We start from the raw sequence: 57,671 nt of genomic DNA, 5'->3' as shown, positions 1-57,671 counted from the left end.
GTCGTGTTCGCCTTCCAGCAGCGCCCAATCCAGCGACGACGGACCGCGGTCGCCGACGATGCCGGGATGCACGATCAAACAGGTGTGACGGGTCCAGATGTCTTCCGGAATCGCCGACTTGAGCATCGGCGCGACGATCAGCTGCGGCCGCTCGCGCGCGACGGCCGCGCGCATGGTGTCGGGATCGGACGCCACCTGGACGACGACGTGGTGACCCAAATCGGTGAGTTCGGCCCAGGCGCGCTGCGCCAATCCGTTGTACGCGGTGCACAGGAAGACGATCCGCATCGCACGCTCCTTGTCACGACGAAGGTCCGAATGTGTGCCAAGGCGCGTTCATAAACCTAAGCACCGATCACAGATTAATGCTGCGCCGCAACGGGCAGCACGAATTTAGACAGGCGTCGCCGTTCGATCGGTTTGCGTTGCGAGTGTTTCCGATGCGCGGTGGCGGTGGCTGCGTCCGTTTTCCCAATCCGATCTCGTTATGGGTTCGCTCGGCGTGGGAGGCATCGCGCCGGCGGGGCTGCGCTTGGGCTATCGATCAGCGGCCGCATTCGCAGGCGCTCGCTGATGTGTCGCGGTGTGCGCGATGCGATGAGACGGATCCGCGAACTAGCGAGTCGGCGAGCGCGTCGATGTTTGGATGAGGTTCTCGTTCGGAGTGGCCGATAGAAAGAACCTGGCTGAGGTTGTGGGGAGCAAAGTCAAAATGGGTTCCGGCTTTCGCCGGAATGACGGTAGGTAGAACGCGACGCGGCGTGCGCGCGGCGATATGCCCGACGCCTGCGGCTGCCGCAGAACGGTGTTGCATCGCAGCGCGAAACGCCCCGCTCCGGCACGGGTCGCCGGTTCGATTCCGCCGTTTCTCCGCGCTTGTCCAAGCCGTCGTGTGACTCGCGTCGCGGCCGTGTTGGCAGCGGTGCCGGCGTGGTGCTACAACCTGTGCGCCCAATGACGGGCAATTCAAGGAGGAAAGGACATGATCGTCCAACGTAAGGTGTCGCGACTGGCCGTGGTCGCCGCATTCTGCTTCGGCACCGCGCTCTCGCTCAGCGCGCTCGCCCAGAACCCCTGGGAAGTCTGCCAACAACGCTGCGAGAAGCGCTACGACGACTGCATCGCCGCCGGCGGCACCCAAGCCACTTGCGAGAGAGGCCTGCGCACCTGCATGAGCCGTTGCGGCACGCCTCCCTGAGCGCTTGCGCTCTGAGTTAGGCTGAGAAACATCGCGGGAGCATTCCGCTCCCGCGAACTCTTGAGGACAAGGAATGAACTTCAAGTCGATTCTGACCACCATCGCCGTGATCGCCATAGCCTTGGGCCTGGGCGTGGGCGCCGGTTATCTGGTGCGCAACAGCGGCCTGCTCGGCGGCGGTGGCGGCGGCGTGCAATTGGCTCAGGGCGATTACTCGCAGATCTACGCCAACGCCGGCGGCGACGTGGTCATGTACAGCCTGTCGACCTGCCCGTTCTGCAAGCAGGCCAAGGAATTGCTGGAGAAGCAGAACGTGGCTTTCGTCGAGCGCGTGATCGACAAGGACGCGGCCGCCAAGAAAGAAGCCGACGGCCTGAAGATCAACAGCGTCCCGGTGATCTACATCGGCGACACCAGCATGCGCGGCTTCGACGAAGCCAAGTTGGTCGAGTTGATCCAGGCGCACGCCAAGGGCGGCAAGCCGGCGGCTTGAGGCCTTCGCAAGCGGGCGCTCGGAACATCCGCTCCCGGCACAACGCCTTCCGGCGATCTTCCTGTAGCAGCGGCGCGAGCCGCGACCGCGAATTCCGGCTTGCGTCGTAGCCAGGATTCGCGGTCGCGGCTCGCGCCGCTCCTACAGGAGGGGCATCGGGCAGCCCCCTCAACCAGCCACGGCACGCAGAGCAAAACCGGCAAGCGCGCCCAGCACCGTACCGCCGACCACTTCCGCCGCGCTGTGCCGCGCCATCCGCAATCGCGCCCAGCCCAACACCGGCAACAACACGGTCGCCGCGCACGCCCACGGCCAGGACAAGGCCGACAGCGACACCGCCGCGAACGCCAGACTGGCCATGTGCAGCGACAGTTTGATCCAGACGTTGAGCGCGGCCGCCACCAGCAGCATCGCCGCCACCGCGACGATCCCGGTGGACAGCGCCCCGCTGAGCCCCCGCATCCACCACCAACACAGCGCCAGAACCGCCAACAGCACCAGGTACAACAGCGGGCGTTCGCGGCGATCCGACGCGTCCACCGTGCCCCAGCGGCCCGAGTGCTTGCGCTGCAACACGAACAGCCACGTCGCGGCGATCGCCGCACCGACGCCGATCAGGGCATGCGCGAGCGCCTGCGGCGCCGATTTGCTTATGCCGAGCAAGGTCAGCAGCAGGAACACCGCGAACGGGTGCAGGACGATCGAAACCAAGCGCGCGACCACGTAATCACGGCCGCGCTCGAACGACGCAGATGCCGAATCGGTGCGCGCTGGTCCGGTAAGCTCGAACGCGGTTTGTCTGGACGCCGAACCCGCGCCGCCCTGCTCGCCGACCGATCCAGCAGCGGACGAAGCCGACGAAGCCGTCGCCTCCGACGCATCGCCACGCTCGCCCGGCCCCACGCTCACGCCGCGTCCAACGCCTCGGACAGACGCTCCACCGCGATCACTTCCATCTCGCCGATACGGCCGCCGCGCGGGGCGTTGCCCTTGGGCACGATGGCGCGCTTGAAACCGTGGGTGGCGGCTTCCTTCAACCGATCCTCGCCGTTGGGCACCGGCCGGATCTCTCCCGACAGACCGACCTCGCCGAACGCCACCGTCTGCTCGGCCAGCGGCTGATCGCGCAGCGACGATAGCACCGCCAGCAGCAGCGGCAGATCGACCGCGGTTTCCTGCACCCGGATGCCGCCGACCACGTTGACGAACACGTCCTGATCGCCGACCGCGATACCGCCGTGACGGTGCAGCACCGCCAACAACATCGCCAGGCGGTTCTGCTCCATACCGACCGCAACCCGGCGCGGGTTGGACAGCGGCGAAGAATCGACCAGGGCCTGCACCTCGACCAACAGCGGCCGGGTGCCTTCGCGAGTGACCATCACGCAACTGCCCGGCTGCGGACTGCGGCTGCCGGAGAGGAAGATCGCCGACGGATTGGGCACCTCGCGCAGGCCCTTGTCGCTCATCGCGAACACGCCCAGCTCATTGACCGCGCCGAAACGGTTCTTGAACGCGCGCAGCACCCGGAAGCGGCTGCCGCTTTCGCCTTCGAAATACAGCACCGCGTCGACCATGTGCTCGAGCACGCGCGGGCCGGCGATGCCGCCCTCCTTGGTGACGTGGCCGACCAGGAACACCGCGGTGCCGGTTTCCTTGGCGTAACGCACCAGCCGCGCCGCGCTTTCGCGCACCTGGCTGACCGAACCCGGTGCGGCGCCGAGTTGCTCGGTCCACAAGGTCTGCACCGAGTCGGCGACGATCAAGGCCGGCTTCATCTTCGAGGCGTGTTCGAGAATGCGCTCGACCCCGGTTTCGGCCAGTGCGTGCACGCCGTCCAGCGGCAGGCCCAGGCGCGACGCGCGGCCGGCGACTTGCGACAGCGATTCTTCGCCAGTCACGTACAAGCCCGGCAGGGTTTGCGCCATGCGCGTGATCGCCTGCAGCAGCAGGGTCGACTTGCCGATGCCCGGATCGCCGCCGACCAACACCACCGCGCCGTGGACCAGGCCGCCGCCGAGCACCCGATCGAACTCGCCGATACCGGTGCTGACCCGCGACTCTTCGCTATGGGTAACGTCTTTGAGCGCGGTCACCGCCGGCGCATCGACCCGCCCGGCCCAACTGCTGCGGCGGCTGGCGCCGGCCCCGCCCGCGCCGGACTTGGCCGCCGGCTCGATCACGAACTCACTGAGCGTATTCCAGGCCCCGCACTCGCCGCACTGGCCTTGCCATTTGCTGTAATCGGCGCCGCATTCGGAGCACACATAGGCGGTGCGCGCCTTGCCGGCGGCGGACTTGCTGGACGACTTGGGCAGATTGGACACGGGCGGGCGACGACTGCGAGCGGAATCAAGCCGCACTTTAGCCGCTGGCGGTCGCATCGTGCGAGACGGGACACGAAGGCGCGGCGGATTCCTACGCGTGTCGGGACATCGACTTCGTCCGAGGGTGGCTTTCGCGGTGTTCGCATCGTCCGCGGTCGCGGCTCGCGCCGCTCCTACAGGTGGCCCAGATCGATCCGAAGACCTTGCAGGAGCGGCGCGAGCCGCTACCGCGACACCGCATCTACGCCGAAACCATCCGCAGCCAATGCACCAGCCGCCGACCGCTCAAGCCGCCATCGGCCGATGCGGCCGATGCTGTTCGGGATAGATCGCATACAAACTCTGCTGCGGCCGCGCCAACAAGCCGCCGACGTCGTAGGCGGCGACGATGCTGTAGCCGCGCGCGTCGATGTCGTTGGCGATCGCATGCCAGTCCAGCTTGGGCATGGCCATCGCGGTGTCGATGGTCCAGCCGAAGCGCAGCGCGCCGAGCGCTTTCATTTCGTCCAGGGGCAGCCAGCTGTCGGACGGAGCCACCACATAGCCCTCATCGTCGCCTACCACGAATACGTCTACGCGCATTTTCGTCAGTGCCTTTGCTGTTGATCCGCAAGCCGGCGCATGGTGTCGATCCGTCCGATAAAAAAAGGTGAAAAAGGAATGGCCAATTGGTGAAACCGCAGGCCAGGACCAGTTTGAGTTCACCTTCTATGCACGCTGATGACAAACGCCCTGTTGGGCACAGTGTGCGGGGTTGCGGTCGCGTGGACTGCGACGTCGGCGGTGCGCGAGGGGTCGCAAATTCGGCGTGGCGTTGGTCGGGTTGGTCATCGGCATCGGCATCGGCTCCGACCGCGCTGTCCGTTGAGCGCGGACGTCGGCGTTCGCCCGGCCGCTACGGCTCGGCCTGGCGACGCTCGCGGAACTCCGCCCGTCTCCGGTGGCGCCCGGTCGCCGACCTGGCATAGGCCAGGCCTTGCCTAGCCTAGCCTGGTCGGGTCGGGTCGGGTCGGGCCGTTCGACGGCTCCGCCGCCCGGCCGCCCAAACAGCGGAAACCTCGCCCGGTCGTTTTCCGGATCCGCAGTGCCTTGGGCACCCCTGCCCCCCTGCCGGACCCACCGCCGAATTGCCTCCCCGGCCCGTCGCCACGGCCTCGGTGCCCCAGGCCGTCCAGCCCCGCCAGACCGCCCTTCCCGGCGTCTCATCGATGCCGTGGAAACCACAAAAAATGCCGGTTTCGCCTTGATCCGGCTACGCTTTTGCCAGTATAAAAGCAACGCCGCAGGGGGCTGCGGTCAAGGGGAAAGTCACACGGAGGACGTACCGCAAGGAAGCCGCACCCAGGCCATGACAGGCCGCTCGCTAAGACCTAGCGCCCATCCGCTCCCGAACCTTCGGGATCCGCGGACCCCGCATCTACCCAGATCACGCCGCCGTGCGCGCCATCGCGCATCCGCGGCGCTGGTCTTCAGTTTGTTCCAGCGTTCGAACGCGAACTCAAAGGAGTGGTACCGCAATGGCTTGTAATGTTTCGCTCAGGAAATGCGTGTTGGCTTCGGCCCTGGCCACCGCTTTGCTCGCGCCTTGCGCGGCGGGGGCGGTCAGTGGGCAGCAGCATGCGAGCCTCGGGGTCATCAATCTGACCGACACCGAATATCTCACCAACGACCCAGGTGAGTACGCGCTGTGGACGACCTTGACTGGCGCCATCACCCGCCATCCCGCCAATGCCGCGCAGATCACCGTACGCACCAACGGACTGAACGCCCACGCCATCTTCGTCGACGGCGGCCCCATTGCCGTGAACGACTTCATCGTCCGCACCGCAGGCGATGGATCGCACGGCATCTTCGCCCGTGGCAGCAACATTACGGCGAACAACGTCAACATCGAAACCCTGGGCGTGAGGGCCCATGGCATCTTTGCCCAGAATCGCGTCCTCATGTCCGACAACGCTCAGATCAATGCCAAGGGGGCGGGGTCTCACGCGTTGTATGTGCTCAATAGCACCAGCGCAAACAGCACCATCACCAACAGCACGCTGACCGCCAACAATGGCATCTCGTCCATTGCCTCCGGCCATGCCGCGTACATTTCCGCCAGTACCGCGATCATGGAAAACGTGACTGCGAACGGCTCGGTGCTGGTCGATGCCGGCGGCACGCTCCTGTTCGATAAGTCGACCCTCAACGGCGTGGGCAGCGCTCAAGGCGTTGGCTCGTCCTTGCAGATCACCGACGGCGAAAATCACACCGGCACAGTCTACGCAGCGGGTGGCGGCAAGGTAGACGTCGCCACAGCCGTCTTCACCCATGTATCCAACGACACGGGCTTAGGTGCGTTCTTCAGCGCGGAAAACCGTGGGGAACTATCGATCAACGAAGTCACGATGAACGCGTCGGGCATGTCCCTGATCGGCATCGAGGCCGAAGGCGGTAAAGCCGAAGTACTGTCGAGCAAGATGAATATCTCGGTTAATGAGGGCTATGCCCTTGAGGTGATCGGCGATCGGGCAGGCAGCCGCTTCGGCGAGATCAAAATGAAGTCCACCCAGATCGACGCGAACGGCAATGCCAACCTCGGCGGCGCTTATCTGCATGACGGCGATCTGACCATGGAGGAGGACTCTTATCTGAAGACCACTGGTGGCGACGCAATCGTCATCTCGTATAACTACGACCCGATGGATCCAGTTCCGATTCCTACTTCGAAAATCACGTTGGCGAGCAACTCTTCGATCGTCGGTGGCAACGGTCGACTGATATCGGTGCAGAATGAACGGACATCGACTTCGCTGTCGTTGGATACGGGTTCCACCGCCTTCGGCGACATCAAGTTCTCTACTTCGGTACACGGCACGCCCGACACCGACGGTGACGGCGTCCTCGAGAACAACGTCGACGTGATCGTGCTCAACAACGCTCGTTGGGAAGGCGCTTCCGACGCGGTGCGCCAGTTGTCAGTGTCCGACGGCGGTCGCTGGACCGTGACCGGCAATTCGCTGGTATCCGCATTGACTCTGGGTGGAGGCGCTAACGGCGGCGGCGTAGTCGCCTTCGCCGCACCGGCCACGGGCGGTTTCAAGACGTTGACCGTAAGCGGCGATCACATCGGCGACGGCGGCACCTTGTTGATCAACACCGCGCTCGGCGATGACGCATCGCAGACAGACAAGCTGATCGTGAAAGGCGACACCAGCGGTTCGACCAAGGTGACGGTCACCAACGCCGGTGGCACTGGCGCATTGACGACCAACGGCATCCAGGTGGTGCAGGTCGATGGCGCCTCCGAGGGCACCTTCGCCCTCAATGGACGCGTTGTGGCCGGCGCCTACGAGTATCTGTTGAACAAAGGCGGCATTGCCGATCCGAACGACGGCGATTGGTATCTGCGCTCGCAGTTGGATCCGACCAATCCCGGCAACCCGGGCAATCCTGGCAACCCCGGAAATCCGGGCAACCCGGGCAACCCGGGTAACCCCGGCAATCCTGGAAATCCCGGCAATCCGGGTAACCCTGGCAATCCTGGAAATCCGGGCAACCCTGGCAATCCCGGTAACCCGGGCAATCCCGGAAACCCCGGCAACCCTGGTAACCCCGGCAATCCGGGTAACCCTGGCAACCCCGGCAACCCCACCGGCCCGCGCCCCACCCCGCCCGGCATGATCTACCGCCCCGAAACCGGCGCCTACCTCGCCAATCAGGCGGCCGCGGTGTCGATGTTCCAGCACTCCCTGCAAGACCGCAGCAGCGAAACCACCTACTCGGATCTGGGCGACCGCGATTTCTCCGCGTGGACCCGCGTGGTCAGCCGCAAGATCGACGGTCACGCCGGTCTGCAGCAGCTGGAAACTTCCACCGACACCCAAGTGCTGCAAGTCGGCGGCGATATCGGCATCTGGAGCGGCGACAACCGCTTCCACATCGGCGTGATGGCCGGCACCGGCCGCGCCGACACCAAGGTCGACTCGGAAATCATCGGCTACCACGCCAAGGGCAAGGTCGACGGCTACAACCTCGGCTTCTACGGCACCTGGTTCGCCAACGCCACCGATTCGGCCGGCCTGTACATCGACGGCGCGCTGCAATACGGCCGCTACGACCACAAGGTGCGCGGCGATCTGCTCGACGAAGAGAAGTACAAGTCCGAAGCCTGGAGCGCATCGCTGGAAGCCGGCTACGCCTTCGTGCTGAACCCCAACGGCGGCTTCATCATGTACCTGGAACCGCAGGTGCAGCTGATCCACACCGACTACTCCTCCGACAGCCACGCCGAAGCCAACGGCACCCGCGTCGACGACATCAAGGCCGGCGGTTTGACCAGCCGCGTCGGCCTGCGCTTCTACGCGCACACCGACAGCGCGGCCACCAGCCGCATGCAGCCGTTCCTCACCTTGAACTGGTGGAACAACGACGAACGCAACCAGATCGCCTTCGACGGCAGCAAGGTCGAACTGGAACTGCCGAAGGAGTTGTACGAAGCCAAGCTTGGCGTGCAAGCGCAGTTCGGCAGCGGTTGGGGCGGCTGGGGCAACGTGAGCCTGATACAGGGACGCAACGACTACAAGGACACCGGCGCGCAACTGGGTCTGAACTATCGCTGGTAACCGCAACACATCACCCCGGGCAACCGGGGTGATCTTTTTGGGGCCGCGCAATCGCGGCCCTCGCGCCCAGACAAACACCACAAGGAACGAGCCATGAGGCCTTTACCGCAGGGACTAGCTAAGCGTTGGGCTTGGTGCGGCGCCGCGCTGGCGTTGTGCCTGACCACCAGCGCGATCGTGTTGGGTACTGGCGACGCCAACGCGGCGCTGGAACCGCTGCCGCCGCAACTGGCGCGCGCGTTGGCGCTGAACCCGCGCGAGGCGCGCGCGCAACTGCCCGACGGACGCTGGCTGGTGCTGGAACGCGACGGCAGCGCGCTGAAGTTGATCGAGGATCGCGACAACGGCGCGGTGCTGCGGCGCTGGCCGCTGAGCTCGCCGCGACGGCTGGCCAGCGTGAGCCTGCTGCCCAGCGGCCGGGTGTTGATCTGGGGCGGTGTCGACGGCAACAACCGGCCGCAATCGACCGGCCTGTGGTTCGATCCGGATTCGCGCACGCTGACGCCGACCGCGGGTTTGAATCTGTCGCCGCGCGCCGGCCACGCCGCGACCGTGCTCAGCGACGGTCGTCTGTTGATTACCGGCGGCTGGATGCCCGGCGCCGTCGGCGTCGCCAAAGCCGAACTGTGGGACGAACGCGGCAGCGCCGCGACCTTGGCCAGCGGCCGCCTCGCTCCGGCGCGCCTGGGCCATCGCAGCCGATTGGAAGCCGACGGCCGCGTGCGTCTGTTCGAAGGCGTCGACGGCCAAGGGCGCAAGTTGGCGCAGGACCAACTCTACGACCCGGCCCAGGAAAGTTTCGCCGCAGCAGCCGCCATGCAGAACGCGGCAACCGCGCAAGCGCCGCGTCTGGTCGCCTCCACGCCGCGCAACCAGAGCCGTGGCGTGGCCACCGACGCGCGCTTGTCGCTGCGTTTCAGCGAACCGCTGCGCGCCAGCGAACTCAACCGCGCCAACATCACCCTGCTCGGCCCCGGCGGTTTCGCCGCGGTGCGGGTCACTCCGGCCGAAGCCGGACGCTTGTTGTTCGTCGCGCCGCAACAACGGCTGCAGGCCAATGCCGCGTATTCGCTGTTGATCGACGGCGTGCACGCGCGCAACGGCCAGGCGTTGGCGACGACGTTGATCGATTTCGAAACTGCGGGCGCGCGCGCCGACGCAATCAGCGACACCACCCGCGCGCCGACGCGCACCGCCGCTAACGCCACAGTTCGCCCGGCCGCGTCGATCGCCGCCGCGCCGGCCGCGAAATCCGCATCCGTTCCCGCGCCAAGCGCCGCCACCATGGCCACATCGGTCGCTATCACCCCCGACGGCGCGCCGGGCACAGTGGAAACGCTCACTCCCGACATTCCGGGCGAAGTGAGCTTCAACCTCGGCACCGGCAATTTCGGCTTGGGTATCGGCCCGCTGCAAACTCCAGGCTCGACCGCCCCCGCCACGCTGACCATACGTCGCTTCGGCACGGTAGTCGCCAGCATCCCCTGCCCGGTCGCGTTCGGCGGCTGCGCGTTCAATCTGGGGCAGAGCGGCAGCTACACCGCACAACTGCTGCCGCCCGCGGGCGCCACGCTCAAGTTCACCGCCACGCTCAGCCGCGACCGCACCGCGACCATGTCGGTCACCAGTTCGCCGGTCAGCATCAGCCTGACCCGCCGCGGCCAGAACGCGCGCGTCACGTTCAACGCCACCGCCAGCACGACCGCCAATATGGGCATCCGTACCACCGGTCAACGCACCACGCCGGCCGGTCGCGACATGGCGTACACCTTGTATGCCCCCAACGGCAGCTTGGTCACCGGCCGCTTCACCAGCGCCAGCGATGCGCTGATCGGCCCGTTTTTTCCGGTGACCGGCACTTACACCTTGCTGCTGGAACCGATTTACGGTGAAACCGCCACCGTCAGCGTCTCCACCGGCCCCAGCAATCAGCTGCTCGTCGACGGCGAGCCGCGCATCCGCGAGCGCGTGGCGATCGGCTCGTTGTTGACGATGGACCTGGAAGCGAACGCCCAGCTCAGCCTGGGCGTCAGCGGATTGAGCAACGGCAGCGGCCCGGTCACCCTTAGTTTGCGCGCCGGCGCCGGCGGGCCGAGCCTGGTTTCGGATCAGTGCGTGCCGTACAACGGCGGCTGCCGCTTGAACATCTCCGGCCTGCCGGCCGGCATGTATATCGCTCAGTTCGGCACGCCCTCTTCCGGGTCGGGCACGCTTAGCTACACCGCGCACCTGAGCTCGCAAAAGCGGATCGAACTCACCACCGCAGGCTCCAAAGCGCTCGACCTGCGCCCCGGTCAGAATGGCTTCGTCGACTTCGACTTCGATCCGAACCAGAGCTCCAACCTGAGCATCTCCGGCGTAACCACCGCGCCGGCTCAGCGCCCGATCGTCTACACCCTGTATTCGCCCAACGGCTCGCCGCAACAGACCACGACGGTCCCCGGCCCGACTCAGATGTCTTTGCTGGGCCTGCCCGCCGGCCGTTACTCGTTGCGGGTCGATCCGAAGTACGGCGAAACCGTCAGCGCCCGGTTCGAACTCAACAACCATATCGTCACCGCTCAAGTCGGCGGACCGACGGCCGAGATGAGCACCCGGCTCCCCGGCGAATCCATGACCTTTTTCCTCGACACCTCCGGTTCGGCCAATGCATGGGGGCTGGGCCTGGGCCTGACCGAGATGAGCATCGCCGGAACCACCCAGCCGCCGACCGTTACGGTCAAGCGCGCCGATGGCAGCATCGTGCACTCCAAGACTTGCCCGGCGGCGCCGCAGCAAGAAAGCTGCGACTTGAACCTGCCGACGCTCGCGCAAGACCTCTACCGCGTCGAAGTGGTTCCGCCGGCGGGCGCCGGCCCGATGCAATTCCGCGCGACCGCCAGCGAAGACCTGGGCGCACCGCTGCGCCGCGGCGATACGCCGTTTGCGTTGCAGCTCACCCGCCGCGGCCAAAACGCAGCGCTGTATTTCGAAGCCCGTGCCGGCGACAACCTCAATCTGAGCGTGCGCGATCAACTCACCCAACCGGCCGGCGCCACGGTCGCCTACAGCGTGCGCAAACCCGACGGCACCGTGCTGACCAGCAACTCGGTCGGCGCCAACGGCACCGGCGGCCTCAGCTTCCGCAACCTGCCCGACAGCGGCTACTACAGCGTGTTCGTCGATCCCGAACAGGCCGCTTTGGCGACCGCGAACATCGCCATTCCCTACGACACCAGCGCGCCCCTGGTCGCCGACGGCGAACCGCGCACGCTGCGCAATCAAATCCCCGGCCAGGCGATGTATCTGAACTTCCGGGTCGAGCAAGGCGCCAACCTGGGACTGGGTCTGGATCAACTCGAAGGCGTGTCGGCCGGCAACGGCGCGCTCGCCGTCACCGTGCGCAAGACCGTCAACGCGGTGCTTGCCAGTACCACCTGCGAAGGGCGCATGGGCGGTTGTGCGATCAATCTGCCCAACCTGGACGCCGGCTATTACTGGGCGGAAATCATTCCACTCAGCACTCAGACCGCTTACGGCTTGCGTGCGACCCTGAGCTCGGATCAGTTGCACACCCTCGCGCTCGCCCAACCCCTGCAAGCCGTGATCGATCGCTGGGGCCAGAACGCGCGTTATCGCTTCCAAGCCAGCCAAGGCCAAGACTTGACCTTGGCGATCACCGATCACAGCCATGCCTCGCTGCCGCCGGGCCCGCTGCCGGAGCACAGCTTCAGCTACACCGTGCAAGGCCCCGACGGCCGTCTGGTGAGCCGCGGCGAATCCAATGCCGGCGCGTTCCTGCGCTTCGGCCCGCTTGAGCAGACCGGCGAGTACAGCCTGCTGATCGACCCGGTCCAGGGCGACACCATGAGCGCGCAGGTGCAGCTCAACCTCAACGAAAACCTCGGCCATCTGAACGTCGACGGCGACCCGTTGCGCATGGCCACCCAGTTCGCCGGGCAACCGTTGATGTTCACTTTCGACGTCGACGCGCAGCCGCGGATGTACCTGAGCATCGTCGCGGTCGAGCCGCGGCAAGTGCCCGGCTACGAGTTGCGGATCGAACGCGAAGGCATGCCGAGCATCGAGGTCGAATGCGGAGCCGACCGCCTGGGCTGCGTATTGCCGCTCAACGGCCTCGCCCCCGGCCGCTACTACGCCGCCCTGGCCAACGTCGCCCCCAACGGCCCGCCGCATTTCGCCGTCGACGCGATCCTGAGCACGCCGAGCACCGGCGCGCTCGTGCCCGGCCAACCGCAGCCGTTGCAGCTGCGCAGCGGCCAACCCGGCGAACTGAGCTTCAGCGGCGCCAGCGGACAAGGCCTGACCCTGGCGGTGAGCGGACAAGCCACCGTCCCGGCCGGCGCCGCGGTCCAGTACGTCGTGCGCACGCCCGGCGGCGCCGTCTTGGACTCCAGGACCTCCACCGCCGCCGCGTTCAACGCCGATTTGCCGGCCCTGCCGGCGGATGGCGAATACACCCTGCATGTCTCCGCGGGCAACGGAGCAAGCGTGCAGGCGCAGCTGCGATTGGACCCGACGCCCTGAGTCCCTGGTCGGCCCGGTGCGGCGAAATCGCCAAACCGGGCCCGGCGCGGCGGGACAGCGCCGATTTCCCCAGAATTGACCGCCCAGGCCCCGGCCGCCTAGAATTGCCGTCCTTCGCCGGAATAGCTCAGTTGGTAGAGCGGCGCATTCGTAATGCGTAGGTCGTAGGTTCGATTCCTATTTCCGGCACCACGTAACCCCGAGAAGAAAACAACCGCCCGGCCAACGATCCAACGGCCGGCAACTTCCCGGAAAGAAAAGCCCCGCCACCGCGGGGCTTTTTTCTTGCCGATAAGCACAAGAAGAACCCAACCGCCCGGCCAACAATCCAACGGCCGGCAGCTTCCCGGAAAAGAAAAGCCCCGCCATCGCGGGGCCTTTTTCTTGCCGATAAACGCAAGAAAAACCCAACCGCCGGCAACTCCCCGGAAAAGAAAAGCCCCGCTATCGCGAGGCCTTTCTCTCACGCAAGAATCCAGACCCGATCAAAGCCCGCAGGGCGAAGGCAACACCGGATTCTGCTCCTTGACGTTGTCGACATGAGCCACCTTCTTCCCGCGCATGCCGGCGACTTGCGCCTCCACATCCGCGGTAGTGATCGCCACGCCTTCCTGGAAGAACACCCAGTCGATGTCTTCCTGATACTCGCGCATTTCCGGCGAGGCGACCGGCCCTTGCGAGCCGTCCGCGCCCTTGGGCATGAACCACAGGTTGAAGTTGATCGACATGAAATCCTCCGGATACACGGCGCTGCTGTGTTCGGAGAACAACTCGCCGTCGACGTAGTAACGCAGCTTCTTGTCGGCGACCGTCAGCACCAGGGTGTGCCAGCCGGCGTAGCTGCCTTCCTTGCGCGAGAACTCGTTGACCTTGGTCCACGGCTCCAGCTGGAAGGTGTCCCAACTGGTGGTCCACATCGCTGGCTTGGCGTTTTCGCCCCAGCCGCCGTTGGGCAGGTACTCGAAATCGGTCTCGCTGTAGTTCTTGTCCATCGGCGCCTTCAGCGGGCTGATGGCATAGAAGGTCTGGATGACCTCATCGCCGTCGGGCCCGAAGCTCGGCTGATCGCGGAAGAAGATCCGCGCGGCGTAAGTGCCTTCGCGATATTTGCGCGCGTGGCAGAACTGGGTGTGGCGGGTTTTCTCGCCGGTGCCGTTGGTGACCGAGCTCATCCGGACCGCGCCGGCCTCGGTGTCCGGGATATCGGCATGGAACGACAAACCCTGCGCCGACCAGGTCGCGCCCTTGATGCCGGGGTGGCCGGTTTCGGTTCTTACCTTCCAGCCGTTGCCCTGGAACGCGGCCAGATCCGGGTAATTGAAATCGTCGAAAAACACCGGCGCGGTCGCCGCGGCGGCGGCAGGCTCGGCGGGCTTGGTTTCAGCCGGTTTGGCTGCCTGTTCGGCCGCCGGGTCGGTCTTGGGACCGCAGCCGGCGAGAGAAATCGATGCAGCAAGAACGCTAACCAAAACAATCCGATGCCGCCCCATGGTGTCATCCTTTTGTCTATGACTGAGTGTTGGTGGTCGATTGCAGCGGACAAATCTGGCGCAGTTTAGACAACGTTGTCAATTAGCCATTCCGCGAAGACCAAAGCTCATCGGGCTGGCCCGGCACTCGAATGCGTTAGGCGCTGCGGCGAGCGCGCGCGCATCCGCAGACACGCAGAGACATCCGCGACGCAACGGATCGACGGTTCACCCCTAACATTTGGCCCCACCAGAAACGGCGCAGCCCCTTCCCAGCCCGTCATTCCGGCGAAAGCCGGAATCCATTTTGATTTTGCTCTTACAACTACCGGCCCCCCTCTTTGCCGGCGAGTCTCACCCTAGCGACAGAGCCCGGCAGCTCGAACAGAAATACAAAAAACAAAGGCCCGCATTCGCGGGCCTGGATCGGTTCCAACGATTCGCTGCAGGACCGGCGTTCCCACCGGCCCCACCGCAAGCCTTCTCAGCTGACCAACTGCAGCCGCAATTCCTTAGGCAACGCGAACACCATGTCCTCAAGCTCGCCATCGAGCTCGCGCACGCGCTCGGCGCCCAGCTCATGCAAGCGCTCGATCACCCCGCGCACCAGCACTTCCGGCGCCGACGCGCCGGCGGTGACGCCGATGCGCTTGCGGCCCAGCACCCACTTGGGATCGATCTCGACCGCACCGTCGATCAAATGCGCTTCCACGCCCTCGCGCTCGGACAACTCGCGCAAACGGTTGGAATTGGAGCTATTGACCGAACCGACCACCAGCACCAGATCGCACTGCGCCGCCAGTTCGCGGACCGCGTCCTGGCGATTCTGGGTGGCGTAGCAGATGTCGTCGTGACGCGGGCCCTGGATCGCTGGGAATTTGCGCCGCATCGCTTCGATCACGCTGCGGGTATCGTCGACCGACAAGGTGGTCTGGGTGGTGTAGGCCAGGTTCTCGGGCTGATCGACTTGCAGGCGCTGAACGTCTTCGGCGTCCTCGACCAGATAGATCCGGCCGCTGCCGGCTTCGCGCCGCCACTGGCCCATGGTGCCTTCCACCTCGGGGTGGCCGGCGTGGCCGATCAGGATCACGTCGCGGCCGGCGCGGCAATGGCGCGAGACTTCCAGGTGCACCTTGGTGACCAGCGGACAGGTCGCGTCGAACACCTTCAGCTGACGCCGCTCGGCCTCCTCGCGCACCGCCTTGGACACGCCGTGGGCGCTGAAGATCACCGTCGCGCCGTCGGGGACTTCATCGAGCTCTTCGACGAAGACCGCGCCGCGGTGCTTGAGGTCGTCGACGACGAAGCGGTTGTGCACGACTTCATGGCGCACGTAGATCGGCGCGCCGAGGGTTTCGATGGCGCGCTTGACGATTTCGATCGCGCGATCGACGCCGGCGCAGAAGCCGCGGGGGTTGGCTAGCAGGACGTCCATGGGACGCGATTGTACTCCTGTGGCGGAAAGGCGGCGTCGCGGTATCGGTGCGGTTGCCGGAACGGGGGATTCCATCTCAGTGGGGGCGAGATGGGGTGGTTGGGGCTTGGGGCCGTCGTCGCGGCTGGTTTGCCCTCACCCAGCAAACCTCAAGCCTTACCCGTACCCGGCCGCCGATCACCGTCGGACTTGCCCGCAAACAACCCATACGCAGCAATCCCGATCGCCCCCGCCACAATCGCCGAGTCGGCGATATTGAACGAAGGCCAGTGATACTCGCCCACATACCACTGAATGAAATCGACCACGTGCCCATGCATCAGGCGGTCGATCACATTGCCGATCGCCCCGCCGATCACCAGCGCATACGGCAACGCCGTCTTCCAGTCGCCGCGTTCGGTGCGCGCCAGCCAGCTCGCAAGCAAGCCGCTGATCCCGACCGCCAGCACCATGAAGAAATACTTCTGCCAGCCGCCGGCATCGCTGAGGAAGCTGAAAGCCGCGCCGGTGTTGTAGCTGCGGTACCAGTTCCAGAACCCGTCGATCACCGGCACCGGCGTGTATTCGGGCAGCGACGCCAACACCCAGGCCTTGCTCCACTGGTCGAGCGCGATCACCACGACCGAAACGATCAGCCAGACGAGCGCGTTCTTGCCGGGTTTATGTGCGGTATCGGTCATGGGGCCTGCAGTCTGCGAAAACGAAGAAAGTCGAAAACATCAGTTGGAAACCACACGCACGGCAACGACGCCGCGCGCGCAGCGATCTCGCATCAGAACCAATGCCGGACCTCGCCCTCGCCGGCCACGTTGCTCACGCAACGCCCGCACAGCTCGGGATGGCCGGCATCGGCGCCGACGTCGGCGCGGTAATGCCAGCAACGCACGCACTTGCTCTTGCCGGTCTTGGCCGCGAGCACGGCGATGTCCTTGATCTCATCGTCGGCGATCACTTCCACGTCGCCGCTGATGAACAAGAAGCGCAGTTCGTCGGCCAGCGGCGCCAGCCAGTTCTGGTCGGCGACGCCGCAACGCAGCGAGATTTCCGCTTCCAGCGCCGCGCCGATCTGGCCCGCCGCGCGCATCGGTTCGAGCGTCTTGGCGACGTTGTCGCGCAACGCCAGCAAACGCTTGAAGTCCTCATCCGACAAGGCCGCGTCGGCGGGCAACAAGGCCAAGCCGTCGTACCAGGTGGTGAACAGCACGTTGTCCTCGCGCGGGCCATGCTCGGTGTTGGCCGGCAGGTGGCGCCACATTTCGTCGGCGGTGAACGCCAGCACCGGCGCGATCCAACGCACGAACGCTTCGGCGATGCGATACATCGCGCTCTGCGCCGAACGCCGGCCGGGCGAGTTTTCCTGCATCGTGTACAGGCGGTCCTTGGTCACGTCCAGGTACAACGAGCCCAGGTCGACGCTGCAGAAATTCGACAGCAGTTGCACGATCTCGGCGAAGTCGTAACGCTCGTAGGCCGAAGCGATGCGATCCTGCAATTCGGCCGCGCGGTGCACGATCCAGGCGTCCAGCGCGACCATTTCGTTCAACGGCAGCAGATGCCGGGCCGGGTCGAACCCGTTGAGGTTGCCCAGCAGGAAGCGCGCGGTGTTGCGGATGCGGCGGTAAACGTCGCCGCTCTGCTTGAGGATCTTGTCCGACACCGACATCTCGGCGCTGAAGTCGGTCGAAGCGACCCACAGGCGCAGCACGTCGGCGCCCATCGCATCGATGACCGTCTGCGGCACCACCACATTGCCCAGCGACTTGGACTGCTTGCGGCCGTTCTCGTCGACGGTGAAGCCGTGGGTCAGCACCTGCCGGTACGGCGCCACGCCGTCCATCGCCACGCCGCTGAGCAGCGCGCTGTGGAACCAGCCGCGATGTTGGTCGGAGCCCTCCAGATACAGATCGGCCGGCTTGCGCAGCCCGTCCTGCGGGCGCTGGGCCAACACGCATTCGTGGCTGGCGCCGGAGTCGAACCAGACGTCGAGGATGTCGGTGACCTTTTCGTAGTTCGCCGCATCCTCGCCGAGCAACTGCTCGGCGCTCATCGCGTACCACGCTTCCACGCCCTCGCGTTCGACCGCGTCGGCGACCTGACGCATGATCTCCACCGTGCGCGGATGCGGCTGCCCGCTTTCGCGATCGAAGAACAGCGCGATCGGCACGCCCCAATGGCGCTGGCGCGAGATCGTCCAGTCCGGACGCGCTTCGATCATGTTGTAGATGCGCGCCTCGCCCCAGCCCGGCACCCAGGTCACGCCGGGAATCGCGGCGAGCGCGTCGCGGCGCAGGCCGGCCTGCTCCATCGAGATGAACCACTGCGGCGTGGCGCGGAACACCACCGGCGTCTTGTGGCGCCAGCAATGCGGATAGCTGTGCTTGAGCCGGCCCGACGCCAACAGCACGTCGTGCGCCTTGAGCACCTCCAGGATGATCGGATCGACCTTGAAGATGTGCACGCCGGCCAGGGTGTGCTCATCGGCCGGCGGCGTCGACGGCAGGTAACGGCCGCGTGCGTCCACCGGGTTGAACTGGGCCGGGGTGTAGTCCTTGAGCAGGCCGTACTTCAGCGCGACCGCATAGTCTTCCTGGCCGTGGCCCGGCGCGTTGTGGACGATGCCGGTGCCGTCTTCGGCCGACACGTAGCCGTCCACCAACACCGGCAACTCGCGCTCGGCGTAGAACGGATGCTGCAAGCGCTGGCCTTCCAGTTCGACGCCGCGGGCGCGGCCGTGCACGACCACTTCCTCGACGCCATAGCGCTTGAGCGCGCGCTCGGCCAGCGATTCGGCCAGCACCAGCAAGCGGCGGCCGCCGTCGGCGCGCTTGGGGCCTTCGACCAACACGTAGTCGAGCTCGGGACCGACGGTGACCGACAAGCTGGCCGGCAGCGTCCACGGCGTGGTGGTCCAGATCGGCACCGCGATCAGGGTGTCCTCATCGACCGCCGCACCGAACACCGCGGCCAGGCCGCGCGCGTGCTTGGCCACGTAGCCGACGTCGATCTGGGTCGATTCCTTGTCCTGGTATTCGATCTCCGCCTCGGCCAGCGCCGAGCCGCAGTCGAAACACCAATGCACCGGCTTGGAGCCGCGCAGCAGGTGGCCGCGCTCGACGATCTTCGCCAGCGAACGGATGATGTCCGCCTCGTAGCGGAAATCCATGGTCAGGTACGGGTTGTCCCAATCGCCGACCACGCCCAGACGCTTGAAGTCGCGGCGTTGCAGATCGATCTGGGTCGCGGCGTAAGCGCGGCACTTGGCCCGGAACTGGGCGGCGTCGAGCTTGTCGCCGACGCGGCCGAATTCCTTCTCGACCTTGTGCTCGATCGGCAGGCCATGGCAATCCCAGCCCGGCACGTAAGGCGCGTCGAAGCCGGACAACAGCTTGGACTTGACCACGATGTCCTTGAGCACCTTGTTGAGCGCGTGGCCGATGTGGATCTCGCCGTTGGCGAACGGCGGGCCGTCATGCAGGATGAAGCTGCGCTCGCGGCCGCCGGTTTTCTCGCGAATTCGCTGATACAGGCCCTCGCCCTCCCAGCGCGCCAGGGTTTCCGGCTCGCGCTTGGGCAGGTCGCCGCGCATCGGGAAGTCGGTCGCCGGCAACAGCAAGGTGGCCTTGTATTGATTGCCGGGTGCGGGTTGGCTCGGATCGTTGGTCACAGCGGGTCTCAGGCAGTTTTCTCGGCCGCGCTGGCGGCCTGAGTCGGCGACGTGGCAGCACGTCGAGTGTCGGTGGGTGTTTCGGTAGCAACGGCGGACGCGTACTGCGGGCGACGCTGCGCATCCAGCCGCAACAGCTCGCGCGCTTGCGCGGCGTCGCGGTGCATCTGCTCGGTCAGCGAAGCCAGATCGGGGAACTTGAGCTCGGCGCGCAGGTGCGCTACGAACTCGACCTCGATCCTGCGACCGTACAGGTCGCCGTCGAAATCGAACAGATGCGCTTCCAGCAACGGCTCGACGCCGGCCACGGTCGGCCGCGTGCCCAGGCTGGACACCGACGCACGCGGATGCTCGCCGATGCCGTGCACCCAGGTCGCGTAGATGCCCGACAAGGCCGGGGTCTTGCCGCCGAAGCGCAGGTTGGCGGTGGGGAATCCGAGCGTGCGGCCCAGTTGCTGGCCGCGCACCACATGCCCGCCGATCGCGTAAGGACGGCCGAGCAAGGCGGCCGCGGCGGCGAAATCGCCGGCCAGGATGGTTTCGCGGATGCGGGTGCTGGACACGCGTTCGCCGTCCAGGTGCACCGGCTCGATCTCGTGCGCGCTGAAACCGGCCGTCTCGCCCATCCGCCGCAGCAGCGCGATGTCGCCGCCGCGCGCCTTGCCGAAACGGAACTCCGGACCGACCCAGACCTCGCGCGCGGCCAGACGCCGCACCAGCACGCGCTCGACGAACTCCTCGGCGCTCCAGCCGCTGAGCTGCTTGCCGAAGCGCAGCAGGCCGACCTGATCGGCATCCAGCGCCAGCAGCCCCTCGGCCTTGGCCCGGGGCAGCAGCAACCGCGGCGGCGGCGCCTTGGGGGCGAAAAACTCGCGCGGCAGCGGTTCGAAACTCAGCGCCACCGCCGGCACGTCCAGCGCGCGCGCGCGCGAAACCGTGTGGCGCACCAGCGCGCGATGCCCAAGGTGCAGGCCATCGAAGGCGCCGATGCAGACCACACTGCCGTGCGGGCATCGCGGCCCGCTATCGACGTCACGAAACAGCCTGCTCATTAAGGTTCTGGCGTGGGGCCCCGGACTGGCCGGGACATGCTCGAAGGAAGGAATCGAGTGTAGAGGAGCCAGGAGCGAGGAGAGAGCGGAAACCCTTGCTGCGCTCACTCCTCACTCCTCTACACTCACTGCTCAACCATGAAGTATAGCCGCCGGCCGCAAGTCTCAACGGCATTCAGGGCGTCGTTTCGCGGACGATGGCGGCACATCGCCGCCATCGCCGGATTCCGGCCTCAATGCCCGCGCAGATCGCGCAGGCGGATGCCTTGCAGCCACAACGCCGCGCCATAGGCGCCGCCGCCGGCGCCGACCACCACCGCCAGCTTGAGCAGACGCTCCCACCACGGCCACACGGTCCAGCCCTGCCACAGCCACAGCAGGCTCAGCACCACCACCGTCATCGCCACGCTGGCGACGCCGATCTGGCGCAGGAACCGGCCCCAGCCCGGCTGGCGCCGGTAGACCTTGGCCCGGCGCAGATACCAGGCCAGTTGCACGGCGTTGGTCCAGCCGGCGATAGCGATCGCCAGGGCCAGGCAGGCGTGCGCGCCGGGGATCTCGCCGAGCGCCTGGAACAGGTTGCCGGTCTTGGCCAGCGCGGCCTGGCCGGCATCGGTGAGGTACAGCACGGCCAACAACAGCAACGCGGTCGAAAGCAGATTCACCGCCACCGAGACCACCGCCGACTTGACCGGGGTCTTGGTGTCCTGGCGCGAATAGAACGCCGGTGCCAGCACCTTGACCAACAAGAACGCCGGCACCGCGGTCGACTGCGCCATCAGGCTCAGGCGGATCATCTCGGTGTCGTGCGCATGCAGACGGCCGTACTGGAACAGCGCGGCGATCAGCGCCTCGGCGCACAGCACCAGCCCCAGGCAGGCCGGAATGCCGATCAGCAGGCACAGGCGGAAGCCCCAGTCCAAGCCCTTGGAATAGCCCTCGCTATCGGTCGCGGCATGGCGCTTGGACAAATGCGGCAGGATCACCGTGCCGATCGCCACGCCGAACATCCCCAGCGGGAACTCCAGCAGGCGGTCGGTCAGATACAGCCAGCTGACGCTGCCGACGATCAGGAACGAGGCCAGCGCGGTATTGAGCAGCAGATTGACCTGGGCGACCGAGGAGCCGAACAGGGTCGGCACCATCAGCCGCAGGATCTTGCGCACGCCCTGATGCGCCCCGCCCCAGCGCGGCCGCGGCAGCAAGCCGAGCTTGGCCAGCGCCGGCAGCTGGAACCCCAGTTGCAGGATGCCGGCGAAGAACACGCCCCAGGCCAGCGCCAGCACCGGGTTGGCCCCGAACGGCTGCATCAGCGGCACCGCGAACGCCGCGGCGGCGATCATCGACAGGTTCAGCAGCACCGGCGACAGCGCCGGAATGGCGAATTTCTCGTAACTGTTGAGAATGCCGCCGGCCAGCGACGCCAGCGAGATGAACAAGGCGTACGGGAAGGTGATCTGGAGCATTTCGGTGGCCAGCCGGTACTGTTCGCTGAGCGGATCCCAGCCCGGCGCGAACAGCTTCATCACCCAGGGCGCGGCCAGCACCACGGCGGCCGTCATCGCCAGCAGCGCGGCGGCCAGGGTGCCGGTGACCCGGTCGACCAGTTCCTTGACCGCGGCGTGGTCGCGCTGCTCCTTGTACTCGGCCAGGACCGGCACGAAGGCCATCGAGAACGAGCCCTCGGCCGAGATCCGGCGCATGAAGTTCGGAATCCTGAACGCGATGAAGAACGCGTCCATGGCCGGACTGGCGCCGAATTGCCAGGCGTAGACCTGGTCCCGGACCAGCCCGGAGACCCGCGAGATCAGGGTCATGGCGCTGAAAATGACCGAGGAGCGCAACAAACCGCCGCCCTTACTCATCCCGCGCCTCCCGCCAGTTGACCCAACCCACTGAATCGGCCATACTTTTGGGTCTGATTTTCCGCAACTGCGAATTGAATCGCTTTTTCAACCGTAGTTCCTCGCCTAGTTTCTTCAACGCTTAACAGCCTAAATTTTTCAGGAATCCACTCGTGGCAAACATCAAGTCCGCCAAGAAGCGCGCCAAGCAGACTGTCGTGCGCAACGCCCGTAACGCCAGCCAGCGTTCGATGCTGCGCACCGCCGTCAAGAAGGTGCTCAAGGCCCTCGGCGAGAACGACGCCGCGAGTGCCAAGTCCGCGTTCGACGTCGCTCAGCCGATCCTCGACCGTTTCAGCTCCCGTGGCCTGATCCACAAGAACAAGGCCGCCCGCCACAAGAGCCGCCTGTCGGCCCGCATCAAGGCGCTGTCCGCGGCCTGATGCCCGGCCCGCAAGGGCCATGGCGCGCAAAAACCCGGCTTCGGCCGGGTTTTTGTTTGCCTGAAGGTTTTTGCCGGCGACCGCGTCGCCAGCGCGCGGCGCGCGCGCGGACGCGTGCGCCGGATCGATATCGAATTCGCAGCGAAAGCGCGAGCCTGCCATCGGCGCCATCATCGGCGCGGCGAGTGAAGTCAGCTTGAAGTCGCGCGCGAGCGCGCTGCGGCGCGTGCGGCGCCGCGGCAAGTTGGCGATGGAATAGCCTCGAGCCCGCGGCTCAGGGCACATGGTCGCCGGCGGCGTGCGCAGCTTCCAGGGCCTCTGCGCGCTGGCGGTCGAAGAACGCCATCACGTCCTGCATGATCGAGAACGTACCCTCGCGGCCGATCGCCGAGACCAGATACCAGCGATCCTTCCAGCCCAGTTCGTCGACGATCGCCTGCGCCGCGGCCTGCCGCTCTTCTTCCAGCAGCAGATCGGCCTTGTTGAGCACCAGCCAGCGCGGCTTGGCCATCAATTCCGGATCGTGCTTGTGCAGTTCGCGCTCAAGCGCGCGCACTTGCTCGGCCGGACTCACGCCCTCGACCCCGCCCTCCATCGGCGCGATGTCGACCAGGTGCAGCAGCAAACGCGTGCGCTGCAGATGGCGCAGGAACTGCGCACCCAAGCCCGCGCCGTCGGCCGCGCCTTCGATCAGGCCGGGGATGTCGGCGATCACGAAGCTGCGATGCGCCTCGACGCTGACCACGCCCAGGTTCGGATACAAGGTGGTGAACGGATAATCCGCGACCTTCGGCGTCGCCGCCGACACCGCGCGGATCAAGGTGCTCTTGCCGGCATTGGGGAAACCGAGCAGGCCGACGTCGGCCAGCAGTTTCAGCTCCAGCTTGAGCTCGCGCTCCTCGCCCGGCAAACCCGGCAGCGCCTTGCGCGGCGTGCGGTTGACCGAGCTCTTGAAATGCATGTTGCCCAGACCGCCCTTGCCGCCGCGCGCGACCAGCAGGCGGTCGCCGTGCGCGGTCAAATCGCCGATGACTTCGTCGGTCTCGACATTGGTGACCACGGTACCGACCGGCACGGTGATGACCAGATCGTCGCCGCCCTTGCCGTACGCCTGCCGCCCCATGCCGTTCTCGCCGCGCTTGGCGCGGAACTGCTTCTGATGGCGGAAATCGACCAGGGTGTTGAGGTTTTCGTCGGCGAGCAGATACACGCTGCCGCCGTTGCCGCCATCGCCGCCGTCCGGCCCGCCGAGCGGAATGAACTTCTCGCGACGGAAGCCGACGCAGCCGTTGCCGCCGTTGCCGGCGATGACTTGGATTTCTGCTTCGTCTACGAGTTTCATGGGAGCCGGGATTCGGAAATGGAGATTCGGGATTGGAAACGAAAAAACTGGGACCAGCCGGATTGTAGCGAGAGTGGAGAAACGGGCCTTCGCATTTGCGAACCCGCGATCCCAAATTCCCGATCCCGGCCAGAAACGAAAAACCCCGCCGAAGCGGGGCTCCTCGCGGCGCGTCGCGACTGGATTACTCCGCGGCGACGACGCTGACGGTGCGGCGCTTCTTCAGGCCCTTGGTCGAGAACTCGACCTTGCCGTCGACCAGCGCGAACAAGGTGTGGTCGCGGCCGAGGCCGACGCCCGAACCCGGGTGGAACTGGGTGCCGCGCTGACGCACGATGATGTTGCCCGCTTCGATAGCCTGACCGCCGTAGATCTTCACGCCCAGGTACTTCGGGTTGGAGTCGCGGCCGTTGCGGGTAGAACCTACGCCCTTTTTATGTGCCATGGCTGCTGCTCCTTACTTGTTGTCACCACCGGCGATGCCGGTGATTTCGATTTCGGTGTAGTGCTGACGGTGGCCCATCTGCTTGCGATGGTGCTTACGACGGCGGAACTTGACGATGCGCACCTTGTCGGCGCGGCCGTGGCCGACGACCTTCGCGGTGACGCTGGCGCCCTTGAGCGCGTCGCCGAGCTTCACGCCTTCGCCGTCGCCCAGCATCAGGACGCTGTCGAACTTGATTTCGCTGCCGGCTTCGACATCGAGCAGCTCGACGCGGAGCGTCTCGCCTTGCATCACGCGGTATTGCTTACCGCCGGTGACCAGTACTGCGTACATGACCAGATTCCTCTGTAGTTATTTTGGTCCTGCCGCGCCCGATGTGGGCGGACAGAAGCGGAATTGTAGGCACTTCAGCGAGTTACGGCAACTATGCGGTTGTCCCGGGACGGGGAAGCGGCCGTCGACAGGCGATCCGGCGGGCATCGCGGGCCGGCACTTCGTCGACGCCACCATTAAAAATCAATAAGTTACTTAAAATCACAGCCAATCCGCAGCGACAACAGCCCCGCCCCCGCCCTGACGGCCCGCTCAGCCCCATCGCCCTGGCCTGCCTAGCAAGCCTGCGTCCGGTGCGGCAGGCAAGCGCCGCCCGCCCCTTCGATACGTCGCCCTCCCCGGCCCCTCACGCCCAAGCGTCGCCGGCCGCTGCGGATGCAACCGGCGAGGCCGGTTCGAACCAAGTGTTCGCCGCGCACACAGTGCATCCGAACCCACGCTCACCGATTGCCGCCGATGTTTCGACACTGAAACACCTCACCTCCGGCGGAGAATTATTCCGACGAACAAACATCGCGCGACGCGTCGCAAACGCGCGCAAGAATCGTGAAGCGCCGCATGAACCCGCGGGCTGCGCTGCGAAAAATAGCCCGACTTAGTTCACAGTTCCGAAAGATAATTGAGCGGACGCGAAAATCTTCGCGCCGCACCGCGCGCGCGTCGTCGCGGACAAAAAAGCCTGGATTTCAAGGCTCGCGCGCCAGCCAGCAAAATCGCTGCATTCGTATGCATCGAATGTGTATGTGAGCGCAGTCGCATTCATGCGGATATCACAGCTTCAATGACACTTGCATGCAGTGGGCGCGCTCAATTAGCTTCGAACGCGAGCGACTTGCAGGGGGTCGCGCGACAAGGATCAGCCGCATCGATGCGCAGCGTATGCGACGCATGCGCGCCAGGATGAGGCGTCGCGTTTTCGGGGACTTCCTGCATGTGGTTTGCAGTCGTCAGTCAAACCGGTTTTCGCCGCAGCGGCTCAGCCCTGCGCGACCGGACGCGCGAATTGGAATTTTCCGTGCCGCTTTGCGCGCGCGGAGCGCGGGAGCGCGCCTGCGATCCAATCCCGCAATGCGTCGACGCCGATTCGCGTCGCGCGCATTGCCCAAGCAAGTCCCGCGGCGGCAGTTCGGTACGCCGGCCGCGGACCAAGGCCCGACGCTAAACAGGGGATGCGAAGGGGTTCATGCGCAACGAAGGATCAAGGATGTTTGTCATGACTCGCAAAGCACGTTCATTGAAATGGACCGCATTGGCGCTGGCGACCGCGGCGGTAATCGCGCCGGTGGCCTACTCAGGCGGCAAGCTCCAGGCAGTCAACAAGGCGCACGTGGCCAAGGCGGTTTCGCCGAAGGCGGCCGCCAAGCAGGCCGCCACCCAAACCCACAAGCGCTTCATCATCACCCGCGCCGCCAACAGCAAGGCCGCCGTCGCCAGCGATCAGCTCTACGCCAAGACCGCGACCAAGCTCGGCCTCGGCATCGCGCCGATGCGCACCTTGGCCACCGGCTCGACCCTGATCAAGACCGACACCGCGCTCGACGCCGCCGCGACCAAGGAACTGGCGATCGAGTTGATGAAGCAGGATCCGAGCATCATCGAAGTCGTTCCCGATCAGCTCAAGTTCAAGGCGCTGGTTCCCAACGATCCCGGTTATGCCCAGCAGTGGCATTACAAGAACGGCCCCGGCGGCCTGAATCTGGAACCGGCCTGGGACATCGCCAACGGCGACGGCATCGTCGTCGCGGTGCTCGACACCGGCATCACTCCGCATCCGGATCTCGACGCCAACATCGTCGCCGGCTACGACTTCATCGTCGATCCTGAAGTGAGCGTGGACGGCGACGGCCGCGACGCCGACCCGAACGATCCGGGCGACTGGCACGACGGCGAATGCGATCTGTTCGGCCAGCCTTCCGACAGCAGCTGGCACGGCACCCATGTCGCCGGCACCATCGCCGCGGTCACCAACAACGCGACCGGCGTGGCCGGCGTCGCCCACGGCGCCAAGGTCCAGCCGGTGCGCGTGCTCGGCAAGTGCGGCGGTTACACCTCCGACATCATCGACGCGGTGACCTGGGCTTCCGGCGGCACCGTCGCCGGCGTGCCGGCCAACGCCACGCCGGCCGAAGTGATCAACCTCAGCCTCGGCGGCAGCGGCGCCTGCACCGCGGCCGAACAAGTCGCCTTCGCCGATGCGCGCGCGCGCGGCACCACGGTGGTGATCGCCGCGGGCAATTCCGGCGGCGACGTCGCCAACTTCTCGCCGGCCAACTGCGACAACGTGATCGCGGTGTCCGCGGTCGGTCCGACCGGCGCCAAGGCGGGTTACTCCAACTTCGGCCCGAAGGTCGACGTCGCGGCGCCGGGCGGTTCCGGCGTGGTGCCGGCGGCCGACAACATCCTGTCGACCCTGAACCTGGGCCTGCAGGGCCAGGAAGGTCCGGGCTACGCCTGGATGGCCGGCACTTCGATGGCGGCGCCGCACGTGGCCGGCACGGTCGCGTTGATGCAGTCCGCGGTGACCACGCCGCTGACGCCCGCGCAGATCGAGAAGATCCTGGTCAATACCGCGCACGTCGGCGGCCAGCCGGGCGGTTGCAGCTTCGACAACTGGTGCGGTTCGGGCATCGTCGACGCGCGTTACGCCGTCGCCGTGGCCAAGGGCACCGAACCGCTGCCGCCGGATCCGCAGCCGCCGCTGCCGCAGCCGCCGATCGAGCTGGAAAACGGCGTCACCGTGACCAACATCGAAGTCGCGGCCAACGGCACGGTCAAGTATCAGCTGCTGGTGCCGAACGGCGCGTCGAACCTGTTGTTCGCCCTGTACGGCGGCACCGGCGATTCGGACATCTACGTCAAGTACGGTTCCGAACCGACCAACACCTCCTACGACTGCCGTCCGTTCACCTCGAGCAACAACGAGACCTGCTTCTTCCCGGCTCCGCAGGGCGGCGTGTGGTACGTCAACGTCAAGGGCTACCGCGCTTCGGCCGGCATGTCGCTGTACCCCAGCTTCGTCGACGCGAACTATCCGCGTCGCCTCGACGCCAAGGCCAGCGCGTTGCCGAACCACCGCACTTCGGTCAACCTGTCGTGGGAGAAGGGCAAGAAGAACATCGACGTCTGGCGCAACGGCGCGATCCTCAAGACCGTGCGCAACACCGGCGCCAACACCGATACCTTCCGCATCATCGGCAGCGGCACCATGAGCTACAAGGTGTGCAACAACGGTACTCAGGAATGTGCTGATCCGGTTTCGATCACCTACAGCTCCAGCCGTTGATTGAGACTTGAGTGACGACGAAGGGCCCGGAGTGCCGGGCCCTTTGTTTTTTCGGCGGTTGCCGATGCGTTCGCTGCTCTTTGTTGCCGATTCTTTCGTTGTCGGCTCTTTGTTGTTGGCTTTTTGTTGTTGGCTCTTTAGTTTCGGCCCTTTGCTTTCCGCTTCGCTTTTTGCTTTTGCTCGTCATTCCCGCGAAGGCGGGAATCCAGTGCCTTTCGTGCGAGAACGCTTGAAGTCGCTGGATTCCCGCTTTCGCGGGAATGACGGACTGGAGAGATGACGCTGAAGGCTCTGGATTCCCGCCTTCGCGGGAATGACGGACTGGAGAGATGGCGCTGAAGACTCTGGATTCCCGCCTTCGCGGGAATGACGGACTGGAGAGATGGCGCTGAAGTATTGAGCCGCGCTTACAAAACCCGATCCGCAGGAACTTGCCGCGTCTGCCGCACTCCATCATTCAGTCCATCGCAGCGCACCACCCGCACCACCTCGATCCCCCGAGCCACATACCGCGGAGACTCCATGCGCCCCGTTTTCCCCGCTTCCAGCTCCCGCCGCTCCACTGTCCCCACCCACCGCTCCACCGTCCTGGCAGGCACCGTGCTGCTCGCCGCGCTAGCCGGCCTGAGCGCCTGCAATCGCAACGCGCCCGGTACCGAGGCCGCGCCCGCCGACAGCGCCGCGCCGGTCGCGGCCAAGCCGGTGGTGCGGTTCGACGCCAAGATCAGCCTGGTCAACAACAACGGCGCGATCCGCTACGACGGCACCGTCGACAGCGACGCCACCCGCAAGGCGATCGGCATCGCCCTGACCCAGGCCTATGCCGGCCAGATCGCCGGCAACCTCGCCGTCGACAAGGCGGCCAAGCCGGCGCCGTGGCAGGAGAAGCTGCCGCAGTTCGCCGCCGCGCTGACCATGCCGGGCGTGGCGGTCGGCCTGGAAGGCAACACCATCGAACTCAGCGGCCAGGCCAGCGACGCCGACCGCGCGCTGTTGCTGGAAAAGGCCAAGACCCTGTTCCCGGGCTACCAGTACGGCGGCCTGTTCGAAGGCGTCGGCGGCGCCGCCGCGTCCAGCGATGCCGCCGCCCAGGCCCTGGCTGCGCTGCCACCGGGCAAGGCCAGCGCCGCCGACATCGCCAAGGCGCTGAACCTGATCCAGTTGCGCTTCGACGAAGGCGGCGCGCGGATCGCCCCGGCCAGCCTGGACATCCTCAGCCGCGCCGCCAAGGCGATCCAGGCCGGGCCCAAGGACGCCCGCTACGAAATCGTCGGCCCGGGCGGCGGCGCCGGCCAGGCCGCCGACAACGAAACCCTGTCGCGGCAGCGGGCCGAAGCGGTCAAGGTCCAGCTGATCGTCGCCGGCGCCAACGCCGGCGCGCTCGACACCCGCGGCGAACCCGGCACGGCGGCGACCCCGCTGCGTTTCAACCCGGTCAAGTAACCGCCGGCCGGGGCGCCCGCCCCTCCGGCTGAACGAGGCGACGGCAGCCGCGGCTGCCGTCGCGTCCGGTCGCGCGACAGCCCGTAGCGGCCGCGAAGGTCTTCTTTCCGGTCAGCTTCTGCCCTCAATCGAACGGCGCGTTCGCGCACTCCGGTGTGCCGGATCGGGCCGTCGGCGCCTTGCCGAGCACGCGCTCAACCGCCGTATCCGCCTGAATCCCAAGCCCCGCGGGCTCCGCGCCGCGGCGCCGGCAATCCCCTGCGGCGCTTCCGTTTCGCGGATTTGCCCCCACCTTCCCCACTCGATACGCTCCCCTGTTCGCCGTCGCGCTTTGCGGCGGCGACCCTCCCCCTTGCAGGCACCCGATGGCGCTGGACTACATCCGCATCCGCGGCGCGCGGACGCACAACCTCAAGAACATCGATCTCGATCTGCCGCGCGACAAGCTGATCGTGATCACCGGTTTGTCCGGTTCGGGCAAATCCTCGCTGGCCTTCGACACCATTTACGCCGAAGGCCAGCGCCGTTACGTCGAATCGTTGTCGGCTTACGCACGGCAATTCCTGTCGGTGATGGAAAAGCCCGATGTCGACCACATCGAAGGCTTGTCGCCGGCGATTTCGATCGAGCAGAAATCCACCTCGCACAACCCGCGTTCGACCGTCGGCACCATCACCGAGGTCTACGACTACCTGCGCCTGCTGTACGCACGCGTCGGCAGCCCGCGCTGCCCGGATCACCACTATCCGCTGGAAGCGCAGACCGTCAGCCAGATGGTCGATCAGGCGATCGCGCTCGACCCCGAGCAGCGCTACATGCTGCTCGCGCCGGTGATCCGCGAACGCAAGGGCGAGCACGCCCAGGTGTTCGAGCAACTGCGCGCGCAAGGCTTCGTGCGCGTGCGCGTGGACGGCGCGCTGTACGAGATCGACGCGGTGCCGCCGCTGGCGCTGCGGGTCAAGCACACCATCGAGGCGGTGATCGACCGCTTCAAGCCGCGCGAAGACATCAAGCAACGCCTGGCCGAATCGTTCGAAACCGCGCTCAAGCTCGGCGACGGCATGGCCCAGGTGATGTCGCTGGACAACGCCGAAGCCGCGCCGCTGCTGTTTTCGTCCAAATACAGCTGCCCGGTCTGCGATTACTCGCTGCCCGAACTGGAACCGCGCTTGTTCTCGTTCAACTCGCCGGTCGGCGCCTGCCCGACCTGCGACGGCCTGGGCGTGGCCGAATTCTTCGATCCGGCGCGGGTGGTCGTACACCCGGAGCTGTCGCTGTCGGCCGGCGCGGTGCGCGGCTGGGATCGGCGCAACGCCTATTATTTCCAGCTGATCCAATCGCTGGCCAAGCACTACAAGTTCAACGTCGACACGCCGTGGCAGTCGCTGACCGCGGCGCAGCAGAAAGCCGTGCTGTACGGCAGCGGCGATGAGCTGATCAGCTTCAACTACATCACCGAGAACGGCGGCCGCAGCCAGCGCAAGCATCGCTTCGAAGGCATCGTGCCGAACCTGGAGCGGCGTTACCGCGAAACCGAATCGGCCGCGGTGCGCGAGGAACTGGCCAAGTTCATCAGCCAGCGTCCCTGCCCCGATTGCGGCGGCGCGCGCCTGAACCGCGCTGCGCGCAACGTGTTCGTGGCCGAGCGTCCGCTGCCGGAACTGGTGGTGCTGCCGGTCGATGAAGCGCTGAACTTCTTCAAGGCGCTGGAACTGCCGGGCTGGCGCGGCGAGATCGCGGTCAAGATCGTCAAGGAGATCGTCGACCGTCTGCGCTTCCTGGTCGATGTCGGCCTGGATTACCTGACCCTGGAACGCAAGGCCGACTCGCTGTCGGGCGGCGAAGCCCAGCGCATCCGTCTGGCCAGCCAGATCGGCGCCGGACTGGTCGGGGTGATGTACGTGCTCGATGAGCCGTCGATCGGCCTGCACCAGCGCGACAACGAGCGCCTGCTCGGCACCCTGACCCGGCTGCGCGATCTGGGCAATACGGTGATCGTGGTCGAACACGACGAAGACGCGATCCGTCTGGCCGACTACATCGTCGACATCGGCCCCGGCGCGGGCGTGCACGGCGGCGAAATCGTCGCCCAGGGCGTGTTCCCCGACATCCTGAAAGCGCCGCGCTCGCTGACCGGCCAGTACCTCAGCGGCAAGCGCAAGATCGAAATCCCCAAGACCCGGCACAAGCCGAACCCGAAGACCACCCTGCACCTGCGCGGCGCCAGCGGCAACAACCTCAAGGACGTCGATCTGGCGATTCCTTCCGGCCTGCTGACCTGCGTCACCGGCGTGTCGGGCTCGGGCAAGTCGACCCTGATCAACGACACCTTGTACGTGATCGCGGCCAACGAATTGAACGGCGCCTCGCAGACGCCGGCGCCGTACAAGTCGGTGGAGAACATCGAGCTGTTCGACAAGGTCGTCGACATCGACCAGTCGCCGATCGGCCGCACTCCGCGTTCCAACCCGGCCACCTACACCGGCCTGTTCACGCCGCTGCGCGAGTTGTTCGCGCAGGTGCCCGAAGCGCGCGCGCGCGGCTATTCGCCGGGCCGTTTCAGCTTCAACGTGCGCGGCGGCCGCTGCGAGGCCTGCCAGGGCGACGGCCTGATCAAGGTCGAGATGCACTTCCTGCCGGACGTGTACGTGCCCTGCGACGTCTGCCACGGCAAGCGCTACAACCGCGAGACGCTGGAGGTGTTGTACAAGGGCTACAACATCAACGACGTGCTGGAAATGACGGTCGAAGCCGCGTTGAACCTGTTCGAAGCGGTGCCGACCATCGCGCGCAAGCTGGAAACGCTGATGGACGTGGGCCTGAGCTACATCAAGCTCGGCCAGAGCGCGACCACGCTGTCGGGCGGCGAAGCGCAGCGGGTGAAGCTGTCGAAGGAACTCTCGCGCCGCGACACCGGGCGCACGCTGTACATCCTCGATGAGCCCACCACCGGCCTGCACTTCCACGACATCGAACACCTGCTCGCGGTCCTGCACCGCCTGCGCGACGACGGCAACACGGTGGTGGTGATCGAGCACAACCTCGACGTGATCAAGACCGCCGACTGGGTCATCGACCTGGGTCCGGAAGGCGGCCACCGCGGCGGCACGATCCTCGCCACCGGCACGCCGGAGGACATCGCCGCGTTGAAGAACTCGCACACCGGCCGGTTCCTCGCGCCGCTGCTCGAATCGCCGAAGAAAGCCAAGGCGGCCGAACCGGCGAAGAAGAAACCCACCGCTAAAGCCGTCGATGCGCCGGCCGCGCGCGCCAAGAAGAAATCCGCTGCATGACCGACAAGAAGAAGAAAACACCGGCCGCCGTTGGCGACGCCGGCAAGAAGCAAGAGGCCGGCAAGAAGCCGGCGGCGGCGCGCAAACGCGCGCCGCGTTCGCGCAATAGCAACCCGATCGCGGTGAGCGCCGAACAGGCGCCCGCCGCGGCATCGCCCACCGACGCGTCTTCGAATACGGCGGCCGCGCAGCCGTCGGCCGTTGCCGTTCCGGCATCGCCAGCCGCGCTGATCCGGGTTCCGCTATCGGTGCGTTGGCGCGACCTGGACGCGTTCAATCACGTCAACAATTCGAAGTTCCTCAGCTATCTGGAGGAAGCGCGTCTGCGTTGGATGGTTACCCTGCCCGGCCATGGCATGGACGAACACGTCGCGCCGGTGGTCGCCGCCGCGCATCTGAACTACCGGCGTCCGATCGAATGGCCGAACGAAATCGACGTGGAGTTGTTCGTCGAGCGGCTCGGCACCACCAGCCTCAGCATCGGCCATCGCATCGTCGGCGCCGACGACGCCTCGGCGGTGTATTGCGACGGCAACGTCGTGCTGGTGTGGATTCACCGCGATACCGGCCAGCCGGCGGCGTTGCCGGAGCCGGTGCGTTCGGCTTGTTCTGCGGCTAAGTGATAGCGCGCAAGAGCAAATCCCCCGCGCTTTAGGTCGGCTCGACTTCGTACCGACGTCCTGCGCTCGCCCCCTTTTGCAAAGGGGGCGACGATTAGCGCGCTTCGGCTTACGACTCGGTCGGCCGGCGGCGTTGCCGGGGCCGGTGCGTTCGGCTTGTTCTGCGGCCAAGTGATAGCGCGCAAGAGCAAATCCCCCGCGCTGTAGATCGTTTCGGCTTCGTACCGACGTCCTGCGCTCGCCCCCTTTTGCAAAGGGGGCGACGATTAACGCGCTTCGGCTTACGGCACCCAAGCCGACGCACGTCCCGCCGCATCGTCCTTTGAACGACCCGACGCTTCCCCCCTTTGAAAAAGGGGGGCCAGGGGGGATTTGCTTTTGACTTCCCCCACCCTCAACACCAACTCAAGGCGCAGCCTTACGCACCTCAAACTCGCCCAACAGCGAGCCGCCGCCCTTCAATTCGAACTCGATCGCCACCCGGCTGCCTTCCTTCAACGGCGCATGCGGCTGCATCAGCATCAGATGCATGCCACCGGGCTTGAGCACCGCCGCGCCATCGGGCGCGATCCGCAACTCCGGCAGCGCGCGCATCTTGCTGACGCCATCGACGATACGCGTCTCGTGCAACGACACATCGGCGAACGCCGCGCTCTTAGCGCCGACGATCACCACCGGCCCCGCGCAGCGGTTCTCGATCCGGCCGAAGCCGGCCATCATCGGCATCTGCATCGGCGGCATCCGCACCCAGCCTTCGCGCACCTGCGCCAGACACGGCTTCGCCGCCGCGGCGGCCTGCGCAGGCTGCTTCGCCTCGACGCTGAATACCCACCCCGCGGCCAATACGGCCGCGAGCGCCAACCCCGTTCGGATGCCAGATACGTTCATCGGCCTATGATAACCCCCGATCATCAAAGGAGTTGACGATGCAACGCTTGAGCCTGATCGCCCTGGCCATCGCCCTGACCGCCTGTTCCGCGCCCCCCGCCGAAGACGGCGGCGGCAAATCCGCTGCCGCGCCCGCCCCCGGCAAAGACGCCGCCGACAAAGCCGGCGCCACCCGCCTGACCGTCTACAGCGGCGACTACGAGTCGCTGGCCAACGTCAGCAGCGCCAGCGCCGGCATGCCGGGTTATGCGCTGGTCGAACGCCCGCTGCGCTTCGCGCTCAAGCGCGGCGCCAATTCAGTCTCCGACCAGCCGCTGCCGCCGTCGATGGACATCGAAGCGGCGGTGCTGCAGCCGCGCGGCGCCGATGTCAGCGTGACCGGCCAGCGCTATATCGCGCCGGTGTCGGGCGCGCAGAACGTGATCGGGGTGGCGATCGGCCGCAAGGTCAGCGTCGAACACACCGCCGGCGGCGCCAAGCAGACCGACAGCGGCGTGTTGCTCGCCGCCGGCGACGGCCTGACCCTCGCCCTCGACGACGGCCGGATCAAGGTCATCCGCAGCTACGACAGCTTCAGCCTGATCGACAACGAGAACGTGTTGCCGCGCCAATCGGCGCTGCAATGGACGGTCAACGCCGCGCAGGCCGGCGACGCCGATTTCACCTTGAGCTATCCGATGGGCGGCATGGCCTGGCGCGCGGAGTACCGCGCCTCGCTCGCCTCCGGCGAAGGCTGCAAGCTCGCATTGGACGGCGCGGCGCTGGTGGCCAATCGCTCCGGACGCGCGTTCGACGGCGTGCGTTTGAGTCTGGTCGCGGGCGAACCGAATCGCTCGCGAAACAGGGCTCCGGAGATGTATGCCTCCGCACAAGCCATGGACGCCGCGCTGCCGCCCTTGCCCGCGCCCGCGCCGATGGAACCGGGCGCGGTGGTGCAGCGCGCCGCCGGCGAATACCACGCCTACGACCTGGCCCAACCCGCCAGCCTGAACAACGGCGGCACCGAACGCATCGCCCTGTTCCCGCGCAACGACGCGGTCGCCTGCGAACGCATCTACGCCTTCGACGCCAGCGACATCGGCTGGCAACCGCCGACGCCGCTGGTCGACCGCAGTTATGCCGGCCAGACCGGCGACATCCCGGTGCTGTCGAAGGTCGAGTTCAAGAACGACAAGGCCTCCGGCCTGGGCCTGCCGCTGCCGGCCGGCCGCGTGCGCGCGTTCGACGGCGGCGATTTCCTCGGCGAATCGCAACTGCAACACACCCCGGCCGGCGCCGAGATCAAGCTCGAACTCGGCAAAGTCTTCGACCTGAGCGGCAAGCGCGAAGCGACCTCGTTCCAGCTCGACCGTACCGGACGGACCATCACCGAATCGTTCGCGATCACCCTGAAGAACGCAAAGAAGTCGGCGGCCACGATTCGCGTCACCGAGCCCTTGCCGCGCTGGTCCGATTGGGAGATCGTGTCCTCCAGCCTGCCGTCGAAGAAAAAGGACGCGCGCCACGCCGAATTCGAAGTCCCGGTGCCGGCCGAAGGCGAAACCAAGCTGACCTATACCGTGCGTTATCGCTGGCCTCAGGACGTGAAACCATGACTTGCGTAGAAACCCTTACCCACGGCGACATCGTCGAAATCAAACTGGCGCGCGCGCCGGTCAACGCGCTCAATCCGGCGTTGTGCAACGCCGCGCGCGAGGCGATCGAGCAAGCGGTGTTGCACGGCGCCCACGGCATCGTGCTCAGCGGCGGGCCGAAGGTGTTCTCCGCGGGTCTGGACGTGCCCTACCTGCTTTCGCTCGGCGAGCAGCGCGATCATCTGCTGCTGGCCTGGCAGGCGTTCTTCGGCCTGGCGCGGGCGATCGCCGCCGCGCCGGTGCCGGTGGTCGCCGCGCTCGCCGGCCACGCACCCGCCGGCGGCTGCGTGCTGGCCTTGTGCTGCGATTACCGGGTCATGGCCGCGGGCAATTTCAGCATCGGCCTCAACGAAACCCAGGTCGGCCTGGTCGCGCCGGAAGGCATCCAGCGTCTGCTGCGGCGCGTGGTCGGCACTTACCGCGCCGAGCGCCTGTTGGTCGCCGGGGCGATGGTCGATGCGCAAACCGCGTTGAGCATCGGCCTGGTCGACGAACTGGTCGAGATCGACGCCGTCGCCGAACGCTCGCGCGCGTGGCTGCAGCAACTGCTGAGCCTGCCGCGCGGTGCGATGCTGCAGACCCGCGCGTTGGCGCGCGCGGATCTGGTCGAGGCGCTGCGTCCGGAGCACATCGAGCTCGATCGTTTCGTCGATGCCTGGTATTCGCAAGATACCCAGGCGGCGTTGAAGGCGTTGGTGGCGAAGCTGGGTAAGTGAGTTGGAGCGAGGAGTGAGCGCAGAGGAGTGAGGAGTGAGTAAAGACAAGAGCCGCGGTCAACGTTGCTTTTACTCACTCCTCACTCCTCTGCGCTCACTCCTCTGCGCTTACTCCTCGCCCTCTCATCAAAGCAACCACACCTCGACCCGCTCATTGCGATAACGCGCGAGCGGGTCCTTCGGCCCGGCCACCGCCAGCGCCGTGCCCATCCCGAGCGCCTGCTGCACTTTCAAGCCGCGCGAGATCAGTTCCTGCGCGACCAGATCGGCGCGATCGTTGCTCATCATCATCGCCGCCATGCTCGAACCGGCGCTGGCGTCGGCGAAACCGATCACCAACAAGCGCCGCCCTCGATTGGGCGGCAACTGCATGAACGCGCGCAAGCGATCCAGATCGCGCAGCGACCGGCTGTCGTACACGCTCGCCGCCACCACTCCGCTCTCGGCGGCGCCGTTGAAATTGAAACGCAGGCTCAGCGGCAGCCGCACCGCGGTCTCGATCAGCTGACGATAATCCGGCGGGCCCAAGGTGGTCGCGCGCGCGCGGCCGGGGATCAAGGTCATCGCCAGATGGCCGCTGCGCGCGACCGCGCGCTGGCCGTTGCGGGTCATCGCGTACAAAGCGAAGCTGCGGCTCAAGGCACCCATCATCTGGCCGCCGTAGAGATACAAACGGCGGCTGAGCGGATAGTCCTCGCTCGACACGTCGGTGTGGGTGGGCGCGATCGCGCGGCCGCCGTCGGCGATGGCCAGCGGCTTGCTGCCTGCGCCGTAGTGTTCGCCGATCGGGATCAGACCGATCGCCAGCGGATCGGCCGCGACCGCGGCGACCAACTCGCGCGCGCCGCCATGCAGTTCGGCCTCGGCGAACGACGCGCCGCGCATCACCTTGTCGTTCATCAGATCGCGCACCGCGCCCGCGCCGGGATCCAGATGCAGATGCACCTGCCCGGCGGCGCCGCCGAGTTCGCGCCAATCGCGCGACTGGCCGGAGAACACCGAGCGCAATTGCTCCAGGCTCAAGCGCGCGACCGGGTTGGCGCGATTGACCACTACCGCCACGCCGTCGAGCGCGACCGCGAACTCCTGATCCAGATTGCCCAGATCGCCGAGTTGCCAACCGGCATCGAGCTCGGCCGCGTTCGGCCGCCGCGCCATCATCGCGATCTGCGCACGGCCATCGATCAGATCGGCGAAGCCCTGGGCCGAATCGCTGGCGGCGATTTCCACCACCACCGGCTGCCCATCGCGGCTGGCGTGGATCTCGGTCAGCGCCGCGCGCGGCTTGGCCACGCGAATGCCGGTGTAGCCGATATCGCGCAACCACGATTGCGCGATTTCCGGCACCAGCGCATGGGCCAAGGTATTGGAGCCGCGAATGCTGATCCGCTCGGCTTCTTGGCTGTGGGCGACGGGAACGAATGCGCACGACAGCGCGACAAAGAACAACAAGAACGACGAAAAAACGGCACGCAGCATGGCGCGCACTCCCCCTGAGCGAATTGCGCGCAAGGATGGGCGCGGCCTGTGACGCGATGGTTACGCGACGGCCGTCACTTAGCGATCGCTATCGATTACGCTCATTCGGCATAGAACACGATGCCTACTGCGTAGCACCCGACCGAGTCCCAGCGGCTGGGCGCATTCGCGCGCAGCCGCTGGACCCGAGCCTCAAGCCTGCAGGCAGATCGTGTAACTCCCACCGGCCACCGGCGTGCCGTCGTAATAGCAAATCCACTCGCCTGGAGAACCCAATTGGGTACCCCAGATGAAGCGCAACGCCGCGCCCGCTCCGGCCGTGGACATTTCTCCACGCAACATCAGGGGCGCCTCCGGAGAAGTACAGATCTTGTTGATTTTAACGCTGGGGGCAGCGGTTTGCCCCGCCCCGCCCGCGACGATTCGCAGGCGCAGCGTATGCCCATTGCTTTCCACGAACGAAGTCGCCGAAGAACCCCAGCCATCGAGAACCACGTTCAACACGTCGCGTTTGATCCCGCCATTCACCATGTTCGTGGCGATATTGCGCCCTACCATCACGCTGCCCGGAGAGCCGTTCCCGTCCGTGCCGAGCCAGTACTCCGACCGGCCTTCACCGCTGTCGCAGATCACCGAATTGCCATCGATGAAGGTGTACTCGCATTTGCCGGGTCGCTGGCTGGCGACGAAGATTCCGATCATGTCGTCGGGCCCGATGCCGCCGGAGTTGCCCGGATTCATGATCTTGTTGCCGACGATGGAATTGTTGTTCAAGTAGCCGCTGCCGGAATCCCACGACACGTTGATCGCATTCTTTCCGCTGTAAGACAGACTGTTGCCGCTGATCAGATTGTTGCCCAGTTGTCCTGCGTTACCGCCAAGCGACAGCGCGATTCCGAAGGTCACTCCACCGAGGATGATGTTGTCCGACACCACGCAGAACGAGCTGGCCACCAAGCCGATCACATCGCCCGTACCGATCGCGGCGCGGACATTGCTGAGCGCCGGGGGCGTTCCCGCCACCACCAGGCTCGAATCGCCGGCGATCGATTCGACGCGGAACTCCATGCCTCCGTTGACCACTACGCACATGCCCGGCTTGATGGAAGCAAAGCTCGGGCCGCTGACTCGCGTCACTACATTGCCGGCGATGTTGACTATAAGCCGGTTGCCCCGCCCGCCAATGACGTTGGCCTGGATGGAATTGCCGTGGATGATTCCGTAATTCGAATTGCCGAAGATGATCGCGCTCGGGCCGAACGTGTCCATCCGATTTCGCTCGATCCGGATGAACGCATCGACCGACGGCGCCCCGTTTCCGCTGTAAATTCCGACCCCCTGCATGAAGCAATTGGAAATTGTGTTGTCGCTGATGGTCGTATGGGTCGCGTTCGATGCAACCCCATAACCGTTGGAGTTCAGAATCTTGTTCTGCGCAATGGTTACGCGATGAGAATGGCGCACATGAATCAGCGTTTTATCGACGCTGTCGGCATTGCCGCTCCGATTTCCGTCGATGATGCAATGCTCAATGGCCGCATCGTGCGCTGAGGCCCCGAATTCGAACATGACGCCGACATTGCCGCCGGCCCGCTGAGTGATTCTGGCCCGGCCGTCGCCCAATAGACGCACCCCCGGCTGCATGAAAATGCTCGAATCGACGATGTAAGTACCTGCGTCGATCAGCAGGGTCCCGCCCCCGGCGGCGGCGACCGCAGCCAGCGCGGCGTTGATTGCGGGTGCATCGTTGGTGACTCCATCGCCAACCGCGCCATGGTCTCTGACCGATACTGCGCTCATTTTTCGCTCCTTGCGTTCGCTACGGAGCTACATTGTCGCCGCGGGCCATCTCACTCGCTGATTCCGTTTGCCTGACGATTCACAGCGCGCATCCCAAGCCAGCGGCAAGGCCGTTGACTCGAACTCCGTAACTGCACGATTCAGATGATGCGGTCTCGCATCACACTGGCGAATCAAGCCTCGCCGGTCGCCACCGGCCGCAACGGATCTTCGATCCAACCGCTCCACGAGCCGGTATACAACGCCGCGCCGTCGAACCCGGCATGCGCCATCGCCAGCAAGTGATGGCATGCGGTCACGCCGGAACCGCACATCACCGCGACTTGCGCGACCTCGCGATCGCCGAGCAAGGCCGCGTACTCGTTCGCCAACACGCCCGCCGGCTTGAAGCCGCCGTCGGCGAGATTGGCCGCGAACGCGCGATTGCTCGCGCCCGGCACATGTCCGGCGACGCGGTCCAAAGGCTCGACTTCGCCGCGGAAACGCTCGCCGGCGCGCGCGTCGATCAACAACCCGCCCGAATCGAGCAGAGCGCGCACGTCTTGCGCGTCGAGCAAACGGCGCGCATCGAAACTGGCCTGGTACTGGGTAGGCGTCGGCTGCGGAATCTCGGCGTCGACCGGCAGAGCGAGCGCGCTCCAACGCTGCCAGCCGCCGTCGAGCACGGCGACCCGGCGATGGCCCAGCACGCGCAGCAAGAACCACAGCCGCGACGCCGCCAAGGCGCCGTCGGCGGCGTCGTACACCACCACTTGGTGCTGTGGGGTGATGCCCCAACGACCCAAGGTCGCGGTGAAATCGGCGGCGTCCGGCCAAGGATGGCGGCCGCCGGAGGTCTTGCGGTGATCGGACAGGTCGCGATCCAGATCGGCATAGCGCGCGCCGGGGATGTGCGCCTGGCGATAGGCGTTCTCGCTGGCGGCGCGATCGGTCAGCGAAGTGCGCGTGTCGATCACGATCAGGTCCTCGCGCCCCAGGGCCGCGGCCAGATCCTCGGCCGACACCAACGTGGTCCAATCGGTCATCGGGCTGCCTCCAATCGTTGTCGCAGGTTGAGCAGCATCGACGCGGTCGCGCCCCAGATGCGCTGGCTCGGATAGCGGTATTCCAACACGTGGCGCGCGCGGCCCTTGTATTCCAGGGTGCGCGTGGTGAGGTTGTCGGGGTCGAGCAAGAACGTCAGCGGCACTTCGAACACTTCCGCGACTTCGGCCGGATCGGGCCGGGCCACATACGCCGCATCGATCACCGCGACCAGCGGCAACACCCGGAAACCGGTGATGGTCACCAGCGGATCGAGGAAACCCAGCGGCGCGATCAAGGCCGCGGGCACGCCGATTTCTTCTTCGGTCTCGCGCAGCGCGGCGGCGACCGCGTCCTCATCGCTGGGTTCGATCCGTCCGCCGGGAAAACTGACCTGGCCGCCGTGTTGGCGCAGCCCGTCGGTGCGCCGGGTCAACAACACCTGCACGCCGTCGGCGCGCGGCACCAGGCCGACCAGCACCGCGGCCTGCGCGCGCAGCGCATCGTCGGGCAGCAGGCCGGTGAGGTCGTCGAGGTTCCAGCCGTCGCTCTCGGGCGCGGCGTCGAGCGGATGCAGCGCGGTCAGCAGGCGGGTGCGCGCGCGCGAGTCGCCGGCGAGGAAATCGCCGGCGAACGCCGATCCGCCGAGCGTCCCGGGCGAGTCGGAACTCACCGCAGGGCCGCTTCGCGTTTGGGCAGCACGTCTTCCATCAAGCGCAGACGCTCGTCGTCGTTCATTTGCGACCAGCGCGCGATCTCCGCGGTGGTTCGGTGGCAACCCAGGCACAGGCCGTCGTCGCTGAGTTGGCATACGCCGATGCAAGGACTCAGCACCGCGCGAAAATTCGTCATATCGTCCACCGGGGCCATGCGCCATTGTGCCTGGCGAAACGGCCGGGTAAAGCCTCGCCGCGAGCGCGGCGAGCCGAGCCTACACCGGCGCGCTGCCGCCGCGCCGGAACCCACAAACGACTTGCGCCGGACAGGCCGGCGCAAGTGCGTTGAACATTCGCTATCGAACTAGCCGGTCGGATTACTTGACGCTGACCAGCTTGATTTCGAACTGCACCGCCACGTTCGGCGGGAACGGAGTGCGCGGATCGGCGCCGTAGGCCTTGTCCGAAGGCAGGGTGACTTCCCACTTCGAACCGGTCGGCATCTGCAGCAGCACTTCGCGCATCGCCGCCATTTCGATCTCGCTGACCTTGATCGACGGGATGTTGTTGGCCGGACGCGCCTGCGCCGGACGCTCGCCCCACGGGAACGGACCGGCCACTTCCAGGGCCACGGTGCTGGCCTGGGTCGGCTTGGCGCCGGTGCCGTTCTCGACCACGCGGTACTGCACGCCGCTCGGCAACACCTTCACGCCGGCCTTGGACTTGTTGGCGTTGATGAAGGTATCGCTCTTGGTCTTGTTCTCGGACGCGGCCTTGTCCCACTCGGCCTTGGCCTTGTCCTGCTGGCGCTTCTGCATGTTCTGCACGGCGGTACGCAGCTGCTCGACCGCGACGGCCGGCTGCTTCTTGGAGTAGCCGTCCTGCAGACCCTTGACGATGGTGTTCACATCGACCTGCTCGCCGCTTTCCACGGCGTTGCGGCCGAGGTCGTAACCGAGCGCGTAGCTCAGCTTGCCCTTCTCGGAAGAAGTGTCCTGCGCGACGGCGTTGCCGGCGGTCAGTGCCAGGGCTGCGACGGCGGCAGCAATCAAACGCAACTTCATTCGGTGGAATCTCCGGTGGTGGCACGGCCCGGGCTGAGCCCGTTCCGATTAGCTGGGGGCATGGTTCCGATGCCCCGATAAATGAAAGTCCTGCGGTCGTAAGGCCCCAACAGGACGGGTTAGGATACCGACGGCAGCGCTTAACCGCCACTGACGCCGCCCGTCTACGACCGCGCCCAGGGCGCCAAGTTCCATGGCGGTCGCACTCTTTCCTCCCCGCAATTTCCAAGAACCCTACGGCCATCACATGACCGAATCGCCCCTGTTGATCGCCGATCGCGGCGCCGTGCGCCAGATCGTCGTAAACCGCCCCGACAAGCTGAATGCGCTCAATGCGGCCACCCTGGACGCCCTGCTGGCCGCCTTCGAAGCCGCCGCCGCCGACCCGGCGGTGCGCGCCGTGGTCCTCACCGGGGCCGGCCCGAAGGCCTTCGTGGCCGGCGCCGACATCTCCGAAATGAACCTGCTGACCCCGGTCCAGGGCCGCGATTTCTCCCTGCGCGGGCAGAAACTGATGCGCCGGATCGAGAAAATGCCCAAGCCGGTGATCGCGATGATCAACGGTTTCGCCCTCGGCGGCGGGCTGGAGCTGGCCATGGGCTGCCATCTGCGCCTGGCCGCGGACAGCGCCAAGATCGGCCAGCCGGAAATCAATCTCGGCCTGATTCCGGGTTTCGGCGGCACCCAGCGCCTGCTGCGCCTGGCCGGCCGCGCCGCGACCCTGGAGCTGTGCCTGGTGGGAACGCCGATCGACGCCGCCCGCGCCCAGGCGCTGGGCATCGTCAATCGGGTGATCCCCGCGGCCGAGCTGGAAGCCGAGACCTTCAAGCTGGCCGAGCAACTGGCCGCATCCGCGCCGCTGGCGCTGCGCGGCGTGCTCGACTGCGTCGCGGTCGGCGGCGAGTGCGGGATCGAGGAAGGCCTGGAATACGAAACCGCGCAGTTCGGCCTGATGTTCTCGACCGAGGACATGCGCGAAGGCACCACCGCGTTCCTGGAACGGCGCAAGCCGGCCTTCCACGGCCGTTGAAGCGCGCATGAACGCCGCACACGCCGATCCGCCGCACGCGGGCCAAGCGCCCGCGACGACCGCGTGCGTGTGCGGTTGCAGCCAGGCCGATGGCGCAGCGGCGCATGCCCTCGCCCAGGCCCTGGCCCGCGACGATCTGGATCTGGCGATCTCGCTGGGCCTGCTGGCCGAGGAATTCCCGGCCAAGCTCGCCTGCACCGCTTGCACGCCCGCCTGCACCCAGGCGCTGCGCGATGCGCGCGAACAACGTCTGCGCGCCCTGGCCGCGCGCGAGCGTTACCGCGCCCGCGCGCAACGCCTGCAACGCCGCGCCGACGAACGCGCCGCGCAACGCGCGGCCCCGACCGTCGCCGCGCCCGCTGTTCTTACTAATACCGACGCGGCCGCAGCGCCGCGCCCCGCGTTGCCCAACGCCGCCGCGGCCGCGCTCGCCCGCGCCAAGGCCAAGGCCGCGCAACGCGGGCCGACCTGACGCCGACGATTCCGCATGCCCAAGACCGCGCCCGCCCCCCGGCCAGCCAAGTCGAACCGAACCGCCGCCCCGCGCGCGGCCAAAGGTTCGGCGACCGATCGCAGCTCCGCCGCTAAGAAGAAGACGCCCGCGAAGGTCGCGAAGAAGATCGCGAGCGCCAAGGCCAAGCCGGCAAAAAAGGACGGCGCCAAACCCGCGCGCGCCAAGCCGGCGCAAAACGCCGACGCCGCAATCAAGGAACGCCCCGGCGCGCAAATGAAGCCGGCGCAGATCGAAGACATGTTCGCGCGACTGCAAGCGCTCAACCCGCATCCGACCACCGAACTGGAATACACCACGCCGTTCGAGTTGCTGGTGGCGGTGGCGTTGTCCGCGCAAGCCACCGACGTCGGCGTCAACAAAGCCACGCGCAAGTTGTATCCGGTCGCCAACACGCCGCAGGCCATCGCCGCGCTCGGGGTGGAAGGGCTCAAGCCCTACATCGCCACCATCGGCCTGTTCAACACCAAGGCCGCGAACGTGGTCGCGCTGTCGCAACAGTTGCTGGACTTGCACGGCGGCGAAGTGCCGCGCGACCGCGCCGCGCTCGAAGCGCTGCCCGGGGTCGGCCGCAAGACCGCCAACGTGGTGCTCAACACCGCCTTCGGCGAACCGACCATCGCCGTCGACACGCACATCTTCCGCGTCTCCAACCGGACCGGACTGGCGCCGGGCAAGGATGTGCTCGCAGTCGAACACCGCCTCCTTAAAGTGGTGCCAGATCGCTATCTGCAGGACGCACATCACTGGTTGATCCTGCACGGACGTTACGTTTGCAAGGCACGCAAACCGGATTGTCCGCATTGCGCGATTCGCGATCTTTGCCGTTATCCGGACAAAACACCGGGCGAACCCGAGCCGGTCGCGGGCTGAAACCGCACCGTTTAAGACAGCCGGAAGTCGTTGATCGGACGAGAAATTCGAAGCCGATCACGGTCGTTGCGAGATCGCCCTGGAACTCCGACACCGCTCCGACACTGCGCCATTGCCCGGTGTCACCGTGCGGTCATGCCCGCGAAATAAGTCAGTTCTGTCACATTTACGCAACTTTCACACCCTAGCCTGCGCGGCATCTCTCCACGCCTCAGGGCCAGACATGAAACTCTCGCGTAACACCCTCTGCGTAGCGTTGCTCGCCGCTTTCGTCGCGCCGGCCGCGCACGCCGAAGTCGCTCTCGACGTCATCGGCAATTCGGAAGTCTCTTTCGAAGGTCTGGTCCAGGCGGATTTCTACAAGTTCGACACCGACACCATCGACTACGGCGCCGACGTGCCGGGCAGCGACATGGACGGCAAGGACTACCTCAATGAGCTGCGCCGCGCCGAGTTGGTGCTCAAGGGCAAGGGCCCGGGCAACATCGAGTGGGTGCTGGGCTACGACGCCAAGGACGACAAGTTCCTCGACGCCAACATCAAGTACAAGTTCGGCAACAACGCCAACCACTTCATCCAGGTCGGCCAGTACAAGCAGCCGGGCGCGACGATGGAAGAGCTGTCGTCGACCAAGAACAACGACTTCATCGCCAAGTCCTCGATCACCAACAGCCTGGGCACCGCGCGCCGCGTCGGCGCTCAGTACAACTACGGCGACAACAACTGGGGCCTGACCGCGAGCTACTTCGGCCGCGAACTCACCCGCAACCGCGAACACGGCGCCGGCTACGGCCTGCGCGGCTACTTCGCGCCGATCAACGAAGCCGGCAACCTGCTGCACTTCGGCCTGTCGTACTCCAACAAGGACACCGACGCCGACGGCATCCGCCTGCGCGCGCGTCCGATGGCCGACATGGTCGCGACCCGCTTCATCGACACCGGCAGCAGCGTGACCAGCCCCAACAGCCTCAACAACCGCACCGACCGCGTCGGCGTGATCGGCGCCGAAGGCCTGTGGGTCAACGGTCCGTTCAAGCTGCAGGCCGAGTACATGACCATCGACGTCAAGCGCAACGACGGTCTGAAGGATTTCAGCGGCGACGGCTTCTACATCTCGGGCCTGTGGAACATCAGCGGCGAGACCTGGGGCTACAAGGCCGGCACCCCGACCACCGGCCTGCCGAACGATCCGGCCAAGGGCATGTGGCAGCTGGGCCTGCGCTACGACACCATCGACCTCAACGACGGCAGCCCGATCGTCGGCACCAACCGCGTCGACGGCGTGCTCGGCGGCAAGGCCGATTCGTGGACCGTCGGCGTCAACTGGTACTGGCGCTCGAACTTCAAGTTCATGCTGAACTACGTGATGGTCGACCAGGAAAAGTACGACACCGCCAAGCGCGCGAAGGCTCAGGACAACCCGAACGTCCTGGAAGCGCGCATGCAGTTCTACTGGTAATGCAAAGGCGTCGGCGCGGATCCGTCCGCGCCGGCGCAAGCGTCTCTCTCCCCCTCGATCGGTATCGGTCGTTCCAGGGCGCGGCAGGGCCGCGCCCTTTTTTTCGCGCGTTCGGGCCTGTCGGCTCGCGGCCGGATCGGCCGCCGCGCCCCGCGTCGCGGGCGAAGCCGCTCATCAACCAGCGCCGCGCACCGCCCTCAAGCGCGTCATCTGTTTGTCATGTTCCAGACCCGTCGCTGTCATCTAACTGTTATGGAATGCGCGACATCGGATTCGTGCCAGCCGTCTCTTTTCAGGAGCCTCAACGTGTTCAATTCCCGTACCTTCCGCGTGACCGCGCTGGCCCTGGCCGCCTCGTTCGCGCTCAATGCGCAAGCCGCCGACGTGACCGGCGCCGGCGCGTCCTTCGTCTACCCGGTGATGTCCAAGTGGTCGGCCGACTACGCCAAGACCGCTAATAAGAAGGTCAACTACCAGTCGATCGGCTCCGGCGGCGGCATCGCCCAGATCAAGGCCGCGACGGTCGACTTCGGTTCCTCCGACGCCCCGCTCAAGCCCGAAGAGCTGAGCAAGTTCGGCCTGGCCCAGTTCCCCTCGGTGATCGGCGGCGTGGTGCCGGTGATCAACGTCCCGGGCGTGGCCTCCGGCGCGATGAAGCTGGACGGCGAGACCCTGGGCAACATCTTCCTGGGCAAGATCACCAACTGGAACGACCCGGCCATCGTCGCCCTCAACGGCGGCCTGAAGCTGCCCGACAAGAAGATCACCGTGGTCCACCGCTCCGACGGTTCGGGCACCACCTTCAACTTCGCCAACTACCTGTCCAAGGTCAACGCCGAGTGGAAGACCTCGGTCGGCGAAGGCACCGCGGTCAAGTGGCCGACCGGCATCGGCGGCAAGGGCAACGAAGGCGTGGCCGCGTACGTCAAGCAGATCCAGGGCGGCATCGGCTACGTCGAACTGTCCTACGCGCTGCAGAACAAGATGGCGTACTCGCGCCTGAAGAACGCCGACGGCAAGTTCGTGCTGCCGACCGACGAGACCTTCTCGGCCGCCGCCGCCAGCGCCGACTGGGCCAACGCCAAGGATTTCTACCTGGTCATGACCAACGCGCCGGGCGAGAACTCCTGGCCGATCACCGCGACCAACTTCATCCTGATGTACAAGCAGCCCAAGAACGCCGAAGGCGCCAAGAACGCCAAGGAATTCTTCCGCTGGGTCTACGCCAACGGCGACGCTCAGGCCAAGGCGCTGGATTACGTGCCGCTGCCCGACGCGCTGGTCAAGCAGGTCGAGACCTACTGGACCACGAACATGAACTACTGATCGCTCCGGTCGTCCGGCGCGAGCCGGTCGGATCCGGGGGGTTCCGACAGACCAGATCGATCGGACAGGACGGGCCTTCGGGCCCGTTTTGTTTTTTGCGGGGGCTGCCGTCGCTGCGTCGGCGGCCGGCCCTCACCCCAACCCCTCTCCCGCTTTGCGGGAGAGGGGCTCAGGTCCCTCGGGCTGCGCGGAGCCCTTCTCCCGCCAAGCGGCGCCCGAAGGGTGTGCAGGGCTGAGAAGGTGGCCCGGAGGGCCGGGCGAGGGCCGCTTCGATACCTCCCCGACACCTCAACCGCTGCCCTTCCAGCCAAATTGTGACGCTCAAAGCACCCGAAACCCCTGAAAAACGCGACCTCCGGCACCCCCTCCGGCCTTTCACTACAGATTCGTGACGAATCTATGTCATAGCCGTGTAACAAAAAGATCATCAAATGGCGCCAGCCCAGCCGGCGCCCATGCCGGCACTCTTACGGAGCACCGCATGAAATCCACGCCGGCCCGCATCGCCGCCCTCTCTCTCGCCATCGCGCTGGCCGCCGCCGCGTGCGGCGGCAACCAGAATCCGGCCCCGGCCGGCGGCGCCAAGACCGACGCCGCCGCGCCCGCCGGCGACCAGGTCGCAGCGCAGATCACCGGCGCCGGCGCCAGCTTCGTCTATCCGCTGATCTCCAAGTGGTCCTCGGACTACAACAAGGCCACCGGCGCCAAGGTCAACTACCAGTCGATCGGTTCCGGCGGCGGCATCGCCCAGATCAAGGCCGCGACGGTCGATTTCGGCTCCACCGACAAGCCGCTGCCGAGCGAAGAACTCGCCGCCGCCGGCCTGGGCCAGTTCCCCTCGGCGATCGGCGGCGTGGTGCCGGTGATCAACGTCGACGGCATCGAAGCCGGCAAGTTGCGTCTCACCGGCCCGCTGCTGGCCAACATCTTCCTCGGCACGGTCGGCAAGTGGAACGATCCGGCGATCGCCGCGGCCAACCCCGGCGTGACCCTGCCGGACCTGAAGATCAACGTCGTGCATCGCTCCGACGGTTCGGGCACCACCTTCAACTTCTCCAACTATCTGTCCAAGGTCAGCCCGGAGTGGAAGACCAAGGTCGGCGAAGGCACCTCGGTGCAGTGGCCCGGCGGCGTCGGCGGCAAGGGCAACGAAGGCGTGGCCTCCTACGTCATGCAGATCAAGGGCTCGATCGGCTACGTCGAACTGGCCTATGCGGTGCAGAACAAGATGGCCCACACCCAGTTGCAGAACGCGGCCGGCCAGTTCGTCCAGCCCAACGCCGAAGCCTTCGCCGCCGCGGCCGCGACCGCGGACTGGGCCAGCGCCAAGGATTTCAACCTGATCATCACCAACGCGTCCGGCGAGAAGTCCTGGCCGATCACCGCGACCAATTTCATCCTGATGTACAAGCAGCCCAAGGACGCCAAGCGCAGCGCCGACACCCGCGCGTTCTTCAAGTGGGCCTTCGAGAGCGGCCAGTCGCAGGCGCAGGCGCTGGATTACGTGCCGTTGCCGCCGGAGTTGGTGAAGCAGATCGAGGCTTATTGGGGGGCGGAGTTTAAGTGACGTTCTGACCCGCGCCCGCGAAGCGGGCGCGGCTTTGTCAGAACGTCATCCCCGCGAAAGCGGGGATCCAGAGCCTTCAGCGTCGAGCCACCTACTTCAGCGCGCGCGAAACCCGCTTGAGGGTTTTGTCGCGATGAAGCCCTGGATCCCCGCCTTCGCGGGGATGACGGCAAAAAGGCAAAGGCAACGGCAACACCAACAGCAACCGCTACATCGCAACGATTGAAAGTTTCTGAAGTCGCTGGATTCCCGCGTTCGCGGGAATGACGAGCCCAAAAAGCTCGCAGCGGCCCGCTCAACGCAACACCGCAGTTCGCTACAAACACAACTCGCTACAAGCACAACTCGCTACAAACACAGCCCGCTACAAACACAGCTCGCTACAAGCACTGCCCGCCACAAACGCAGCTCGCCACAATCGCAATCCAGCCCCACCCGCACCAAGCCCGCCCCCGCAAGCCCGGCCACGACGGACCCCTCTTCGCAATGAACGCGACCGCCCTCCCCGCTTCATCCGGCGTCTCCGCCCGCGATCGCGCCGACGCGCGCAACGATCGATTCTTCCGCTACTTCGTTACCTCCACCGCGATCTTCGTGCTGATCGCGCTGGCCGGCGCCGCGCTGTCGATGCTGTGGGGCGGCCGCGCCGTCCTGGCTTCGGAAGGCCTGAATTTCTTCACCTCCAGCGACTGGAACCCGGCCGCCGACAAGTACGGCGCGCTGGTGCCGATCTACGGCACCATCGTCACCGCGGTCATCGCCATGCTGATCGCCGTGCCGGTGAGCTTCGGCATCGCCTTCTTCCTGACCGAAGTCGCGCCGCGCTGGGCGCGCGGGCCGATCGGCACCGCGATCGAATTGCTCGCCGGCATTCCCTCGATCATCTACGGCATGTGGGGCTTCTTCGTGCTGATGCCGGTGATGCGCGAAAGCGTGATCCCCTGGCTGATCGACAACGTCGGCCCGCTGCCGGTGATCGGCCGCCTGTTCCAGGGGCCGCCGATCGGCGTGGGCATGCTCACCTCCGGTCTGGTGCTGTCGATCATGATCATTCCCTTCATCTCCTCGGTGATGCGCGAAGTGTTCCTGACCGTGCCGACCCGGCTCAAGGAATCGGCCTACGCGCTGGGTTCGACCAAGTGGGAAGTCAGCTGGGACATCGTGCTGCCCTACACCCGCTCGGCGGTGATCGGCGGCGTGTTCCTCGGCCTGGGCCGCGCGCTCGGCGAGACCATGGCGGTGGCGTTCGTGATCGGCAACGCGGTGCAATTCACCCCGTCGCTGATCGATCCGAGCACCACCATCGCCGCGCTGATCGCCAACGACTTCGGCGAAGCCTCGGAAACCTACCGCTCCGCGCTGGTGCTGCTGGGCTTCGTCTTGTTCATCGTCACCTTCGTGGTGCTGGCCGCCGCGCGCCTGATGCTGATGCAACTGTCCCGCAAGGAGGGCAACTGATGGCCACCGCTTTCGCCACCGATGCCCGCGGCCGCGCCGCCGACAAGCTGTATCGCCGTCGCCGCATCGTCAATACCATCGCCCTGACCCTGGCCTGCGCGGCCGCGCTGTTCGGTCTGGTGTTCCTGGGCTGGATCCTGTGGACGCTGCTGGTCAAGGGCGCCGGCGGGGTCAATCTGGATCTGTTTATCCGCGACCAGCCGCCGCCGATGGAAGCCGGCGGCCTGCGCAACGCGATCTTCGGCAGCATCGTGATGTGCGCGATGGGTCTGGCGATCGGCACCCCGCTCGGCATCGCCGCCGGCACCTGGCTCGCCGAGTACGGCAACAAGCGCAAGTTCGGCACGGTGGTGCGCTTCGTCAACGACATCCTGCTGTCGGCGCCGTCGATCGTGCTGGGCCTGTTCGTGTACGCGGTGTTCATCGCCAAGCCGACCGCCGACAGCAACGCGCTGCTCGGATTCTCGGCGCTGTCCGGCGCGATCGCGCTGGCCTTCATCGTGCTGCCGGTGGTGGTGCGCACCACCGACGAAATGCTGCGCCTGGTCCCCGGCCAGATGCGCGAAGCCGCGCTGTCGCTGGGCGTGCCGCAATGGAAGGTGATCGTGCAGGTGCTGTACAAGTCGGCCCTGCCCGGCATCGTCACCGGCGTGCTGCTGGCGCTGGCGCGCATCTCCGGCGAGACCGCACCGCTGCTGTTCACTGCCTTCGGCAACTCGTTCTGGAGCGTCGACGTCACCGGCCCGATGGCCGCGGTGTCGATCGTGATGTTCAACTTCGCCGGCAAGGGCTACGAGAACTGGGAACACATCGCCTGGGCCGGCGCCCTGGTGCTGACCGTGTTCGTGCTGCTGGTCAGCCTGATCGCCCGCGCCCTCCTGCTACGCAACAAAATCAGCCATGACTGACCTCTCTTCCGTGAATACCGAGCGAACCCCGGCCATGAACGACGCCCGCCTCACCGTCGCAACACCCGATCGCGACGCGGTCGTCGGCGCCAACCCGGTCAAGCTCGCCGCGCGCGGCCTGGACTTCTATTACGACAAGTTCCATGCGCTCAAGGCGATCGATCTGGAAATCCCCGAGAAGCAGGTCACCGCGCTGATCGGCCCGTCCGGTTGCGGCAAGTCGACCCTGCTGCGGATCTTCAACCGCATCTACGCCCTGTATCCGAAGCTGGAAGCGCGCGGCCAGGTGCTGCTGGACGGGGAGAACATCCTCGATCCGAAGTACCCGATGAACCGCCTGCGCAGCAAGGTCGGCATGGTGTTCCAGAAGCCGGTGCCGTTCCCGATGACCATCTTCGAGAACGTGGCCTACGGCATCCGCCACCACGAGAAGCTGTCGAAGTCGGAAATGAACGACCGGGTCGAACAGGCGCTGCGCCAGGGCGCGCTGTGGGACGAGGTCAAGGACAAGCTGAGCCAGAGCGCGCTGGGTTTGTCCGGCGGCCAGCAGCAGCGTCTGTGCATCGCCCGCGCGGTCGCGCTGAAGCCGTCGGTGCTGTTGCTCGACGAACCGACCTCGGCGCTGGATCCGATCTCCACCAGCCGCATCGAGCAGTTGGTGGAAGAGTTGAAGAAGGACTACACGATCGCGATCGTGACCCACAACATGCAGCAGGCCGCGCGCGTGTCCGACTTCACCGCCTTCATGTACCTGGGCGACCTGATCGAACACGGCCCGACCGAACAGATTTTCTCCAAGCCGACCAAGCAGCAGACCGAGGATTACATCACCGGTCGGTTCGGTTGAGGAAACAACCAAAGCCCCTCTCCCGCCCGCGGGAGAGGGGTTGGGGTGAGGGCCGCGCCCTCACCCGCCCTGCGGGCACCTTCTTCCGCAAGCCGGAGAAGGGATAGCGCAAACAGGACATCACTTTATGAGCACCCAAATGCACGATCACATCGTCAAAAGCTACGACGAAGAGCAGCGCCGCCTGCTCGACGAAACCCTGCGCATGGGCGAGATGGCCGCGTCCCAGCTCGAAGCCGCGCTCGACGTGGTCCAGCGCCGCGACGACAAGGCCGCCGAGCGCATCATCGCCAACGATGAAGCCATCGACGCGCTCGAGCAGGAAATCAGCCACGACGTCATGAAGCTGGCGCTGCGCGGGCCGATGGCGCGCGATCTGCGCGAGATTCTGGCCGCGATCCGCATCGCCGCCGACATCGAGCGGGTCGGCGACTACGCCGCCAACGTCGCCAAGCGCTCGACCGCGCTGAACCTGTCGCCGCCGCTGCCGCACGTGGCCGGCCTGCACGCGCTGGGCACGCTGGCGGTCAAGCAGCTGCGCGACGTGCTTTCGGCGTACCGCGACAACGACATCGAACTGGCCCAGCGGGTGCGCGAGCGCGATGCCGAAATCGACACCGCCTACACCGGCCTGTTCCGCGAACTGCTGACCTACATGATGGAAGACGCGCGCAGCATCACCGCCTGCACCCATCTGTTGTTCATGGCCAAGAACATCGAGCGGGTCGGCGATCACGCCACCAACATCGCCGAGAACGTCTGGTTCCTGGTCAAGGGCGAGGAACTGCTGCCGCCGCGCGAGAAGCGCGACGACACCAACACCACCGGCGCGCTGTGACCTTGCCATCGCGGTAAGGATCGGGCCAGCGAGGGCCGTATTTCGCTGCATCGCAACAAACAGGCCCGGGCGCGGACTCGTATTCCGCCCCGGGCCTTGTCGTTATCGGCGGCCACGCACCAGACCCCGCGCGCCCTTGCCGCACCAGCCTGCAACCGGTTACAGCCCCGCCACGATGAACGCGTTCTAAACGCAGCCGGCACCGCCGCGCCGTCGCGCGAACCCGATCGCCCCCCACCCCACTCTTGGTACATGCCCGCGACGACCTGCCGCGGTGTATTTTTAGAGAACTGGGAGGAGCCCCCGGGATGACGGCACTGATGGTTAACGCAGACTTGGCCGCGGCCCGCTCGGGCGATCCGGCCGCGCTGGAGCGGGTGTTGATCCACTCGCGCCAGGACCTGCGCCGTTACGCCGAATACCACTGCGTCATCAACGACATCGAGGACGCGGTCCAGGAAAGCCTGATCACCATCTCGCGCAAACTGCGCGATCTGCGCGTGCTCGAATGCTTCGTCTCCTGGACCTTCCGCATCGTCAAGCGCGAGTGCAACCGGTTCAAGCGCGGCCGGCGGATGCTCAGCGGCGACGCCATCACCGACGACATCATGCCGGTGGTCACGCCCGAGCCGGTGGAATGGCGGCATGATGTGGCCGCCGCGCTGGAATCGCTGCCCACGCACTATCGCGACATCATCCTGTTGCGCGATCTTGAGGGCCTGAGCATCGCCGAGATCGGCGAGCGCCTGGGCACCACCCGCGAGGCGGTGAAGTCGCGCCTGCATCGGGCCCGCGCACTGGCCCGCGAATATCTCGATCACTGAGTGCATCCGCGCCGCGATCGCGCCCGTATCAGTCGCAGTCACCCAAACCCAGCCCGCCCGAATCGCTTCGCCGTAGCTCCGTCCGTACCACCGATCACGCTTCACCCCGCTCCGCTCGATCCGCTTTTCGGTTTCAATGCACCACCCGACCCGGCGGCGCCGCATTGGCGGACCGCCACCCCAAACGGGGCGAACCCGCCCTCATCGCCACTCAGGAGTCACCCATGTCCAAGCAAATCAACAAGCCCCTCGCCCTCGCTCTCGGCGCCACCCTGATCGGCGGCCTGAGCCTGTCGGCTTCCGCGTTCGCGATGAGCGACCTCTCGCAGGGCTACCTGCTCGGCGCGCAGAACGCTCCGCCGGCCACCGAGAAGGCCGCCGACGCCAAGGCCGGCGCCGACGCCGCCAAGCACGCCGAAGGCAGCTGCGGCGCCGACAAGAAGGCGAAGGAAGGCAGCTGCGGCGCCGACAAGAAGAAGCACGCCGAAGGCAAGTGCGGCGAAGGCAAGTGCGGCGCCGACAAGAAGAAGGCCGGCGAAGGCAAGTGTGGCGAAGGCAAGTGCGGCGCCGACAAGAAGGCCACCGGCGCCAAGGCCGCTCCGGCCAAGAAGGCCGGCGAAGGCAAGTGCGGCGAGGGCAAGTGCGGCGGTTCGGTCTGATCGCGCTGCGCGACTGACGATGGACGGCATGCATCCTCTGTCACCGGATGCCGTCGGCCTCGGCCTGCGGCGGGCCCTGCTGGGCCCGCTGCAGTCCGCGCCGTACGCGGCCGGCGCGCGCCGCGATTTCGATTTTCTCGAATGCGCGCCGGAAAACTGGATCGGCGTGGGCGGGCGTTTCGGCGAAGCGCTGCGCGAACTGTCCGCGCGTTATCGCCTGATCTGCCACGGTCTGTCGTTGTCGCTCGGCGGCACCGCGCCGCTGGATGAGACCTTCCTGGCCCGGGTGCGCCGTTTCCTCGACGAACACCGGGTCGCCTGCTACAGCGAACACCTGAGCTACTGCAGCGACGACGGCCATCTTTACGATCTGCTGCCGATTCCGTTCACCGAAGAAGCCGTGCGCCACGTCGCCGCGCGGATCCGCCGCACCCAGGACATCGTCGGCCGCCGCATCGCGGTGGAAAACGCCTCCTACTACGCCGCGCCGCACCAGGAAATGAGCGAGATCGAATTCACCCGCGCGATCCTGGCCGAGGCCGATTGCGACTTGCTGCTCGACGTCAACAACGTGTACGTGAACTCGATCAACCACCGTTACGACGCGCGCGAGTTCATCGCCGCGATGCCGCACGAGCGCATCGCCTACATCCACGTCGCCGGCCATTACGATGAGGCCGACGATCTCAAGGTCGACACCCACGGCGCGCCGGTCAAGAACGAAGTCTGGTCGCTGCTCGGCGATGCCTACCGCATGTTCGGCGCGCGCCCGACCTTGCTCGAACGCGACTTCAATTTCCCGCCCTATCAAGAACTGGTGGACGAGTTGGACATCGTCCGCCAGGTCATGCGCGAGTCGGCCGCGCCCGAACGCGACGCCGCGCGCCGCAGCCGGCTCGCCTGATCGATGAACGACGCGCCCTCGCGCCTGCGCGCGCAGCAATTCGAACTCACCCGTCACCTGCGCGACCCCAACGCCAGTCCGGCGCCCGCGGGCATCGAAGACCGCCGCCTGGGCATCTACCGCGACCTGCTGTTCAACAACATCGAAGGTTTGCTGTCGGGCAACTTCCCGGTCATCAGCAAGCTGCTCGGCGAACAGCGCTGGCAGAGCCTGGTCCGCGATTTTTATCGCGACTACCGCTGCCACACGCCGCTGTTCGCCGAGATCGCGCGCGAGTTCCTGCGCTATCTGCAGGAACTGGAAACACTGGACCCGCCGTTCCTGGCCGAACTGGCGCACTACGAATGGGTCGAGCTGGCGCTGCAACTCAGCGACGCACCAGCGCCCGTCGACGACGCCGGCATCGACGAGGCCGACCTGCTCGATCGCGCCCCGCGCCTGTCCGCGCTGGCCTGGCCGCTGGCCTACGCCTGGCCGGTGCATCGGCTGGGCCCGGATTACCAACCCGAGCAAGCCCCGCCCACCCCGACCCTGGTGCTGCTGCGCCGCAAGCGCGACGGCGAGGTGCGTTTCTCCGAACTCAGTCCGCTGGCGTTCCGTCTGGTCGAACGCATCGGCGAATCGCCGGAATTGTCGGCGCGCGAGCAACTGAGCGAGTTGGCGCAAGAAGCCGGCAGCGACGACGTCGCCGGATTCCTGGAGCTGGGCCTGGGTCTGCTGCGGCAGATGCGCGCCAACGGCGTGGTGTTTTTTTCCCGCGACGCGAATCCTTCGGCCTGATCGCAGCCTCTAGTGAGGGAAGGCGCCGGCGTTTCCGGCGCCGACCGACCCGGAGCGCGCCATGACGATATCCCTTTCCTGCTTGCTCGCCGCCGTGCGCGACCGCCTCGACGGCGTCGGCGGCTGGCTCGCGCCGTTGGGCCTGCGCCTGACCCTGGCCTGGGAGTTCTTCGAATCCGGGCGCGAGAAACTGTCCGGCGAAAACTGGTTCGGCTCGGTGATGGCGAACTTCCCGTTTCCGTTCAACCGCGTGCCCGCCGATCTCAGCTGGGGCATGGCGACCTGGTTCGAACTGCTCGGCGGCGTAGCGCTGTTGTTCGGGCTGGCCACCCGTTTCGTCGCCGCGTCGTTGTTCGTGCTGACCGTGGTCGCAATCGCCGCGGTGCATTGGCCGCAGGACTGGATGGGCCTGAGCCAACTGGCCCAAGGCTATGCGATCACCGATCAGGGCGCGGGCAACTACAAATTGCCGCTGCTGTTCCTGGTGATGCTGTGGCCGCTGATCCTGCGCGGCCCCGGCCGCCTGAGCCTGGACGCGGCCTTGGCGCGCGCGGCCGCCTTGCCGGCGGCGGCGGCGCGCAACGACTTGCTCGGCTGGGGTCTGGTCCT

The 57,671-nt window shown here is 66.2% G+C and carries 44 protein-coding genes, 1 tRNA gene and 3 pseudogenes (1 of these 48 running past the window's edge); 28 read left to right on the top strand and 20 right to left on the bottom strand.

Annotation, left to right across the window (positions count from 1 at the left end; all coding sequences use genetic code 11):
- On the bottom strand, positions 1-288 hold the start of the coding sequence (locus V7787_RS24065; protein ID WP_336089790.1) for a hydrogenase maturation protein. 1,440 nt of this gene lie to the left of the window's left edge; only the first 288 of its 1,728 coding nucleotides appear in the window; the start codon lies at positions 286-288; its stop codon lies off the left edge, out of view.
- A 694-nt stretch (positions 289-982) separates the two neighbouring features.
- Here V7787_RS24065 and V7787_RS24060 point away from each other — a divergent pair.
- Together V7787_RS24060 and V7787_RS24055 are read left to right on the top strand one after the other, a co-directional pair.
- Positions 983-1,198, top strand: a complete 216-nt coding sequence (locus tag V7787_RS24060) for a hypothetical protein (protein ID WP_336089789.1) — start codon at positions 983-985, stop codon at positions 1,196-1,198.
- 73 nt (positions 1,199-1,271) lie between these two features.
- The gene (locus V7787_RS24055) at positions 1,272-1,691 is read left to right on the top strand and encodes a glutaredoxin family protein (protein ID WP_336089788.1); all 420 of its coding nucleotides are present in this window, start codon (positions 1,272-1,274) and stop codon (positions 1,689-1,691) included.
- Positions 1,692-1,859: 168 nt separating this feature from the next.
- Here V7787_RS24055 and V7787_RS24050 read toward each other — a convergent pair whose 3' ends face one another.
- From V7787_RS24050 to V7787_RS24040, 3 genes are all read right to left on the bottom strand, one after another.
- Complete coding sequence (locus tag V7787_RS24050) at positions 1,860-2,600, bottom strand: hypothetical protein (RefSeq protein WP_336089787.1); 741 nt, start codon at positions 2,598-2,600, stop codon at positions 1,860-1,862.
- Positions 2,597-4,009, bottom strand: coding sequence for a DNA repair protein RadA (gene radA / locus V7787_RS24045; RefSeq protein ID WP_336089818.1), 1,413 nt, complete (start codon positions 4,007-4,009; stop codon positions 2,597-2,599). The genes V7787_RS24050 and radA overlap by 4 nt, the downstream gene beginning before the upstream one ends.
- Before the next feature lie 294 nt (positions 4,010-4,303).
- Entirely contained in the window at positions 4,304-4,600 is a 297-nt protein-coding gene (locus V7787_RS24040; protein WP_336089786.1) for a hypothetical protein, read from the bottom strand.
- A 968-nt stretch (positions 4,601-5,568) separates the two neighbouring features.
- Between V7787_RS24040 and V7787_RS24035 the strand changes: the two genes are divergently transcribed.
- From V7787_RS24035 to V7787_RS24025, 3 genes are all read left to right on the top strand, one after another.
- A complete protein-coding gene (locus tag V7787_RS24035; RefSeq protein WP_336089785.1) occupies positions 5,569-8,625 on the top strand; it encodes an autotransporter family protein in 3,057 nt (1,018 codons plus the stop codon).
- Between the two features lie 93 nt (positions 8,626-8,718).
- Positions 8,719-13,152 (top strand): Ig-like domain-containing protein, encoded by a 4,434-nt coding sequence (locus tag V7787_RS24030; protein ID WP_336089784.1) that lies wholly within the window; start codon positions 8,719-8,721, stop codon positions 13,150-13,152.
- Between the two features lie 116 nt (positions 13,153-13,268).
- Positions 13,269-13,344 (top strand) — tRNA-Thr (locus tag V7787_RS24025).
- 293 nt (positions 13,345-13,637) lie between these two features.
- Here V7787_RS24025 and V7787_RS24020 read toward each other — a convergent pair.
- The 6 genes from V7787_RS24020 to murJ all read right to left on the bottom strand — a co-directional run bounded on the left by V7787_RS24020 (position 13,638) and on the right by murJ (position 22,637).
- A complete protein-coding gene (locus tag V7787_RS24020; protein ID WP_336089782.1) occupies positions 13,638-14,621 on the bottom strand; it encodes a glycoside hydrolase family 16 protein in 984 nt (327 codons plus the stop codon).
- Positions 14,622-15,105: 484 nt separating this feature from the next.
- Positions 15,106-16,056 (bottom strand): 4-hydroxy-3-methylbut-2-enyl diphosphate reductase, encoded by a 951-nt coding sequence (gene ispH, locus V7787_RS24015; RefSeq protein ID WP_336089781.1) that lies wholly within the window; start codon positions 16,054-16,056, stop codon positions 15,106-15,108.
- A gap of 149 nt (positions 16,057-16,205) precedes the next feature.
- Positions 16,206-16,736, bottom strand: coding sequence for a signal peptidase II (gene lspA, locus V7787_RS24010; protein WP_336089780.1), 531 nt, complete (start codon positions 16,734-16,736; stop codon positions 16,206-16,208).
- Between the two features lie 92 nt (positions 16,737-16,828).
- Positions 16,829-19,642 (bottom strand): isoleucine--tRNA ligase, encoded by a 2,814-nt coding sequence (gene ileS / locus V7787_RS24005; protein WP_336089817.1) that lies wholly within the window; start codon positions 19,640-19,642, stop codon positions 16,829-16,831.
- A gap of 86 nt (positions 19,643-19,728) precedes the next feature.
- Positions 19,729-20,772 (bottom strand): bifunctional riboflavin kinase/FAD synthetase, encoded by a 1,044-nt coding sequence (locus tag V7787_RS24000; protein ID WP_336089779.1) that lies wholly within the window; start codon positions 20,770-20,772, stop codon positions 19,729-19,731.
- A gap of 233 nt (positions 20,773-21,005) precedes the next feature.
- Positions 21,006-22,637, bottom strand: coding sequence for a murein biosynthesis integral membrane protein MurJ (murJ, locus tag V7787_RS23995; RefSeq protein WP_336089778.1), 1,632 nt, complete (start codon positions 22,635-22,637; stop codon positions 21,006-21,008).
- Positions 22,638-22,789: 152 nt separating this feature from the next.
- On the opposite strand from murJ, the gene rpsT reads away from it, so the two are divergent.
- Positions 22,790-23,059, top strand: coding sequence for a 30S ribosomal protein S20 (gene rpsT, locus V7787_RS23990; protein WP_336089777.1), 270 nt, complete (start codon positions 22,790-22,792; stop codon positions 23,057-23,059).
- 286 nt (positions 23,060-23,345) lie between these two features.
- Here the strand turns inward: rpsT and cgtA are convergent.
- The 3 genes and pseudogenes from cgtA to rplU form a co-directional block, all read right to left on the bottom strand.
- A pseudogene (gene cgtA / locus V7787_RS23985) lies at positions 23,346-24,401 on the bottom strand (Obg family GTPase CgtA); the annotation flags it as partial.
- Positions 24,402-24,585: 184 nt separating this feature from the next.
- Positions 24,586-24,846, bottom strand: a complete 261-nt coding sequence (gene rpmA, locus V7787_RS23980; protein ID WP_336089776.1) for a 50S ribosomal protein L27 — start codon at positions 24,844-24,846, stop codon at positions 24,586-24,588.
- A gap of 12 nt (positions 24,847-24,858) precedes the next feature.
- Positions 24,859-25,179 (bottom strand): 50S ribosomal protein L21, encoded by a 321-nt coding sequence (rplU, locus tag V7787_RS23975; protein WP_336089775.1) that lies wholly within the window; start codon positions 25,177-25,179, stop codon positions 24,859-24,861.
- 1,213 nt (positions 25,180-26,392) lie between these two features.
- Between rplU and V7787_RS23970 the strand changes: the two genes are divergently transcribed.
- The 5 genes and pseudogenes from V7787_RS23970 to V7787_RS23950 all read left to right on the top strand — a co-directional run bounded on the left by V7787_RS23970 (position 26,393) and on the right by V7787_RS23950 (position 33,821).
- A complete protein-coding gene (locus V7787_RS23970; protein WP_336089774.1) occupies positions 26,393-28,462 on the top strand; it encodes a S8 family peptidase in 2,070 nt (689 codons plus the stop codon).
- A 64-nt stretch (positions 28,463-28,526) separates the two neighbouring features.
- Complete coding sequence (locus V7787_RS23965) at positions 28,527-28,742, top strand: hypothetical protein (protein WP_336089773.1); 216 nt, start codon at positions 28,527-28,529, stop codon at positions 28,740-28,742.
- 242 nt (positions 28,743-28,984) lie between these two features.
- Entirely contained in the window at positions 28,985-29,905 is a 921-nt protein-coding gene (locus tag V7787_RS23960; RefSeq protein WP_336089772.1) for an OmpA family protein, read from the top strand.
- Between the two features lie 371 nt (positions 29,906-30,276).
- Positions 30,277-33,096 (top strand): annotated as a pseudogene (gene uvrA / locus V7787_RS23955) (excinuclease ABC subunit UvrA); the annotation flags it as partial.
- 98 nt (positions 33,097-33,194) lie between these two features.
- Positions 33,195-33,821, top strand: a complete 627-nt coding sequence (locus tag V7787_RS23950; RefSeq protein ID WP_336089770.1) for an acyl-CoA thioesterase — start codon at positions 33,195-33,197, stop codon at positions 33,819-33,821.
- Between the two features lie 402 nt (positions 33,822-34,223).
- On the opposite strand, the gene V7787_RS23945 is transcribed toward V7787_RS23950, so the two are convergent.
- Positions 34,224-34,679: a copper chaperone PCu(A)C gene (locus tag V7787_RS23945; RefSeq protein ID WP_336089769.1), complete on the bottom strand. Its 456-nt coding sequence runs from the start codon at positions 34,677-34,679 to the stop codon at positions 34,224-34,226.
- Between the two features lie 65 nt (positions 34,680-34,744).
- Between V7787_RS23945 and V7787_RS23940 the strand changes: the two genes are divergently transcribed.
- Together V7787_RS23940 and V7787_RS23935 are read left to right on the top strand one after the other, a co-directional pair.
- On the top strand, positions 34,745-36,301 hold the full coding sequence (locus tag V7787_RS23940) for a DUF4139 domain-containing protein (RefSeq protein WP_336089767.1): 1,557 nt from the start codon (positions 34,745-34,747) through the stop codon (positions 36,299-36,301).
- On the top strand, positions 36,298-37,056 hold the full coding sequence (locus V7787_RS23935) for an enoyl-CoA hydratase/isomerase family protein (RefSeq protein ID WP_336089766.1): 759 nt from the start codon (positions 36,298-36,300) through the stop codon (positions 37,054-37,056). Before V7787_RS23940 ends, V7787_RS23935 begins: the two co-directional genes overlap by 4 nt.
- A 126-nt stretch (positions 37,057-37,182) precedes the next feature.
- Here V7787_RS23935 and V7787_RS23930 read toward each other — a convergent pair whose 3' ends face one another.
- The 6 genes from V7787_RS23930 to V7787_RS23905 all read right to left on the bottom strand — a co-directional run bounded on the left by V7787_RS23930 (position 37,183) and on the right by V7787_RS23905 (position 43,078).
- Positions 37,183-38,535 (bottom strand): substrate-binding domain-containing protein, encoded by a 1,353-nt coding sequence (locus V7787_RS23930; protein ID WP_336089765.1) that lies wholly within the window; start codon positions 38,533-38,535, stop codon positions 37,183-37,185.
- A gap of 192 nt (positions 38,536-38,727) precedes the next feature.
- Positions 38,728-40,335, bottom strand: coding sequence for a glycosyl hydrolase family 28-related protein (locus V7787_RS23925; RefSeq protein ID WP_336089764.1), 1,608 nt, complete (start codon positions 40,333-40,335; stop codon positions 38,728-38,730).
- Between the two features lie 173 nt (positions 40,336-40,508).
- A complete protein-coding gene (locus tag V7787_RS23920; RefSeq protein WP_336089763.1) occupies positions 40,509-41,360 on the bottom strand; it encodes a sulfurtransferase in 852 nt (283 codons plus the stop codon).
- Complete coding sequence (locus tag V7787_RS23915) at positions 41,357-42,031, bottom strand: NUDIX hydrolase (protein ID WP_336089762.1); 675 nt, start codon at positions 42,029-42,031, stop codon at positions 41,357-41,359. The genes V7787_RS23920 and V7787_RS23915 overlap by 4 nt, the downstream gene beginning before the upstream one ends.
- The gene (locus tag V7787_RS23910) at positions 42,028-42,210 is read right to left on the bottom strand and encodes a DUF1289 domain-containing protein (RefSeq protein WP_336089761.1); all 183 of its coding nucleotides are present in this window, start codon (positions 42,208-42,210) and stop codon (positions 42,028-42,030) included. The genes V7787_RS23915 and V7787_RS23910 overlap by 4 nt, the downstream gene beginning before the upstream one ends.
- A gap of 181 nt (positions 42,211-42,391) precedes the next feature.
- Positions 42,392-43,078, bottom strand: a complete 687-nt coding sequence (locus V7787_RS23905; protein ID WP_336089759.1) for an FKBP-type peptidyl-prolyl cis-trans isomerase N-terminal domain-containing protein — start codon at positions 43,076-43,078, stop codon at positions 42,392-42,394.
- A gap of 247 nt (positions 43,079-43,325) precedes the next feature.
- On the opposite strand from V7787_RS23905, the gene V7787_RS23900 reads away from it, so the two are divergent.
- From V7787_RS23900 to V7787_RS23830, 15 genes and pseudogenes are all read left to right on the top strand, one after another.
- The gene (locus tag V7787_RS23900; protein ID WP_336089757.1) at positions 43,326-44,108 is read left to right on the top strand and encodes an enoyl-CoA hydratase/isomerase family protein; all 783 of its coding nucleotides are present in this window, start codon (positions 43,326-43,328) and stop codon (positions 44,106-44,108) included.
- A gap of 7 nt (positions 44,109-44,115) precedes the next feature.
- Positions 44,116-44,580 carry a hypothetical protein gene (locus V7787_RS23895; protein ID WP_336089756.1) on the top strand — a complete coding sequence of 155 codons (465 nt, stop codon included), beginning with the start codon at positions 44,116-44,118 and terminating at the stop codon, positions 44,578-44,580.
- Between the two features lie 255 nt (positions 44,581-44,835).
- Positions 44,836-45,492 carry an endonuclease III gene (nth, locus tag V7787_RS23890; RefSeq protein ID WP_336089816.1) on the top strand — a complete coding sequence of 219 codons (657 nt, stop codon included), beginning with the start codon at positions 44,836-44,838 and terminating at the stop codon, positions 45,490-45,492.
- A 223-nt stretch (positions 45,493-45,715) separates the two neighbouring features.
- Complete coding sequence (locus V7787_RS23885) at positions 45,716-46,951, top strand: OprO/OprP family phosphate-selective porin (RefSeq protein ID WP_336089755.1); 1,236 nt, start codon at positions 45,716-45,718, stop codon at positions 46,949-46,951.
- Positions 46,952-47,257: 306 nt separating this feature from the next.
- Positions 47,258-48,277, top strand: coding sequence for a phosphate ABC transporter substrate-binding protein PstS (pstS, locus tag V7787_RS23880; RefSeq protein WP_442965330.1), 1,020 nt, complete (start codon positions 47,258-47,260; stop codon positions 48,275-48,277).
- A gap of 481 nt (positions 48,278-48,758) precedes the next feature.
- A complete protein-coding gene (gene pstS, locus V7787_RS23875; protein ID WP_336089754.1) occupies positions 48,759-49,844 on the top strand; it encodes a phosphate ABC transporter substrate-binding protein PstS in 1,086 nt (361 codons plus the stop codon).
- A 486-nt stretch (positions 49,845-50,330) separates the two neighbouring features.
- Complete coding sequence (gene pstC / locus V7787_RS23870; protein WP_336089753.1) at positions 50,331-51,302, top strand: phosphate ABC transporter permease subunit PstC; 972 nt, start codon at positions 50,331-50,333, stop codon at positions 51,300-51,302.
- Complete coding sequence (gene pstA, locus V7787_RS23865) at positions 51,302-52,210, top strand: phosphate ABC transporter permease PstA (RefSeq protein ID WP_336089752.1); 909 nt, start codon at positions 51,302-51,304, stop codon at positions 52,208-52,210. Before pstC ends, pstA begins: the two co-directional genes overlap by 1 nt.
- A gap of 34 nt (positions 52,211-52,244) precedes the next feature.
- Positions 52,245-53,057 (top strand): phosphate ABC transporter ATP-binding protein PstB, encoded by an 813-nt coding sequence (pstB, locus tag V7787_RS23860; protein ID WP_336089750.1) that lies wholly within the window; start codon positions 52,245-52,247, stop codon positions 53,055-53,057.
- A gap of 127 nt (positions 53,058-53,184) precedes the next feature.
- A complete protein-coding gene (phoU, locus tag V7787_RS23855) occupies positions 53,185-53,895 on the top strand; it encodes a phosphate signaling complex protein PhoU (protein WP_336089748.1) in 711 nt (236 codons plus the stop codon).
- Positions 53,896-54,203: 308 nt separating this feature from the next.
- Positions 54,204-54,719 (top strand): RNA polymerase sigma factor, encoded by a 516-nt coding sequence (locus tag V7787_RS23850; protein WP_336089746.1) that lies wholly within the window; start codon positions 54,204-54,206, stop codon positions 54,717-54,719.
- Positions 54,720-54,943: 224 nt separating this feature from the next.
- Positions 54,944-55,366, top strand: a pseudogene (locus tag V7787_RS23845) (HvfA family oxazolone/thioamide-modified RiPP metallophore); the annotation flags it as partial.
- A gap of 40 nt (positions 55,367-55,406) precedes the next feature.
- On the top strand, positions 55,407-56,282 hold the full coding sequence (locus V7787_RS23840) for an HvfB family MNIO-type RiPP peptide maturase (protein WP_336089745.1): 876 nt from the start codon (positions 55,407-55,409) through the stop codon (positions 56,280-56,282).
- Between the two features lie 3 nt (positions 56,283-56,285).
- The gene (locus V7787_RS23835; protein ID WP_336089744.1) at positions 56,286-57,062 is read left to right on the top strand and encodes an HvfC family RiPP maturation protein; all 777 of its coding nucleotides are present in this window, start codon (positions 56,286-56,288) and stop codon (positions 57,060-57,062) included.
- Between the two features lie 61 nt (positions 57,063-57,123).
- Positions 57,124-57,671: HvfX family Cu-binding RiPP maturation protein (locus tag V7787_RS23830; RefSeq protein WP_336089743.1), on the top strand; the 548-nt coding region annotated here is incomplete at its 3' end.

The sequence above is a fragment of the Pseudomonas sp. CGJS7 genome, from assembly GCF_036961695.1.
The sequence above is the reverse complement of the archived record's forward strand: the minus strand, read 5'-3'. Positions and strand labels throughout refer to the sequence as shown.

Coding starts and splice junctions, on each gene's coding strand:
- V7787_RS24060 (WP_336089789.1), top strand. CDS start 983: ATGATCGTCCAACGTAAGGTGTCGCGACTGGCCGTGGTCGCCGCATTC.
- V7787_RS24055 (WP_336089788.1), top strand. CDS start 1,272: ATGAACTTCAAGTCGATTCTGACCACCATCGCCGTGATCGCCATAGCC.
- V7787_RS24040 (WP_336089786.1), bottom strand. CDS start 4,600: ATGCGCGTAGACGTATTCGTGGTAGGCGACGATGAGGGCTATGTGGTG.
- V7787_RS24030 (WP_336089784.1), top strand. CDS start 8,719: ATGAGGCCTTTACCGCAGGGACTAGCTAAGCGTTGGGCTTGGTGCGGC.
- ispH (WP_336089781.1), bottom strand. CDS start 16,056: ATGGACGTCCTGCTAGCCAACCCCCGCGGCTTCTGCGCCGGCGTCGAT.
- lspA (WP_336089780.1), bottom strand. CDS start 16,736: ATGACCGATACCGCACATAAACCCGGCAAGAACGCGCTCGTCTGGCTG.
- ileS (WP_336089817.1), bottom strand. CDS start 19,642: ATGCGCGGCGACCTGCCCAAGCGCGAGCCGGAAACCCTGGCGCGCTGG.
- V7787_RS24000 (WP_336089779.1), bottom strand. CDS start 20,772: ATGAGCAGGCTGTTTCGTGACGTCGATAGCGGGCCGCGATGCCCGCAC.
- murJ (WP_336089778.1), bottom strand. CDS start 22,637: ATGAGTAAGGGCGGCGGTTTGTTGCGCTCCTCGGTCATTTTCAGCGCC.
- rpmA (WP_336089776.1), bottom strand. CDS start 24,846: ATGGCACATAAAAAGGGCGTAGGTTCTACCCGCAACGGCCGCGACTCC.
- rplU (WP_336089775.1), bottom strand. CDS start 25,179: ATGTACGCAGTACTGGTCACCGGCGGTAAGCAATACCGCGTGATGCAA.
- V7787_RS23970 (WP_336089774.1), top strand. CDS start 26,393: ATGACTCGCAAAGCACGTTCATTGAAATGGACCGCATTGGCGCTGGCG.
- V7787_RS23965 (WP_336089773.1), top strand. CDS start 28,527: ATGCGTTCGCTGCTCTTTGTTGCCGATTCTTTCGTTGTCGGCTCTTTG.
- V7787_RS23960 (WP_336089772.1), top strand. CDS start 28,985: ATGCGCCCCGTTTTCCCCGCTTCCAGCTCCCGCCGCTCCACTGTCCCC.
- V7787_RS23950 (WP_336089770.1), top strand. CDS start 33,195: ATGACCGACAAGAAGAAGAAAACACCGGCCGCCGTTGGCGACGCCGGC.
- V7787_RS23940 (WP_336089767.1), top strand. CDS start 34,745: ATGCAACGCTTGAGCCTGATCGCCCTGGCCATCGCCCTGACCGCCTGT.
- V7787_RS23935 (WP_336089766.1), top strand. CDS start 36,298: ATGACTTGCGTAGAAACCCTTACCCACGGCGACATCGTCGAAATCAAA.
- V7787_RS23930 (WP_336089765.1), bottom strand. CDS start 38,535: ATGCTGCGTGCCGTTTTTTCGTCGTTCTTGTTGTTCTTTGTCGCGCTG.
- V7787_RS23925 (WP_336089764.1), bottom strand. CDS start 40,335: ATGAGCGCAGTATCGGTCAGAGACCATGGCGCGGTTGGCGATGGAGTC.
- V7787_RS23920 (WP_336089763.1), bottom strand. CDS start 41,360: ATGACCGATTGGACCACGTTGGTGTCGGCCGAGGATCTGGCCGCGGCC.
- V7787_RS23910 (WP_336089761.1), bottom strand. CDS start 42,210: ATGACGAATTTTCGCGCGGTGCTGAGTCCTTGCATCGGCGTATGCCAA.
- V7787_RS23905 (WP_336089759.1), bottom strand. CDS start 43,078: ATGAAGTTGCGTTTGATTGCTGCCGCCGTCGCAGCCCTGGCACTGACC.
- V7787_RS23900 (WP_336089757.1), top strand. CDS start 43,326: ATGACCGAATCGCCCCTGTTGATCGCCGATCGCGGCGCCGTGCGCCAG.
- V7787_RS23895 (WP_336089756.1), top strand. CDS start 44,116: ATGAACGCCGCACACGCCGATCCGCCGCACGCGGGCCAAGCGCCCGCG.
- nth (WP_336089816.1), top strand. CDS start 44,836: ATGAAGCCGGCGCAGATCGAAGACATGTTCGCGCGACTGCAAGCGCTC.
- V7787_RS23885 (WP_336089755.1), top strand. CDS start 45,716: ATGAAACTCTCGCGTAACACCCTCTGCGTAGCGTTGCTCGCCGCTTTC.
- pstS (WP_336089754.1), top strand. CDS start 48,759: ATGAAATCCACGCCGGCCCGCATCGCCGCCCTCTCTCTCGCCATCGCG.
- pstC (WP_336089753.1), top strand. CDS start 50,331: ATGAACGCGACCGCCCTCCCCGCTTCATCCGGCGTCTCCGCCCGCGAT.
- pstA (WP_336089752.1), top strand. CDS start 51,302: ATGGCCACCGCTTTCGCCACCGATGCCCGCGGCCGCGCCGCCGACAAG.
- pstB (WP_336089750.1), top strand. CDS start 52,245: ATGAACGACGCCCGCCTCACCGTCGCAACACCCGATCGCGACGCGGTC.
- phoU (WP_336089748.1), top strand. CDS start 53,185: ATGAGCACCCAAATGCACGATCACATCGTCAAAAGCTACGACGAAGAG.
- V7787_RS23850 (WP_336089746.1), top strand. CDS start 54,204: ATGACGGCACTGATGGTTAACGCAGACTTGGCCGCGGCCCGCTCGGGC.
- V7787_RS23840 (WP_336089745.1), top strand. CDS start 55,407: ATGCATCCTCTGTCACCGGATGCCGTCGGCCTCGGCCTGCGGCGGGCC.
- V7787_RS23835 (WP_336089744.1), top strand. CDS start 56,286: ATGAACGACGCGCCCTCGCGCCTGCGCGCGCAGCAATTCGAACTCACC.